79 protein-coding genes, 1 tRNA gene and 1 pseudogene are annotated in these 46282 nt (G+C 72.6%); 39 read left to right on the top strand and 42 right to left on the bottom strand.

What is annotated here, in order from left to right:
* Positions 1-60 precede the first annotated feature (60 nt).
* The 6 genes and pseudogenes from AB1460_RS20750 to AB1460_RS20725 form a co-directional block, all read left to right on the top strand.
* A pseudogene (locus AB1460_RS20750) lies at positions 61-312 on the top strand (hypothetical protein); the annotation flags it as partial.
* Between the two features lie 438 nt (positions 313-750).
* The gene (locus AB1460_RS20745; protein WP_368963418.1) at positions 751-3126 is read left to right on the top strand and encodes a hypothetical protein; all 2376 of its coding nucleotides are present in this window, start codon (positions 751-753) and stop codon (positions 3124-3126) included.
* 240 nt (positions 3127-3366) lie between these two features.
* Positions 3367-3795 (top strand): ATP-binding protein, encoded by a 429-nt coding sequence (locus AB1460_RS20740; protein WP_018639744.1) that lies wholly within the window; start codon positions 3367-3369, stop codon positions 3793-3795.
* Positions 3796-3985: 190 nt separating this feature from the next.
* Complete coding sequence (locus AB1460_RS20735) at positions 3986-5023, top strand: tellurite resistance TerB family protein (RefSeq protein ID WP_368963416.1); 1038 nt, start codon at positions 3986-3988, stop codon at positions 5021-5023.
* Complete coding sequence (locus AB1460_RS20730; RefSeq protein WP_368963415.1) at positions 5020-5520, top strand: NUDIX hydrolase; 501 nt, start codon at positions 5020-5022, stop codon at positions 5518-5520. The genes AB1460_RS20735 and AB1460_RS20730 overlap by 4 nt, the downstream gene beginning before the upstream one ends.
* Positions 5521-6155: 635 nt before the next feature.
* Positions 6156-7283, top strand: a complete 1128-nt coding sequence (locus AB1460_RS20725; RefSeq protein ID WP_368963414.1) for a lysylphosphatidylglycerol synthase transmembrane domain-containing protein — start codon at positions 6156-6158, stop codon at positions 7281-7283.
* A gap of 100 nt (positions 7284-7383) precedes the next feature.
* On the opposite strand, the gene AB1460_RS20720 is transcribed toward AB1460_RS20725, so the two are convergent.
* Both AB1460_RS20720 and AB1460_RS20715 read right to left on the bottom strand, forming a co-directional pair.
* A complete protein-coding gene (locus AB1460_RS20720) occupies positions 7384-8025 on the bottom strand; it encodes a histidine phosphatase family protein (protein ID WP_368963412.1) in 642 nt (213 codons plus the stop codon).
* On the bottom strand, positions 8022-8468 hold the full coding sequence (locus AB1460_RS20715; protein WP_368963411.1) for a DUF3618 domain-containing protein: 447 nt from the start codon (positions 8466-8468) through the stop codon (positions 8022-8024). The genes AB1460_RS20720 and AB1460_RS20715 overlap by 4 nt, the downstream gene beginning before the upstream one ends.
* 393 nt (positions 8469-8861) lie before the next feature.
* On the opposite strand from AB1460_RS20715, the gene AB1460_RS20710 reads away from it, so the two are divergent.
* From AB1460_RS20710 to bcp, 5 genes are all read left to right on the top strand, one after another.
* Positions 8862-9635 carry a hypothetical protein gene (locus tag AB1460_RS20710; protein ID WP_368963410.1) on the top strand — a complete coding sequence of 258 codons (774 nt, stop codon included), beginning with the start codon at positions 8862-8864 and terminating at the stop codon, positions 9633-9635.
* 282 nt (positions 9636-9917) lie between these two features.
* On the top strand, positions 9918-10904 hold the full coding sequence (locus AB1460_RS20705; protein ID WP_368963409.1) for an SCO family protein: 987 nt from the start codon (positions 9918-9920) through the stop codon (positions 10902-10904).
* Positions 10901-11581 carry a MauE/DoxX family redox-associated membrane protein gene (locus tag AB1460_RS20700; protein ID WP_368963408.1) on the top strand — a complete coding sequence of 227 codons (681 nt, stop codon included), beginning with the start codon at positions 10901-10903 and terminating at the stop codon, positions 11579-11581. Before AB1460_RS20705 ends, AB1460_RS20700 begins: the two co-directional genes overlap by 4 nt.
* 205 nt (positions 11582-11786) lie before the next feature.
* Positions 11787-12410 (top strand): DsbA family protein, encoded by a 624-nt coding sequence (locus AB1460_RS20695; RefSeq protein ID WP_368963407.1) that lies wholly within the window; start codon positions 11787-11789, stop codon positions 12408-12410.
* Positions 12411-12515: 105 nt separating this feature from the next.
* Entirely contained in the window at positions 12516-13004 is a 489-nt protein-coding gene (gene bcp, locus AB1460_RS20690; RefSeq protein WP_368963405.1) for a thioredoxin-dependent thiol peroxidase, read from the top strand.
* 53 nt (positions 13005-13057) lie between these two features.
* Here bcp and AB1460_RS20685 read toward each other — a convergent pair whose 3' ends face one another.
* The gene (locus AB1460_RS20685) at positions 13058-13492 is read right to left on the bottom strand and encodes a hypothetical protein (protein ID WP_368963403.1); all 435 of its coding nucleotides are present in this window, start codon (positions 13490-13492) and stop codon (positions 13058-13060) included.
* Positions 13493-13913: 421 nt separating this feature from the next.
* On the opposite strand from AB1460_RS20685, the gene AB1460_RS20680 reads away from it, so the two are divergent.
* Positions 13914-13997 (top strand) — tRNA-Leu (locus AB1460_RS20680).
* A gap of 37 nt (positions 13998-14034) precedes the next feature.
* Here AB1460_RS20680 and AB1460_RS20675 read toward each other — a convergent pair.
* The 17 genes from AB1460_RS20675 to AB1460_RS20595 all read right to left on the bottom strand — a co-directional run bounded on the left by AB1460_RS20675 (position 14035) and on the right by AB1460_RS20595 (position 22867).
* Positions 14035-15411 (bottom strand): site-specific integrase, encoded by a 1377-nt coding sequence (locus tag AB1460_RS20675; RefSeq protein ID WP_368963402.1) that lies wholly within the window; start codon positions 15409-15411, stop codon positions 14035-14037.
* A 1-nt stretch (position 15412) separates the two neighbouring features.
* Positions 15413-15820 carry a helix-turn-helix domain-containing protein gene (locus AB1460_RS20670; protein ID WP_368963400.1) on the bottom strand — a complete coding sequence of 136 codons (408 nt, stop codon included), beginning with the start codon at positions 15818-15820 and terminating at the stop codon, positions 15413-15415.
* Positions 15817-15978 (bottom strand): hypothetical protein, encoded by a 162-nt coding sequence (locus tag AB1460_RS20665; protein WP_368963398.1) that lies wholly within the window; start codon positions 15976-15978, stop codon positions 15817-15819. The genes AB1460_RS20670 and AB1460_RS20665 overlap by 4 nt, the downstream gene beginning before the upstream one ends.
* On the bottom strand, positions 15975-16499 hold the full coding sequence (locus AB1460_RS20660) for a WhiB family transcriptional regulator (RefSeq protein ID WP_368963397.1): 525 nt from the start codon (positions 16497-16499) through the stop codon (positions 15975-15977). The genes AB1460_RS20665 and AB1460_RS20660 overlap by 4 nt, the downstream gene beginning before the upstream one ends.
* Entirely contained in the window at positions 16496-17719 is a 1224-nt protein-coding gene (locus AB1460_RS20655; RefSeq protein ID WP_368963395.1) for a hypothetical protein, read from the bottom strand. Before AB1460_RS20655 ends, AB1460_RS20660 begins: the two co-directional genes overlap by 4 nt.
* Positions 17719-18765: a hypothetical protein gene (locus AB1460_RS20650; RefSeq protein ID WP_368963393.1), complete on the bottom strand. Its 1047-nt coding sequence runs from the start codon at positions 18763-18765 to the stop codon at positions 17719-17721. The genes AB1460_RS20655 and AB1460_RS20650 overlap by 1 nt, the downstream gene beginning before the upstream one ends.
* Positions 18765-19184 carry a hypothetical protein gene (locus AB1460_RS20645; RefSeq protein WP_368963391.1) on the bottom strand — a complete coding sequence of 140 codons (420 nt, stop codon included), beginning with the start codon at positions 19182-19184 and terminating at the stop codon, positions 18765-18767. Before AB1460_RS20645 ends, AB1460_RS20650 begins: the two co-directional genes overlap by 1 nt.
* Positions 19184-19615 carry a hypothetical protein gene (locus AB1460_RS20640; protein ID WP_368963390.1) on the bottom strand — a complete coding sequence of 144 codons (432 nt, stop codon included), beginning with the start codon at positions 19613-19615 and terminating at the stop codon, positions 19184-19186. The genes AB1460_RS20645 and AB1460_RS20640 overlap by 1 nt, the downstream gene beginning before the upstream one ends.
* Positions 19612-19875 (bottom strand): hypothetical protein, encoded by a 264-nt coding sequence (locus AB1460_RS20635; RefSeq protein WP_368963389.1) that lies wholly within the window; start codon positions 19873-19875, stop codon positions 19612-19614. Before AB1460_RS20635 ends, AB1460_RS20640 begins: the two co-directional genes overlap by 4 nt.
* Entirely contained in the window at positions 19875-20204 is a 330-nt protein-coding gene (locus tag AB1460_RS20630; protein WP_368963387.1) for a hypothetical protein, read from the bottom strand. The genes AB1460_RS20635 and AB1460_RS20630 overlap by 1 nt, the downstream gene beginning before the upstream one ends.
* Positions 20201-20626 carry a hypothetical protein gene (locus AB1460_RS20625; protein ID WP_368963386.1) on the bottom strand — a complete coding sequence of 142 codons (426 nt, stop codon included), beginning with the start codon at positions 20624-20626 and terminating at the stop codon, positions 20201-20203. Before AB1460_RS20625 ends, AB1460_RS20630 begins: the two co-directional genes overlap by 4 nt.
* A complete protein-coding gene (locus AB1460_RS20620; protein ID WP_368963385.1) occupies positions 20623-20847 on the bottom strand; it encodes a hypothetical protein in 225 nt (74 codons plus the stop codon). The genes AB1460_RS20625 and AB1460_RS20620 overlap by 4 nt, the downstream gene beginning before the upstream one ends.
* Positions 20844-21596, bottom strand: a complete 753-nt coding sequence (locus tag AB1460_RS20615) for an exonuclease domain-containing protein (RefSeq protein ID WP_368963383.1) — start codon at positions 21594-21596, stop codon at positions 20844-20846. The genes AB1460_RS20620 and AB1460_RS20615 overlap by 4 nt, the downstream gene beginning before the upstream one ends.
* Complete coding sequence (locus AB1460_RS20610) at positions 21593-22015, bottom strand: hypothetical protein (protein WP_368963381.1); 423 nt, start codon at positions 22013-22015, stop codon at positions 21593-21595. The genes AB1460_RS20615 and AB1460_RS20610 overlap by 4 nt, the downstream gene beginning before the upstream one ends.
* The gene (locus AB1460_RS20605) at positions 22012-22320 is read right to left on the bottom strand and encodes a hypothetical protein (RefSeq protein WP_368963380.1); all 309 of its coding nucleotides are present in this window, start codon (positions 22318-22320) and stop codon (positions 22012-22014) included. The genes AB1460_RS20610 and AB1460_RS20605 overlap by 4 nt, the downstream gene beginning before the upstream one ends.
* Complete coding sequence (locus tag AB1460_RS20600; RefSeq protein WP_368963379.1) at positions 22313-22522, bottom strand: hypothetical protein; 210 nt, start codon at positions 22520-22522, stop codon at positions 22313-22315. The genes AB1460_RS20605 and AB1460_RS20600 overlap by 8 nt, the downstream gene beginning before the upstream one ends.
* Before the next feature lie 75 nt (positions 22523-22597).
* Positions 22598-22867, bottom strand: coding sequence for a helix-turn-helix domain-containing protein (locus AB1460_RS20595; protein WP_368963378.1), 270 nt, complete (start codon positions 22865-22867; stop codon positions 22598-22600).
* 170 nt (positions 22868-23037) lie between these two features.
* Between AB1460_RS20595 and AB1460_RS20590 the strand changes: the two genes are divergently transcribed.
* From AB1460_RS20590 to AB1460_RS20480, 23 genes are all read left to right on the top strand, one after another.
* On the top strand, positions 23038-23811 hold the full coding sequence (locus AB1460_RS20590; protein WP_368963377.1) for a hypothetical protein: 774 nt from the start codon (positions 23038-23040) through the stop codon (positions 23809-23811).
* A gap of 376 nt (positions 23812-24187) precedes the next feature.
* Positions 24188-24478: a hypothetical protein gene (locus AB1460_RS20585; RefSeq protein ID WP_368963376.1), complete on the top strand. Its 291-nt coding sequence runs from the start codon at positions 24188-24190 to the stop codon at positions 24476-24478.
* 21 nt (positions 24479-24499) lie between these two features.
* Complete coding sequence (locus AB1460_RS20580; protein ID WP_368963375.1) at positions 24500-24694, top strand: hypothetical protein; 195 nt, start codon at positions 24500-24502, stop codon at positions 24692-24694.
* Between the two features lie 5 nt (positions 24695-24699).
* A complete protein-coding gene (locus AB1460_RS20575) occupies positions 24700-24918 on the top strand; it encodes a hypothetical protein (protein WP_368963374.1) in 219 nt (72 codons plus the stop codon).
* The gene (locus AB1460_RS20570; protein WP_368963373.1) at positions 24915-25133 is read left to right on the top strand and encodes a hypothetical protein; all 219 of its coding nucleotides are present in this window, start codon (positions 24915-24917) and stop codon (positions 25131-25133) included. The genes AB1460_RS20575 and AB1460_RS20570 overlap by 4 nt, the downstream gene beginning before the upstream one ends.
* Before the next feature lie 88 nt (positions 25134-25221).
* On the top strand, positions 25222-25668 hold the full coding sequence (locus AB1460_RS20565; protein WP_368963372.1) for a hypothetical protein: 447 nt from the start codon (positions 25222-25224) through the stop codon (positions 25666-25668).
* The gene (locus AB1460_RS20560) at positions 25665-26606 is read left to right on the top strand and encodes a DUF3560 domain-containing protein (protein WP_368963370.1); all 942 of its coding nucleotides are present in this window, start codon (positions 25665-25667) and stop codon (positions 26604-26606) included. Before AB1460_RS20565 ends, AB1460_RS20560 begins: the two co-directional genes overlap by 4 nt.
* Positions 26599-26982: a hypothetical protein gene (locus AB1460_RS20555; RefSeq protein ID WP_368963368.1), complete on the top strand. Its 384-nt coding sequence runs from the start codon at positions 26599-26601 to the stop codon at positions 26980-26982. The genes AB1460_RS20560 and AB1460_RS20555 overlap by 8 nt, the downstream gene beginning before the upstream one ends.
* A gap of 86 nt (positions 26983-27068) precedes the next feature.
* Positions 27069-27341 (top strand): hypothetical protein, encoded by a 273-nt coding sequence (locus tag AB1460_RS20550; RefSeq protein ID WP_368963366.1) that lies wholly within the window; start codon positions 27069-27071, stop codon positions 27339-27341.
* Positions 27342-27343: 2 nt separating this feature from the next.
* Positions 27344-27658, top strand: a complete 315-nt coding sequence (locus AB1460_RS20545; RefSeq protein WP_368963364.1) for a hypothetical protein — start codon at positions 27344-27346, stop codon at positions 27656-27658.
* Positions 27655-27879 (top strand): hypothetical protein, encoded by a 225-nt coding sequence (locus AB1460_RS20540; RefSeq protein WP_368963362.1) that lies wholly within the window; start codon positions 27655-27657, stop codon positions 27877-27879. Before AB1460_RS20545 ends, AB1460_RS20540 begins: the two co-directional genes overlap by 4 nt.
* Positions 27876-28478 (top strand): hypothetical protein, encoded by a 603-nt coding sequence (locus AB1460_RS20535; RefSeq protein WP_368963361.1) that lies wholly within the window; start codon positions 27876-27878, stop codon positions 28476-28478. Before AB1460_RS20540 ends, AB1460_RS20535 begins: the two co-directional genes overlap by 4 nt.
* Positions 28475-28747 carry a hypothetical protein gene (locus AB1460_RS20530; protein WP_368963359.1) on the top strand — a complete coding sequence of 91 codons (273 nt, stop codon included), beginning with the start codon at positions 28475-28477 and terminating at the stop codon, positions 28745-28747. The genes AB1460_RS20535 and AB1460_RS20530 overlap by 4 nt, the downstream gene beginning before the upstream one ends.
* Positions 28744-29076: a hypothetical protein gene (locus AB1460_RS20525; RefSeq protein WP_368963357.1), complete on the top strand. Its 333-nt coding sequence runs from the start codon at positions 28744-28746 to the stop codon at positions 29074-29076. Before AB1460_RS20530 ends, AB1460_RS20525 begins: the two co-directional genes overlap by 4 nt.
* Entirely contained in the window at positions 29069-29416 is a 348-nt protein-coding gene (locus AB1460_RS20520) for a hypothetical protein (protein WP_368963356.1), read from the top strand. Before AB1460_RS20525 ends, AB1460_RS20520 begins: the two co-directional genes overlap by 8 nt.
* A gap of 192 nt (positions 29417-29608) precedes the next feature.
* Positions 29609-29797 carry a hypothetical protein gene (locus tag AB1460_RS20515; RefSeq protein WP_368963354.1) on the top strand — a complete coding sequence of 63 codons (189 nt, stop codon included), beginning with the start codon at positions 29609-29611 and terminating at the stop codon, positions 29795-29797.
* The gene (locus AB1460_RS20510) at positions 29790-30296 is read left to right on the top strand and encodes a DUF3307 domain-containing protein (RefSeq protein ID WP_368963352.1); all 507 of its coding nucleotides are present in this window, start codon (positions 29790-29792) and stop codon (positions 30294-30296) included. The genes AB1460_RS20515 and AB1460_RS20510 overlap by 8 nt, the downstream gene beginning before the upstream one ends.
* Positions 30289-30879 (top strand): hypothetical protein, encoded by a 591-nt coding sequence (locus AB1460_RS20505; RefSeq protein WP_368963351.1) that lies wholly within the window; start codon positions 30289-30291, stop codon positions 30877-30879. The genes AB1460_RS20510 and AB1460_RS20505 overlap by 8 nt, the downstream gene beginning before the upstream one ends.
* 4 nt (positions 30880-30883) lie before the next feature.
* Positions 30884-31363, top strand: coding sequence for a hypothetical protein (locus AB1460_RS20500; protein WP_368963350.1), 480 nt, complete (start codon positions 30884-30886; stop codon positions 31361-31363).
* Complete coding sequence (locus AB1460_RS20495) at positions 31353-31718, top strand: HIT family protein (RefSeq protein ID WP_368963348.1); 366 nt, start codon at positions 31353-31355, stop codon at positions 31716-31718. Before AB1460_RS20500 ends, AB1460_RS20495 begins: the two co-directional genes overlap by 11 nt.
* A 156-nt stretch (positions 31719-31874) precedes the next feature.
* Positions 31875-32045, top strand: coding sequence for a helix-turn-helix domain-containing protein (locus AB1460_RS20490; protein ID WP_368963346.1), 171 nt, complete (start codon positions 31875-31877; stop codon positions 32043-32045).
* Between the two features lie 291 nt (positions 32046-32336).
* Positions 32337-33398, top strand: coding sequence for a glycosyl hydrolase (locus tag AB1460_RS20485; protein WP_368963345.1), 1062 nt, complete (start codon positions 32337-32339; stop codon positions 33396-33398).
* A gap of 98 nt (positions 33399-33496) precedes the next feature.
* Positions 33497-33901 carry a hypothetical protein gene (locus tag AB1460_RS20480; protein ID WP_368963343.1) on the top strand — a complete coding sequence of 135 codons (405 nt, stop codon included), beginning with the start codon at positions 33497-33499 and terminating at the stop codon, positions 33899-33901.
* Positions 33902-33914: 13 nt separating this feature from the next.
* Here AB1460_RS20480 and AB1460_RS20475 read toward each other — a convergent pair whose 3' ends face one another.
* On the bottom strand, positions 33915-34742 hold the full coding sequence (locus AB1460_RS20475) for a peptidoglycan-binding protein (RefSeq protein WP_368963341.1): 828 nt from the start codon (positions 34740-34742) through the stop codon (positions 33915-33917).
* On the opposite strand from AB1460_RS20475, the gene AB1460_RS20470 reads away from it, so the two are divergent.
* Positions 34732-34968, top strand: coding sequence for a gp53-like domain-containing protein (locus tag AB1460_RS20470; protein ID WP_368963339.1), 237 nt, complete (start codon positions 34732-34734; stop codon positions 34966-34968). The genes AB1460_RS20475 and AB1460_RS20470 overlap by 11 nt on opposite strands.
* 2 nt (positions 34969-34970) lie before the next feature.
* Here the strand turns inward: AB1460_RS20470 and AB1460_RS20465 are convergent, their stop codons facing one another.
* The 21 genes from AB1460_RS20465 to AB1460_RS20365 all read right to left on the bottom strand — a co-directional run bounded on the left by AB1460_RS20465 (position 34971) and on the right by AB1460_RS20365 (position 44439).
* A complete protein-coding gene (locus AB1460_RS20465; protein ID WP_368963338.1) occupies positions 34971-35183 on the bottom strand; it encodes a hypothetical protein in 213 nt (70 codons plus the stop codon).
* Positions 35184-35293: 110 nt separating this feature from the next.
* Positions 35294-35575 carry a hypothetical protein gene (locus AB1460_RS20460; protein ID WP_368963337.1) on the bottom strand — a complete coding sequence of 94 codons (282 nt, stop codon included), beginning with the start codon at positions 35573-35575 and terminating at the stop codon, positions 35294-35296.
* 319 nt (positions 35576-35894) lie between these two features.
* On the bottom strand, positions 35895-36257 hold the full coding sequence (locus tag AB1460_RS20455) for a hypothetical protein (protein WP_368963335.1): 363 nt from the start codon (positions 36255-36257) through the stop codon (positions 35895-35897).
* Positions 36258-36364: 107 nt separating this feature from the next.
* Positions 36365-36889, bottom strand: coding sequence for a hypothetical protein (locus AB1460_RS20450; protein ID WP_368963333.1), 525 nt, complete (start codon positions 36887-36889; stop codon positions 36365-36367).
* Entirely contained in the window at positions 36889-37212 is a 324-nt protein-coding gene (locus tag AB1460_RS20445) for a hypothetical protein (RefSeq protein ID WP_368963331.1), read from the bottom strand. The genes AB1460_RS20450 and AB1460_RS20445 overlap by 1 nt, the downstream gene beginning before the upstream one ends.
* On the bottom strand, positions 37209-37337 hold the full coding sequence (locus tag AB1460_RS20440) for a hypothetical protein (protein WP_368963329.1): 129 nt from the start codon (positions 37335-37337) through the stop codon (positions 37209-37211). The genes AB1460_RS20445 and AB1460_RS20440 overlap by 4 nt, the downstream gene beginning before the upstream one ends.
* Positions 37334-37723, bottom strand: coding sequence for a hypothetical protein (locus AB1460_RS20435; protein WP_368963327.1), 390 nt, complete (start codon positions 37721-37723; stop codon positions 37334-37336). Before AB1460_RS20435 ends, AB1460_RS20440 begins: the two co-directional genes overlap by 4 nt.
* Positions 37723-37998 carry a hypothetical protein gene (locus tag AB1460_RS20430; RefSeq protein ID WP_368963325.1) on the bottom strand — a complete coding sequence of 92 codons (276 nt, stop codon included), beginning with the start codon at positions 37996-37998 and terminating at the stop codon, positions 37723-37725. The genes AB1460_RS20435 and AB1460_RS20430 overlap by 1 nt, the downstream gene beginning before the upstream one ends.
* Before the next feature lie 34 nt (positions 37999-38032).
* Positions 38033-38365, bottom strand: a complete 333-nt coding sequence (locus tag AB1460_RS20425) for a hypothetical protein (protein WP_368963324.1) — start codon at positions 38363-38365, stop codon at positions 38033-38035.
* Between the two features lie 17 nt (positions 38366-38382).
* Entirely contained in the window at positions 38383-38781 is a 399-nt protein-coding gene (locus tag AB1460_RS20420; protein WP_368963323.1) for a hypothetical protein, read from the bottom strand.
* A 1-nt stretch (position 38782) separates the two neighbouring features.
* The gene (locus AB1460_RS20415; protein WP_368963321.1) at positions 38783-39202 is read right to left on the bottom strand and encodes a hypothetical protein; all 420 of its coding nucleotides are present in this window, start codon (positions 39200-39202) and stop codon (positions 38783-38785) included.
* 3 nt (positions 39203-39205) lie between these two features.
* A complete protein-coding gene (locus tag AB1460_RS20410) occupies positions 39206-39472 on the bottom strand; it encodes a hypothetical protein (RefSeq protein ID WP_368963320.1) in 267 nt (88 codons plus the stop codon).
* Positions 39469-39846, bottom strand: coding sequence for a hypothetical protein (locus AB1460_RS20405; protein ID WP_368963319.1), 378 nt, complete (start codon positions 39844-39846; stop codon positions 39469-39471). Before AB1460_RS20405 ends, AB1460_RS20410 begins: the two co-directional genes overlap by 4 nt.
* Positions 39843-40097, bottom strand: coding sequence for a hypothetical protein (locus AB1460_RS20400; protein ID WP_368963317.1), 255 nt, complete (start codon positions 40095-40097; stop codon positions 39843-39845). The genes AB1460_RS20405 and AB1460_RS20400 overlap by 4 nt, the downstream gene beginning before the upstream one ends.
* Positions 40094-40294 (bottom strand): hypothetical protein, encoded by a 201-nt coding sequence (locus AB1460_RS20395; RefSeq protein ID WP_368963316.1) that lies wholly within the window; start codon positions 40292-40294, stop codon positions 40094-40096. Before AB1460_RS20395 ends, AB1460_RS20400 begins: the two co-directional genes overlap by 4 nt.
* Positions 40295-40410: 116 nt before the next feature.
* Positions 40411-40707, bottom strand: a complete 297-nt coding sequence (locus AB1460_RS20390) for a hypothetical protein (protein ID WP_368963314.1) — start codon at positions 40705-40707, stop codon at positions 40411-40413.
* A 1-nt stretch (position 40708) separates the two neighbouring features.
* Positions 40709-40915: a hypothetical protein gene (locus AB1460_RS20385; protein WP_368963312.1), complete on the bottom strand. Its 207-nt coding sequence runs from the start codon at positions 40913-40915 to the stop codon at positions 40709-40711.
* A 1-nt stretch (position 40916) separates the two neighbouring features.
* Entirely contained in the window at positions 40917-41261 is a 345-nt protein-coding gene (locus tag AB1460_RS20380) for a hypothetical protein (protein ID WP_368963311.1), read from the bottom strand.
* A 40-nt stretch (positions 41262-41301) separates the two neighbouring features.
* Positions 41302-41844: a hypothetical protein gene (locus AB1460_RS20375; protein ID WP_368963309.1), complete on the bottom strand. Its 543-nt coding sequence runs from the start codon at positions 41842-41844 to the stop codon at positions 41302-41304.
* 21 nt (positions 41845-41865) lie between these two features.
* Positions 41866-42156, bottom strand: coding sequence for a YggT family protein (locus AB1460_RS20370; protein ID WP_368963308.1), 291 nt, complete (start codon positions 42154-42156; stop codon positions 41866-41868).
* Positions 42157-42159: 3 nt separating this feature from the next.
* Positions 42160-44439 (bottom strand): hypothetical protein, encoded by a 2280-nt coding sequence (locus tag AB1460_RS20365; protein ID WP_368963307.1) that lies wholly within the window; start codon positions 44437-44439, stop codon positions 42160-42162.
* A gap of 129 nt (positions 44440-44568) precedes the next feature.
* On the opposite strand from AB1460_RS20365, the gene AB1460_RS20360 reads away from it, so the two are divergent.
* From AB1460_RS20360 to AB1460_RS20350, 3 genes are read left to right on the top strand one after another with little or no spacing between them, the layout of a single operon-like run.
* Positions 44569-45672, top strand: coding sequence for a hypothetical protein (locus AB1460_RS20360; RefSeq protein ID WP_368963306.1), 1104 nt, complete (start codon positions 44569-44571; stop codon positions 45670-45672).
* Positions 45672-46034, top strand: a complete 363-nt coding sequence (locus AB1460_RS20355; protein ID WP_368963305.1) for a hypothetical protein — start codon at positions 45672-45674, stop codon at positions 46032-46034. Before AB1460_RS20360 ends, AB1460_RS20355 begins: the two co-directional genes overlap by 1 nt.
* Positions 46034-46159, top strand: coding sequence for a hypothetical protein (locus AB1460_RS20350; protein ID WP_368963304.1), 126 nt, complete (start codon positions 46034-46036; stop codon positions 46157-46159). The genes AB1460_RS20355 and AB1460_RS20350 overlap by 1 nt, the downstream gene beginning before the upstream one ends.
* Positions 46160-46282 lie beyond the last annotated feature (123 nt).

Here is a 46282-nt window from a genome sequence, read left to right as displayed (position 1 = left end):
ATTCAATACGTAATCCTCGGTCAGGCGCGGTAAGAGAGTGAGAGTGGTAAGAAACCGTCGACCTGCCCGCCGCCCCCGCCGGCCGGAGGCTCGCACTACCCGGCTTTCGACGCTCCGAACGAGCGACTGCCAGGTCAGGGCGGCGGTCAGTTCGCCGGCTTCGAGCCGGTCTTCGACCGCTCGCAGAACGGCAAGGAGGCCGGTGTCGCCGGCGGCGTCGAGAGCCCCTACATCGAGGAGTTCGCCCGCCTCCAGGAGGGCCTGATGCGCCAGGTCCGCCGGGACGGCGAAGTCCGCCCGGACCGCACCTGACCTGCCGGCGCCAGCCAACGCAGAGCGCCGGGGGGCAGCAGGCCCGGGCAGGGCACAGCACCTGCCATCGGCCGCCAGAACACCCGCACAGCCGGCACCTTCGGGCCATCGGCCGCCCATGCGCTTCCAGCATGAAGGCCCGCAACGGCCGCAGCGCCCCCAGATACAGCTCTGACCGGCCAGATTCGCTTCTTATGAGCGTCGCGACTGCCGGGTCCGCCACCCATACGGGCCACCTGCCAGCACTTTGAGTGAAGGCTCCCGGTGAGGAAACAGAACGCCGAGAACCCCGATATGAGCAGTGCGTGGCGATCGCCGCACACTGCACTGCCGACCGGCACCGCGTTTGTACGCAGATCGTGATGACCTTGTCACCTGTTACACGCTGTGGTGGTGCCGCCCGCACGTTTCCGCCCGCAATGGTGCATGCTGCCTTCGATGGAGGATCCGCGCGTAGTCGACGTCGAGCGGTACCACGGTCAGTTGCGCTCGGAACTCGAGATGATCGCGAACGGGCCGGTACTGGCCGGACCACGGATCGTCGAGCACATCAACTCGCTGGTCACTCTCATCGATCTCCACCAGCCCAACGAGTTTGATCTCTGCCTGAGTTGCGACCGACTCTGGCCCTGCGCCACCATCGTCGCCATCACCGGGGAGCTGGCCGCCACCGAGGACGCCGTCGCGCCCCGCGCCCTGCCGGATCCGACGGCCGCCCGCGTCACCGACACCCGGGAAACACCGGTGGAGGCCGTCCGCCGCGCGGTCGACCAGCACCGGGCGCCGGACCGCGTTCCCTCGCCGCAGGCGTCCGCTCCGTCTCCCCCGTTCGACACCGGGTCCTACCCGACGGTGTCGCACCCCGGCACCACGCAGTCGATGCCACACCAGCTGCCGCCGGGAGAGCACGCCCCGACCGGCCTGCCGGGCACTGCTCCCCCCGCCGCGGGGGTGAACGACGTCCCGCGTGCGGCCGGAACGACACGCGGCCCGGCCACCGGCCCGACGCGCCGGCCTGTCTTCGGCGACCCGCTGGCGGGCATCCGCCGCCCGGGCGCGGCAGCAGCACGAGGGGCGAACACGACCCCCGCCGCCCAGACGCCCGCCGCCGAGCAGCAGCCCGACCGGACCATGACCGGCGCCCAGCCGTTGGCAGGCCAGCAGTACCCGGCGACCCATCAGCCCCCGCCCGCACGACCGCAGCCGGCGCAGCCGGACCCAGGTCGTCGGCTCGCACCGCCCGGTCTGCACCCGCCCACCGCCAGTCCGTTCCTGGACGGGCCCCCCGGCCGCGGCCGGGCCATGCCAGGGCAGCACGGCGACCTGCCCCGGGACCCCCGCGAACAGCAGAATCCCCTGACCGGACCTGCGCCTGCGCCTGGCTTCTCACGGCCTGCCATGCCGCCGCCCGGCGTCCGACCCGCGGCCGGGCCCATGACGAGCCCGCCGCAGCAGCCACACCAGCCCGACTACCGGGACCGGCCGAGCCAGCCACCGCGCCACGGCGACTCACGGCAGCCCTCCCAGCCGAACCTTCCCTCCCAGCCGGCCCATCCCGGCGAGCCCGCCTACGCGGGTCCACCCGGGTCGTCCGGTCAGCCTGGCTGGGACGGGCAACAGCCCCCGCGCCTGCGCCCGCCCGGCGCGCCCCACGCGCAGTACCCGACGGGCCCCGTGCCCACCGGGCCGGTCCCGACCGGGCACATCCCGACCGGACCTGTGCCTGGCGGACAGTTCGCACCCCGGCAGCACACGACCGGCCCTGTCCCGACTGCGCAGGTCCCCAACGGGCACCTCCACGCCGGGCAGGCCCCGACCGGGCAGTACCAGACCGGGCAGGTCCCCACCGGACAGGTCCCGACCGGGCAGTACCAGACCGGACAGGTCCCGACCGGACAGGTCCCGACCGGGCAGGGCAGGGCCGGGCAGGGCAGGGCCGGGCAGATGCCCACCGGGCCAGTCACCACGGGGCAGTTCCCCACCGGATCCGGCGACCGGGGCCCGGTACACGGACAGCCTCCTGCTGCCGGGATGGCACAGATGGCACAGGACGCCGCGCCACGCGGGAGCCTCTTCGAGCCGCCCGCCGCTGCGTCCCGGCCGCCTGCCGACGTCGGGCGGGCAATCCCGGCCGCGGACGCGGAGCGGTTGTCGGTGCCGACATCCCGGCCGGCACCGTCGATCTCCGGCCCGGTCGAGCTGAGTCTCGCCGCCGCGCGGGCCGCGGAACTCGCCCGCGGGCAGGCTGCGGCCGCCGCCGGCCCGCCGCCCCCGCGCCACCCCGAGATCATCCGCGGCGCCGACCGGGGCAGCCGCCCGGCGGCGGGGCGACTCTCGGCCGACCAGAGCCGTCCACGCGGCCGGCACGCGGGGCCGGAGCAGCCCCGCCCGCAGGGCTCGCCGTGGGCCAGTCCGGCAGGCGAGCAACGCCGTCCCATCTCGGTCGACGACTCATGGGCCGGGACAGGGCGGGACCCGGCCAGCCGCGCGCGCCTCGGCGGGCCTGCCGGCCCCACAGGGCCTGGCCAGAACGGCCACGGCGGCCCCCACGGCCAGGCCGGCGCGAACGGGTACGGCGGCCAGAACGGGCACGGCGGCCAGAACGGCCAGAACGGCTATCGCGGAGCAGGCACGGACCCGGGCGGCGCTGACGTCGGCATCGGCGGGCCGCAGCAGCCAGGTCCGGAGGGCATGCCGCGAGGCCAGCACCCTGGCGCGGGATCGGACCAGCCGACGAGTGCCGAGGTCGAGGCGGTCGCCCGGGCCTGGCTCGCACGCAAGGACTCGGTGCTCGACGGCATCGACGTGATCTGAGGAGGGTCATGACCGACCTGGACGGAGCCCGGCCCTGACGGCGTCGATACCCCGAGCCGGCCACGGCGAGTCCTGTTTCACGCCTGGCTGCGCAGGGGTCAGGCTGTCGCTCGTGCGCGTGATGTGGCCGGACCACGTCAGGCAGGTTTGAGGCCACTCCCGAGGTGGGAGGAACGCGACGCCGGCTCTACCGTGGCGTCGCTGGCAGGCCAGGATGGACGACCGCCCGGAAGGTGATGTGTGGCCGAAGCGCTGACCGCAGGCTTCGACCTGCCCGCTGACCCACGGGCGGCCGGGCGGGCCCGTGCGCTGGTTGCCGACCTGCTCGTGGCGTGGGGCTGCGGCAACGCCGCTGAGGTCGCGAAACTGCTGGTCAGCGAGGTCGTCACGAACGCGGTCCGGTTCGTCGGTGCGCGTGAGGTGCTGCGGCTCACCGTCGAGTGCGGGTCCGATCTGATCCGCGTCTCCGTGAGTGACGGCAGCCCGCTGCGGCCTGTGCTCCGGGCCGCGCAGGACGACGACGAGTCCGGCCGGGGCATGCAGCTCGTCAGTGCCCTCGCGACGAGCTGGGGTGTGGTGGACGACCCGCCCTCCGCCGGCGTGGGCAAACAGGTCTGGTTCGAGCTGCCATCCGCAGAGTCGACAGCCGTCGGGTGCCGGGCCTACTGAGAACGTTCACGTGATCGGCCGTCCGTGCCCGGAACAACGATCACACCACTCAGCCCGACGCTGCGCCACCAGGCAGCCAGAATGCGGTGAAATTATCGCCGGGCAGTAGATGATGTCGACATACCAGCATCCAGGTGACCGCAGGGCGTCACATTCGGGGGACGGTATGCCGGCACAGACGCAGTTTCTGATGGACGTCGCACTGCTCGTCGAGCTCGACGGGGGCTTCCTGGTCCACTCCACGGGCGACGGCGCGCTCCGTTTCCCGGGGGGTCCCCCACGCCCGGGCGAGTCCTCCCTGGCCGCCGCGGGGCGCCTGCTGCGGGCCACGCTGCCCCGCGGTGTCGTGTCAGCACCCGGTTCCCCCCGCCAGGGCACCGCACGGTCAGCACGCCCGCAGGAAGCCGGTCGGGGCTTCGCCTTTGCGGGGTGTGTCGAGCACAGTCACTCCGGCTCCGGCGGTGGATCGGCCCCGCCCGGCGGCCCGGCACACGACCGGCATGTGCTGACCGTGCTCTACGCCGTCGCCCTCGACCCGGCGCGCCATCGCACGGGCACGGCTCTTCCGCCGGGGCTGCGCCTTCTCCGGCCCTACGAGGGGACGTCGGGCACCACGCTGGCGGACGTCCGGCCGGTCGAGGTTGGCCGGGCCGCCACGGCCTGGTGGTCCGAGCGTTGGCCGTCCTGGAACGGGCTGGCCGTCACGGACGCGGAACCGTGGTGGACGGCGCTGCGCCAGTCGGTCCGGACCCTGCGCGCCCAGCTGACCGCGCGTCGCGACGACCTGCGCGGCGAAGCGTTCCGCGACGCCGCGGTGGCTGTCTGCGCCCTGGTCGCGGTGGCGGACGGGCGCGTCGACCCCGAGGAGCGGGATGCGATGGTCGCGTCGATCCACGGCGAGGCGGTGCTGGCGGACTACCCGCGCGCCGATCTGGAACGCCTGTTCGACCAGCATGTCACCCGCCTGCGCGCGGACCTCGTGGCCGGCCGGCGAGCCGCCATGCGCGAGATCGGCAAGGTGCGCGGGGACGCCGTGCGATCCTGGGCGGTGCTGCGCTTCGGCGCTGTCGTCGGGCGGGCCGACGGGTACTTCGATCCGGACGAGCGCCGGGTCGTCCAGGACGCCGCCGAGGTCCTCGGGCTGAGCGCCAACGCCCTCGCCGTCCAGGCCGTGGACGAGGGCACCGGTGGCGGGCACGGCGGGGACCCCGACGGGAGCCTCCGGTGAGCGCGACCGTCAGCGACCCGGCCGCGGCCGGTCGGGGACCGTCCACCGCTCCGGTGCTGTACGCCCGGGTACTTCTCACCATCGGCGACCGGATCGTCGTCGCCAACCACCGCGGGCAGCCGTGGTTCTTCCTGCTCGGCGAACGGGTGGCCGCCGGCGAGGGCGTCGAGCAGGTTCTGCAACGGCTGCTGCGCCGTGCCGCCGGGTTCGAGGTGCGCTCGCTCGACTTCGTCGGCGGGATGGAACGCCCCGGTACCGACCCCGGAGCCCGGCCTGAGGTCGACCTGCTCTTCGCGGGCGCAGTGCCCCGGTACGCCGAGTTCGGCAGCCGTCTCGACGACCTCGACCTCGTCACCCTCCGGACGTCCGACCTCGGTGCCGTCGCTTTCCGCCCCGCAGGGGCCGGCGACATGATCAGGACATGGCTGGCCGACCGCGAACCGCGGTGGCACACCGACAGGGGGTCCGGGCACCCCACGAGTGTGGCGCCCAGCTGAGCGAACCGCGCGCCGAGCCGCTCCGGGACGGGTCAGTACCGGACGCCCGGGTGCTCTGCCACGGCCACCCAACCGTCATCTCCCGGGTACTTCCCTCCAAGCAGACCGGCACGTCACAGTGAGTTTGAGACGCCCGGTCGCGGCGCAGAACTGCCTTCAGCGGGACGGAGCCGCCGACCGCAGGGGGCGTCCAGCGTCGTCGTCCGTGACTTTCGCCGGGCAGTCCCGGCACGAACGACATTCAGCCGTCGTTCAGGCACGCGTCATAGCGTGAGTGGCGAGGCTTCCGGACAATGGGGGTAGACATCGAGATCCCGGTTGTGTTGAACGCCGACAGCGCCGCGACGGCTCCACGGGTCACCGGTCCCGCGCTGCCCCGTCACAGGCGCGTCGGCGAGCGCGGGCATACCGCGCCAGGGGATCGTCAGGCGTCTGGTCGCGGCGGTCAGCGTACCGGCCGTACCGGGCCGGGAGCAGCCTTCCACGCGTCCGCCCAGGTCAACAGCCCGAGCGGCGCCGAGCCGGTTGCGGCCGTCCCGGTTCGCCCGGGCGCGCAGGCGGCCCTGGCCGCTCCCGCAGTCCTTGCTCCCTCCGCTCCTTCCACTCTCTCCGCTCCCTCCGTGCTCTCGCCGGCAATGCTGGATGTTCCGGCGGTTCTGGGCGCTCCCTGCAGCCCGGGCCTGCCGGGCAAGCCAGGAGAAGCCGGCGCCCTGGGCGCGCCCGGGGCCATCCGGGCGGTGTTCGGGGGGGTCGACGCGACCGGAGCGGCGGCCATTGCCGTCGATCTCGGCGACCCGAAGCTGTTCCGGCTGCGGCGCACGCGGCTGCGGATCCTCGTCGCCGCGGGGGTTCTCGCGGTGGTCGCCGGGCTCATGGCCACCCGCTTCCGCGAGGACGTCGTCGGCTCGCTGTCGGCGGTGCCGGCCCCGCGCTGGCCCTGGCTCGTGGTCTGCGTTGTTGCCTCCGGCACCTTCTACGTGGCGCACGGGGTGAGCGTGCGCGCGGCCAGCGGGCTGCGGATGGGCCTGGGCCTCGCCACCGCCTCCCAGCTCGCCGCGGCCGCGGCGAACCGTGTCGTACCCGCCGGCCTCGGGGCCATCGCCGTCCATCTGCGCTTCCTGGAGCGGCGCGGGATGACCCGGCCCGCCGCCCTGGCTGCGGTCGCGTCCATCAAGGGCGCGGCGTTCCTCGTCCACCTGGCCGGAATCGCCCTCGTCGCCGGGACCCTGCGCGGGTCGGGCATCGGCGAGGCCGTCACCCGGCCGGTGCGGATGACCGTGAACGGCCTCGGCACCGGCCCGGTCATCGCCGGGCTCGCCGTGGTCGGGGTGGGGGTCGGCTCCGCGGTGGCGCATCCACGCATCCGCGCCCGGGCCAGGCCGGCGCTGCGGGTCTTCCGTCAGCATCTCGGCGTGCTGGCCCGCTCGCCGGGGCGCGCGATCGTGCTCGTGAGCAGCACCGCCGCCACGAAGATCTGTCAGGTCACCGCACTCGCCGGAGCTGTCTGGGCGTTCGAGGGCGGGCTCAGCATCGCGTCGGTCACCGCTGTCTACCTGGTCGGATCCGCCGTGGCCGGCGCCGCGCCCACCGCGGGCAACGTCGGTGCCCTCGAGCCGGCGCTGGTCATCGGCCTGACCGCGTCCGGCGCGACCGGCGCGGCGATGGTCGCGGCCGTGCTGGTCTTCCGTCTGATCAGCTACTGGCTGCCGATCATCCCCGGCGTCACCGCGCTGGCCATGATGCGCCGTCGCGGCGACCTCTGACGGGGACGTACCGGGTCACTGGGCCGTAGCGGGTCACGCGGAGACCTCTGATCACGCACCGGGTCGCCGCGCGGGGAAGCGGCGGCCCGGCGGGCAACGGTCAGATCGGGCCGGTGTTGAGCCGGTGCAGGACCGGGGTCTCCCGCTCGTACCCGAGTTCGGAGACCGCGGACGGCAGCACCACGAAGCCAGCACCGGCAGTCGGCGGCAGCCCCAGCCACCGCGCGATGAGCACCCGGAACATGTGGCTGTGCCCGACCAGCACGACATCGCCCTGTTCCAGCCGCGGCCGGACACGACCGAGCACGAGATCCGCGCGACGTCCGATCTGCTCGGCGCTCTCCCCACCCGGCACGTCGCCGGTGAAGACCGTCCAGCCGGGACGCTGCCGGCGGATGTCCGGGGTGGTCTCGCCTTCGAGGTCGCCGTAGTCCCATTCGGCGAGATCCGGCCACACCTCTCGTTCGAGGACCGCCGGCTGCGCCGCGCCCGGAGCGGAGCCGGCGTCCGCCGGGGCCAGGCCGGCCAGGTCGGCGGTGCGGGCCGCCCGCAGGCGCGGGCTCGTTGCCACCAGCACGAACCGCCGGTTCGCCAGCACCGCCCGCAGCTGCGCTGCCTGGCGCTCCCCGTCGGCTGTCAGCGGGATGTCCGTCCGCCCGGTGTGCCGGCCCGAGCGGCTCCACGCGGTCTCGCCGTGCCGGATCAGGGTGAGGACGCCCAGCGGCGCCGCACCACCGCTCACCGCCGCCGACGCCGCCGGCGCCGCGCCCCCATCACCAGCACGAGCGCTCCGGCCACCAGCGCGACGCGCTCCCACCGGACTGTGCGCACGATCTCGGTCGCGCCGTCGCCGTACTCCACCGGCCCAAGCGGGGGACGTCCGTCCGCCGCCACGGGGATGCCGGCGCCGTCACCGGCGCTCCCCCGGTGGGCACCCGACGGCACCGCGGCGATCGCGTGCCGGATGGCGCTGCCGGCGCCGAGGACACCACCCGCGGCCCCGTCGGCGGACCCGCCGGGGACGAACCGCGCACGGAGCTCGGCGACCTTCGACCGGAGCTGCTCGCCTGCGCGCTCCGCCACCCGCTTCGGGCTGACGATCTCAGTGATCGCGTCGATGGTTTCGGCCAGCTCGGCGCGGGTCTGTTCGATCTGACGCTGGATGACGGCCGGATCCTGCGGCACCGATGTCGCCCTCTCGGTTCTCGTGCGGGGTAGACGGGGCCGGGCTGACGACCCGTCTCGATCGTGCCAGAACAGCCCCGCCCCGGCGCAGCCATCAGGCACGCCGCACCGACCGGACCCATGCGCCCGACCCGCCCGCGCTGGCTTCCGCCACCGCTGCTGCCCTGGTCACGGTGGCGCCCGGGGCACCGAACCGATCGGGTGTGAGGTGCGGCGGCCCGCCCCGATCGGACTCCCCCGCACCGGTGCCGCCGGTCTCCCGCCCACCGGCGCTGATCAGAGGCCGCGGATGCGGCATACGCTGGTCAGGTGCGGGTCTGCCATCGTGGGGCGAGGGTTCTCCGCTCCGCGCGCGGCCCCTGGCAGATGCTCCCCGCCGCCGCGGGATCGGCGGTGCCTGCCGTCGCGCTCGCGCTGCTGGCTCACCTGCCGACGGCCAGGGCCGGCACGCCGGCCCCCGGCCGGGTCCTCCTTGTCACCTGGGTGGTCACCTGTGCGCTGACAGCGGCAGGCATCGCCTGGCGGGTCCTCCGCGCCCGACTCGAACCGTTCGCCTGGCACGACTCGTTCGACCGGCACGATCCGATCGGTCGCCTACGGGGGGCGAGGCGATCTGGGCGCGGGCTCTGCTCGTTCGGCGGCACGCTCGCCGTCCAGGCCTCGTTGCACGGCGCCTTCCTGACGGGGGCGGGCCCGACATCGGGGACCAGTAGTCCCCCCGTCGACGGACTGCTGTGCGCCGCCAGCGGAGCAGGGAGTCCCGACACAGCCGGGTACTCCTCGTCCGGCCTGCTCGCGGCGGCCCTCGCCGGGCGTACGCCCAGCTCCGGCACGGGTGCCGACGGGCCGGCCCAGGCCGCCGCCGCCCTCGCCTCGGCCGGTCACCACACCGGGGTCGGACCCGGGCATACCCCGGCTGTACTGCTGGCGCACACCGTCGCCGCCGCTCTCGTCGTGTGGTGGACCAGGCACGGTGTCACGGTCCTGATCGCGACCTGCCGGGCGATCGGATCGCGCCTTCCCACCCTGCGCGTCGCCCTCGCGCCGGTCCGCGTGATCAGGCCGACCGTACGCGCCACGCGATCGGTCGGCCCACGGGTCCTCGACCGGCCGTGGGCTGCCATCGCGGCCCGCGGCCCGCCGGCCTGGTCCCCGGTCCCGGCGTAACAGCGCCGCGGCGGCCGCGCTGACGCGCGTGCCGCCGCCCGTCCAGGCGCGTCGTGATCGGCGTCCCCGGACCGCCCGAGCGGGCAGTCCGTGCCACCCGGCCCGATTCCGGCCGCGGCCCCGGCCATGCCGGCGGCCCCAGCCCCCGGTGCCGGCTCCTTCCGCTGTTCGCGGTTCGCCTGTCGCCCGGCGCAGCTCGCCGTTCCATGCTGCGCGCGTTCGACGCGACCGGCCCACGCGCGGGGAAGGTGCCGGGCACCACCCTTCATTCCTAGGAGCCCCGTGCCCAGGCACAGCCAGACGGCCACGCACCACCACCACCACACGACCGGACGCTCCCGTCCCGCCACCACTCCGCCCGAGGGGAGCGCGCTCGGCCAGGCCGGTCAGACCGGCCAGACCGGCAGCTCAGGCCACGTCAGCGGAGCCGGCGGACCCGGCCGAGCCGGGCGGGTCCGCAGGGTCGGCCTCTCTCGACGGCGCGGCGCGGGGCTGGCGTTCGCCGCCGTTCTCGCCCTCGGCGCGACACTCGGAGCCTGCTCCAGCGGCGGCGGCGGGGCCGGGGTGACGATCGTCGACGCGGGCGACGGAACCAACGATGGACTACACGGCGTTATCCCTACCGAACGCTTCGCGAAGCCCGCGCTCGGCCTGACCGACACCGAGGACCGCCCGTTCGACCTTCGCACCCGAACGCAAGGGAAGATCACTCTGCTTTTCTTCGGCTACACGATGTGTCCGGACGTGTGCCCGACGACCATGGCGGACGTCGCGGCCGCCCTGGACGAAGTCGACCAGTCCGTGCGGGACCAGGTCTCGGTGGTGTTCGTCAGCACCGACCCGGAGCGGGACACCGCACCCGTGCTCGACCGCTGGCTCAACCAGTTCGACGAGAGCTTCATCGGCGTCCGCGGGCCGTTCGAGAAGGTGAAGGCCCAGGCGGAGGCGATCGGCGTGGCGCTGGAGGAGCCCAGGGTGCAGGCCGACGGGTCCGTTCTGGTCGCCCATGGCAGCCAGGTCATCGCCTTCGGTCGCGACGCCCGTGCCCGGGTGCTCTACCTCGCCGGCACGCAGGTCGCCGACTACGTGGCGGATCTCCCCGTCCTGACCGCCGAGCGGCTCGGGCCCGACGAGTCAGCCACCGTCAGCCCGAGCCGCACATCCGACCGTGACGCCACCCCGAGCCCGGGCCCGACAGCCACCCCGGGCACCGCGGGTGCCGCGGGTTCTGCAGGCACGGCCGCAGCGACCCGGGAGGTAACTGGATGATCTCTGAGACAGCTTCCGTGCGGGGATGGACGGCGCGGGTCCTGCCCCGGCTGACGTCCACCGTGCTGCGGGTGGGCCTCGGCCTGGTCTGGCTCGTCGCCGGAGCGCTGAAGATCGACGATCCGGACGGCATGGTGCGCTCGGTGCGCGCGTTCCGGATCCTGCCGGAGTCGCTGGTGGACCCGGTCGCCTATGCCGTGCCGTTCATCGAGATCGCCCTCGGCGTCCTGCTCATCGTCGGACTCGCCGTCCGGCTGGGCGCCATCGTGTCCGGCCTGCTGTTCGCGGTCTACACCGCCGCGATCATCTCGGCGGCCGCTCGCGGGCTGCGCATCGACTGCGGCTGCTTCTCCACCGGCGGCGATCTGACGGCCGAGGCACCGACCCACTACACCCAGGAGATCGTGCGGGACAGCGCGCTGCTGATCGCGAGCGCGCTACTGGCGCGGTGGCCGACCGGCTTCCTCGCCGTCGACCAGCTCCTCACCAGGCCAACGCATCCGTCCCTCGACGACGACGAGGACGACTATCTCGGGAGCACCGATGGCACCACAGTCGAAGAAGACGACGCAGCCGCAGGCACCGCGCAGACCGGCCTCGCGGCGGCGGCCGGCGCGGACCCGGACAGGGCAGGATCAGGCACCACACGGGCAGGCACCGTCAGCAAGCGGCGGTAGCCGCCCACCGGGTGACCGTCCGGGCGATCGCCCCACCGGCGGAGGCGGCTCGGAAGGCGGCGGCTCGGCAGGCGGCGGGAACCCCACGGGTGGACGCGGCTCGGCGGGTGTCAGTGCCGCGGCCCGCCGCGAGCGGGCCGCGGCCGCACGCGCCGCCGAGGCAGCCCGGGAGCGATGCCGCCGTCAGATCGTCATCGGGTCGATCGTGGCCGCCGTCCTCGCCCTCGTCGGCGTGATCGGCTTCGCGGTGCAGAACTCCCGGGAGGAGTCGAAGCCGGTGGTGCTGCCGGCGTCTGCGACCGGCCTGGACAACGCCATCGTCGTCGGGCAGCCGACCGCACCGGTCACCGTCGACCTGTACGAGGACTTCCAGTGCCCGGCCTGCGGATCGCTGGAGAAGACGACCGGCTCGACCATCGACGACCTTGTCGACTCCGGTGACATCAAGGTCAACTACCACATGATGTCCTTCCTCGGACCCGAGTCGGAGCGGGCCGCGAACGCCGCCGCGGCAGCGGCCAACGAGGGCAGGTTCCGGCAGTTCCACGCCGCTCTGTTCGCCGACCAGCCGGCCGAGCACACCGGGGGCTACGAGACCGACACCCTGATCGAGAAGGGTGCCTCCGTCGGCCTGACCTCACCCGCCTTCGTCAACGCGGTGCGCGACGGGACGTACGACGGCTACGTCGCCAAGGTCGACGAGGACGCCTCTCGACGCGGTGTGACGTCGACCCCGAGCGTCTTCGTCAACGCGCAGCAGATCGCACCGGACCAGCTCACCCCGGACGGTTTCCGGGCCGCCGTCGCCGCGGCGAAGAGCAAGGGCTGATCGGACCGATCCCCGTAGACGTCCATGACTGCTGCGAACGGGGTCACCGGGGGATCACGGCGGGGCGTTTGCCGCCCCGCACGGGCCGCGACTAGCTTCTCGGTCATGACCGAGACCGCCAGCGCCGCCCGGCTCTCCCCCGGTGACCCCGCGCCCGACTTCACCCTGCCCGACGCCGACGGCAAGGACGTCGCCCTCTCGTCCTTCCGGGGCCGCAAGGTCGTCGTGTACTTCTACCCGGCGGCGTCCACCCCCGGCTGCACGAAGCAGGCCTGCGACTTCCGGGACAACCTCGCCCTGCTCAACGACGCCGGCATCGACGTCCTCGGGGTCTCGCCGGACAAGCCGGCCAAGCTGGTGAAGTTCCGCGAGGCCGAGGGCCTCACCTTCCCACTGCTCTCCGACCCTGACCGGGCCGTGCTGTCCGCGTACGGAGCGTTCGGCGAGAAGACCATGTACGGCAAGAAGACCGTGGGCGTCATCCGTTCGACGTTCGTCATCGACGAGAACGGCAGCATCGAGAAGGCGCAGTACAACGTGCGCGCCACCGGCCACGTCGCCAAACTGCTGAAGGACATCGGCCTCGCGAGCTGAACCGGCTTCGGGAGCCGCGGCGGCTGTCAGCGCGCGACGCGCGCAGGCGGCTGTCAGCTCGCGACGCGCAGGTCCCACATCAGCAGCACGTTGTCGGGCTGCGCGGGATCCACGAGGACCGGGACCCGGCGGCGGAGCTGACGCGGCACGCCGCCGCGGACCGAGCCCGCCCGCCCGGCGCGCCGCTCGTTCTCGGGAACCACCGTCTCGGGAACCACCGCGCGGCGGGTCACCGGATAGGGCTCCGCACCGGGACAGTCCACGAGCAGGTGCACCTCCGCGACGGTCCCCCCGTCGACCCGAAGGCCGGTGTCACTCACCGCACTGATCACGGCCATCGTCGCGCGCCCGTTGTCGATCAGCCGGCGGGCCCGGTCACGCTCTCCCTCGCCCACCGCTGTCGCTGAGCCGCCCAAGCGGCCCTCGATGGCGGGCGCACCAGCCAACGGCTCGGTCTCGTTCGGTGTGGCATCTGCAGCGGTGGTCATTACGATCTTTCCCCCAGAGGCATCCAGGCGCCCACCGGCGCAGGTACACCCTGCACCCGAACGGGGTTGCCTGACGGTCGCGTCGACGACACTCACGCACTCCGGCCGTGTTGGGTCGGCGACACCTGGTCGGTTCATGATCGAGTTAAGGATCATGCTTTCCCCGAGCGGAGCCGCCCCACCCGAACGACGTAGCACCAAGGGCTTAACCAGGTCTTTTCCACCAATCGCCGCCCGAAACGTCCGCCCGGCGGCCTATCGCCCGACACCCGGCCCGGCAGCACCCGTGCACCCGCCATCGACACCACAGCTCCTGCTCGGCCCACACCGCACCACCGCCCCCCGGAGATCGCCACGAGACCACCGGAACCGCACGCCCCACGTCCCGCGTCGCGACCCCGGATCGCTAACCTGGACCGAGGCGGGAGTGGCGGAATGGCAGACGCAGCAGACTTAGGATCTGCCGCCCTAGGGCGTGGGGGTTCAAGTCCCCCCTCCCGCACCAAGGCAAGAAACCCTTGCGTAGCAGGGGAAACACCGTCTCACTTGATCGCGGAGACGGTCCCGCCGTCGTCACCCGCCGTGTGGTGTGGGGGGTGGTGTGGGGGGGCGTGCCGTGGAATTGCCGCGGAGCGCGCCTCCGACTGCGCCGCGGCGCGGCCCGGCGTGTGCCCCACGTAGAACATGCGGGTGATGGTGGTGGAGGAGTGCCCGAGTCGCCGCGAGACGTCCTCCATGTCCTCCACGCCCGCGTCCAGCCCGATCGTGGCGCTGGAGTGCCGCAGGTTCTTCAGCGGGATGTAGGGCAGCTTCGCCCGGCGCACCAGCGTCCGGTAGCGGCGCGAGACCGCCTCCGGGTGCCAGGGCGAGCCGTCCGCGCGGGTGAAGACGTAGCCCTCCGGGTTGGACCACACCTCGCCCGCGGTGAGCTGCTGCGCGACCTGGACGCGGCGGTGGCGTTTCAGTGCCTCGCGGGTGGCCTCGCTCACCACCCCGGCACGCGCCGAGCCCTCGGTCTTGGGGCGGCTCGGCTCGGGTTTGCTTTTCACCACCACCAGCGTGGCACCGGGCTCCTGTGGGATCTCGAAATGGCCGGTCTCCAGGTCGATGTAGGACCAGCGGAACCCGCAGTACTCACACCGGCGTGAACCCGCGTCCAGTGCCAGGTACCACAGCGCCCGCAGCTCGTCGTCGCACTGGTCGACGTAGTCCAGGAATGCCCCGGCGGTTTTCGCGTCCCACGTCTTGGGCCGTTTGCGGCGAGGTGTTTCCACGCCCAGGCCTTTCCCCGGGTTGTACGGAATCACCCCGTCGCGCACCAGCTCGGACAGCAGCGCGCGTACGGTGCGGTGAACCGCGTGCACCGTGGTGGTGCTCACGGTCTGTTTCTTCGCCGCGCGCCTGATCTCGTTCTTGCTGGGAATTGCCGCGTAACAGGCCCGCAGCGTCGGCGCGTCCAGCGCGGTAATGGGCAGGTCGCCCAGGTCGGGCAGGATGTGGCTGTCGAGGTGCCCCTGGTACAGCACCAGGGTGCCGTGCGCCTTTCCCTGGACTTTCTTGGCCTGCATCGCGTGGGCGAGCGCCTCGCGCACGGTCAGTACCTCGGGGTCGGGGCCGCGGGCGACCTTCTCCGCGTGCGCGACGTCGGCCTCCCGGCACTCCTCGATCGCCTTCTGGCGGTCGTCGCGTGCCTTCGTGGCGGTCTCGGCGGTCCCGGAGGGCCGGCGCCGCTCCTTCCACTCTCCCGTCTGCGGGTCGATGCCCGCCCCCAGCTCGGCACGCCAGTGCCAGGTGCCGTGCCGGGGGTTGGCGGCGAGCTTGGGACAGGCGGGTCCGTACTTCTTCCTGGTGTCGGGGTCGGCGCACCCGCAGCGTCTCGTGACGCCGGGGAACCGCCCCTTCTTGGGTGGGCTGGTCACCTCAAGCAGTGTTGCGCAAGATCACCGGCCCGGGGGCTGGACCACTTTCCTCCTCCTGGGTCGGGCCGGTCTCCTCCTGCTGCCCCAAGCCGAGCGCCCGGCGCAGCGCGGACATCGGCAGGATCACCATCGCCTCGCCCAGCACGGCGTCGAGCACGGCGACGTCCAGTGCCGGCCGCTCCGCCTGTGGCGGGGGGGTCAGGCCCAGCAGCTCGCGCAGCCGCGCCGTGGGCACCATCCAGCGATTGCCGATCTTCCAGGCCGGGACGGGCAAGGTGCCGTCCTTGGCTCGCCGGTACGCCTCGTTCTCCCCCACGCCGAGGATGCCCGCGACGTTCGGCACCAGGGGAAGGGTCAGCGGGGTGTCCGGGCCGGTCAGGTCGGCCTCGGTGTAGCGCTGCCCGGTCACGCGGCATCCCCTCTCGTCATCTCCAGGTGGTCACACAGCTCGCCCAGCGCCTCGTCGAGGGGCACGGGCTCGGGGGCGTCCGGCGGGGCCGGGACGGGCTGCGCGAGCACGGTCCCGTCCGCGGCCCATCCCAGCGCCCAGCACGCAGGCTCGGTCACGGCACCGGCGCCCGCTCGTCCGTGATGCGCCGAGTGCCCACTCCGGCGCGTCGCGCGGCCAGCCACACCCGCTCGGGCACGCCCCGGTGTCGGCGGGCGATGCTGTGCGGGCTGACGGTCGGGCGGTACTGGTCCAGCAGGTAGGCCGGTCGCTGCGCGTCGGCCTCCAGCTCCTCGTTCAGTCGCTCCAGCGCGGCGATACGCACCTCGGGCTTGCGGGACAGCTCGTGGGAGGTCAGCACCTCCACCAGGTCTCCGATCTCCAGCCCGGGGCGCAGGCCGAGGCGCTGGTCCAGCGTGGGCTCGACGGGCGGGGACATCAGCACCCCGCCCCACATCCCCCACTGCTCCCCGCGGTCCACCGCACCGGCGTGGCAGTCCGCCGTCCGCGAGCACCCGTCGCACAGGTGCCGCGCCCGGGTCAGCGCCACCTCCGGCGCCTGGTCGCCGAGGTCTGTGATCAGGTCGTACAGCTCGGCGTGGTCCGCGCACGCCGGGCCGGACGTGTTGTCGCCGGTCATGACGGCGCACCCTGTGCCTGCGCGGTGAGCCGCTCGATGTCCTCCGGCGACAGCCCGACGTCCACCGGGACGGGCATGCCCAGCTCCTCGTCCCAGCCCTCCGGTCGCTCCTTCACGCCCACGCTCAGCTCGTCGAGGCAGTCGCCCAGGAAGTCCCGCAGGGTGCTGGCGGCCTCGTCGCCCTCGGGCGGCAGGAACTCGTCCATCGCCGCGTCGGTCCTGTTCTTCTCCAGGAAGTCCAGGATCTGCTGGCGGGTGCGCTTCTCGTTCCTGGCCCACTCCGCGGCCTGCTGGGCGCGCTCGGCGGGGTCCTCCGGAGGCTTCGGCGCCTGCCGCGCCTGCTGCGCGGGGCGGGTGACTTGCCGTGGCGGGAGCGGGGCGTCCTGCTGCTCGGGCGAGGCTTCGGAGGCACCCGCGGGCAACGCGGCCGGCGCGGCGCCGCTGCCGGCGGTGAGAGCGAGCCGCTCCTGCTGGCGCGCGGCGGCGAGCTGCTGGAGGGTGCCGCCGCCCTCCCCGCCCATGATCTGGAGCACCGACACGTCCATGTCGATGTCCACCACCGGGAACCGTCGGCCCGGTCCGCCCGGGGTCTTGGGCGGCAGCTTCATCTCCCGGATCACCAGCCGCGCGGGCACGAACCAGTCCCCGCCCTGCCCCTCCTGCTCGGCGCGCTTGCGCAGCTCGGCCGCCGCGTTGCGCAGGAAGGCGGCCTTGACCGGGAAGTCCGCGGCCACGAACTTGCCGCGCGAGGTGAACCGCCACCATCCGATCCCCCGCATGTCCAGGAATCGGACCAGCAACTGCGTCTCGGGCTTGCACAGCTTGCGGTCACTGGCCTGGCACTCGCACGGGCGGCCGGAGACCTCGTTGACCGCGTCGGGGCCGCCGGTGCAGCGGCGCATCAGAATGCCCTGCTCGAAGTGGGTCATCCACTGGTCGACCGCGCCACTGACGCCCCCGAAGTCCACGGACAGCTCCTCCCGGGGAGTAATCACCTCCCACTGGAGACCCTGGTCGGAATCCCACCGGACCACCTCGCCGCCGAACTTCTCCGCGGCGGCCTCGACCGCCCGCTTGGACGGGGAGGTAATGCGCCAGGTCTTGAGCTTGACCGGCTGCTTGCCGCCGTTCTTTCCGGGCTTGGACGTGCCAATGCGCAGTTGACCGTCGAGCACGCCCCGCTGCTGCATACGCAGAATTTTCTGATCCAGGATCGCCATTACGCAGCCCCCCTCTCTGCTTCCTTCTCCGTGATCTCTTCTGGCCATTCCCGGCCCTCGATGGCCAGGATTTCCCGCGCGATCCTCACCGCGGCGGGTCCGGCGTGCTTGATGCCCAGAAGCTTCTCCGGGCCAAATGCCTCCAGCTCGGCGAGCGTGGACACCCCACGCAGGGCCAGCGCGTTACGCACCCGCATGTCGATGGAGGTGAAGTCGTCCACGCGGAACCCACCCGCGCGCACCCCCATGCCGATGGACGCTGGCACCAGGTGCCGCTGCGCCTCGAACCAGTGCCGCGCGTAGCCCCACGCGGCACGCATCGCCGGGGTGATCAGTACCCCGTGCACGCGGTAGCCGTCCGGGCGGATGTGGATGACGGCCCCTCCGGCCACCGGGGGCATCTCGACGATGGTGTTGGTGGCGTCACGCAGGCCCATGTGCGTGCAGGAGCCGTAGGCCGTCACCTGCACCCCGGCCTCGTCGCGGACGGTGTTGCCGCTCTTGTAGTCCCCGATCAGCAGGGCGCCGGGCGGGAAGGTGCCCGCCAGCCTGCGGCGCACCACCACTGGCAGGGGCACCCCGAACTCCAGGCAGCAGTCCCCTGTGCCGGCGTAGAGCAGCCGGCGGTTGTACAGGGTGGTCTCCGTCCAGCGGTAGGTCGGCTGCATCTCGTCGATGAAGCGGTCCATCGTCGCCTCGAACGGGGCGACGGCCTCTTCCTCCTCCTCGGTGAGGGGAAGGTCCCGGTTGCGGATCTTCGCGTCGGCCACCCGGTGGAACAACTTGCCCAGGTTGGCGGACTCGTTCTTGATGCGCTCCGCCGCCCCGGCAATCAGCGCGATGGCTCGGGCCTCGTCCCCGCGGGCGATCAGCTCGGCGATCTCGTCGTGCCGGGCGACCGCGTACCGCCCGGCCTCCAGGCCGTACCAGTACGGCAGGCCGCCGCTGCCGTAGACGTTGCCGATGATCGTGGTGGCCGAGGGCAGCAGCAGCTCTGGCTCCCAGAACGCCCGGTAGTAGCGATCCTCGTTACGTCGGCCGCCCATCAGGCCACCTCGTCCTTCGCGTTCGCGGTGACCAGGTCGGGCCAGCGCCGCTCCAGCTCGGCCCAGATCAGCTCGTCGTCGCGGCCACCGGCGATCCAGCGGCCGAGAAGCTCCCGCCCGTCGCTGGACCAGGTGTTCCTGATGCAGCACGGCACGCCGTCGAGGAGGCCGCAGCCGCCGTCCATGTCGCCGTGGGAGTGGCCGGGGCGGACGTCGGCGCAGCGGTTGGCTGGGATGTGCGCGTCGATGCCCCAGCTCATCCAGGGGGTGCCGTCGACGATGGCGTGGGCGAGCGTCGGGTCCGTGCACTCGATGACGCAGAAGGTGAGGACACCGCTGGAGCCGGCGAGCATCCAGTGGTGCTCGGGACCGCCGCCGTTCCGGGGATAGGTGCGCTTCGCGCGGGTTGGCGTGGCCATCAGAACGGGGGCTCGTCTGTGTAGGTGGCCCGGAAGGCACTGCTGCACGCCGCGCAGCACCGGACCTTCGGCTCGTCGATGTCGTCCGGCGTCGGGGTGATGACCTGGCCGCAGGTGTCGCAGAACACCCGAGCCCACCCAACAGGCCGCTGGTCGGCGGGCAGGGCGTCCGTGGCGTCGACAAGCTGGCGGGCGGCGAGCGCGAGTAGCTCGTCGGCGTACTGCTGTTCGGCGTCGAAGTGCGGATCGGTCTCGTCACCCCACTTCGCCGCAAGGACTCGCAGCGCCGCGCGGATGACCTCGTTGCGGGCGGTGCGGGTGGCGCGGCGCGGGTCCAGGGCGTCCTTCGGGACGTCGTAGCCGGTGGCGCCGGCCTGCGGGGTGCCCGGCGCCAACCGGACGGCGGCGACGGCGAGATCGCTACTGGTCATGGCGTTTCTCCGCTCGAAGCGTTCGCGTACTGCGCCGCCGCGTCGGCAGCGCACGTGTCCAGGAAGTCCGGGTCGCGCCCGAAGCAGCCCCCGTCGCCGAGGCGGGTGCACAGGTCCAGCACGCCCGGCGGGCTGGCCTCCGAGGCGCGCTCGGCGGCGGCCTCAGCCACGGCGTCCGCCAGCGCCGCGGCCCGCGTCGCGTGCCGGCCGGGCCGGGAGTCCCGGTAGGACACGCGGTCGTAGCGGCCTCCGGGGCGCATCAGGCCGACCCCCCGCCGAGGTGGGACCACCCGGTGACCATCTGGACGGATAGCCGGCAGGGGCAGGCGTCTTCACCCGGGCAGCGGGTGCAGGTCCAGATGCCGTCCTTCAGTTCGACCACCCCGGACTCCGATACGCCGGGGGCGTTCGGGGCTGCGGAGATCCGGGCGCGGACCACGGCGGGGCGCGCGGTGTCCTCGCCCCACTGGATCTTGCCCATGAGGATGCGGATGTCCCGGTAGTAGCCGAGCGCCTTCGGGCGCAGCGGATTGCTGGTGTCAGCGCCCGCGCGGGAGCGGCCGGGCCGGGGACGGGTGGCGGTGGTCATGCGGACCGCCGTCCCAGGTACGCGGCGTCCAGCAGGCGCGCAGCCTCGGTCTCGATGTCCAGCCGGGCGCCGTGCACCAGCTCGGCCGCGGTGGACCGCGCGCTGGCGAGCGGGACGATCCGGTAGCCCAGTGCCCGCCGGGCCTGACGGAGGTCGTAGCTGGAGCCGCCGGCATCGACGCCGGTCAGTGCCACCTCGGCCTCCCTGCCGGCCAGCAGCACCACGGCCTCGTCGAACGGGGAGGTGACCGTGAACGAGAAGCCACCCCGGGCCCGGTCCACGGAGGCGGTGACGTCGGTGGCGCCGAGCATCCGCGCGGCCACCACGTGCCCGGCTTCGTGCAGGGCGATGGTCTCCAGCCGCCTGGCGCTGCGCTCGGCGAGCCGGGCGCGGACCCCCCGGCCGAACCGCGCGGCGTTCACTGCGGCCACCCTTCGGGCTTGAGTCGCTCGGGCGCCTGGTCGGTCAGGTCCACCAGGCGCCGGGCGGCGGTAGCCAGCCTGTCGGCGGCGTCGTTGATCGGGGCGGGGTCCTCCGGGCGCAGCGCCCGGGTGTAGGCGTCGGCCGCGGTGACGAGGTCGTGGCGGGCGTTGACCAGCCTGATGTGCTCGACGGGCGAGATGCTGGCGGCGGGGGCGGTCATGCTGCGTCCTTCGGTGGTGGGAAGTAGGGCCACGAGCCGTCCACCACGGCGTCGGGTCGGTCCCCGCGCCGCAGGTACTGCTCCGTGTTGATCGCCCAGGCGATAGCGGCCTGCGTCTGGAAGGCCACGAGCTGGTCCAGGGTCATCTCGCGCAGGTGCCGGTAGCGCTGGAGGATGCGCCACAGCACCCGGGCGGTGGTCATGCAGTCCGCGAGGGCGTCATGCGCCCCGTCCTGCTTCGCGTCGTAGTGCCGGGCCAACTCGCCCAGGCGCCGCTTGCCGCCCTTGACGTGGTTGCGGTGGATGTCGCAGGCCCGGTCCAGCACCATCGGGTCGACCACCCGGACGCCAGTGAGTTCCAGCCCACGGCCGTGGTGGCGGCGCAACTCCCGGTCGATCAGCGGCAGGTCGAAGACGGCGTTGAACGCCACGATCGCCCCGCCCTGGTCCCGGAAGCCCTCGATGTTCTCGGCGAGCTGGAGCACGGCGCCGGCCGGCGCCACACCCTCGGCGCGGGCGCGCTCGTTGGTGATCCCGTGGACGTCGATCGCGCCCTGCGGGATCTCGACGCCGGGGTTGATCAGGCAGGTGTAGGTGTTGACCGGGCCCTTCGGTCCCAGCTCCACCCACGCGCCCTGCACGATCCGGTCGTTCTCCACGTCCGTGCCGGTGGTCTCGGTGTCGACCACGGCGATCCGGGACAGCCAGGCCGGCATGTCCTCGGCCGTCACGGGGCGGGGCGCGGTCATCGCCCGACCGCCCGCCGGGGCCAGCACCGGCGTCGGGACGTCGCCGTCCCGCGCCCGGCCCGCGCCAGGGTCAGCGCGGCCTCGGCATGCGCGGCGAAGGTCCCCGCCTCGGCGCGGTCTCGCGCGACCGTCCCCTCGACCGCGGCGAGGGTGGCCGCGGCCTGGCGCAGCTCGCGCAGCCGGCCGCGCAGGTGCGGGTTGTACCTCTCCAGCAGGTCCAGCGGCGAGGTGGTGGACCCCTGGTAGGTGACCACGGAGTCGAACAGCATCCCGGCCACCAGGTCCTCGACGCCGCGCAGCCGCCGTACCTCGGCGATCAGGTCGATGACGTCGTCGACAGTGGCGGCCCCGGCCACCAGCCGGCGCTCGATGTCGGACAGGCGCAGGCGGGGGCGCTCCCCACCGACCAGTTCGGTCACAGGTCCTCCAGGTAGTCCCGGGCCAGGTAGTCCGCCACGGCGCCGGCGAGGGCGTCATCGAGGGCGTCCGGACTGTCGGTGGGGTAGCGGGCCGCCAGCCCGTAGACGCCCGGGTCCGCGTGGATGCCCAGGTCGCGCAGCGCGCAGCGGTAGTCGTCCTCGTCGGCAGCGCCGTAGACCTGCCCCACCGGGTCGGTGGGGGTGCCGGCGCGGATACCCCGCGGGTCCAGGTCGGCGGCCCGGTCCGGGTGGCGCTGCCCCAGCAGCCCGACGAGGCGGCCGGCGCGGACCGAGGAGTCAGCCACGGCTGCCACCCCCGCGATGCAGCGGGATGATGTCGGCCGGCACCTCGTGGACCTCGCGGCCACCCGGCGCCCAGGCGAGGGTGGCATGCCCGGCCAGTTCCTGCGCGTGCTCGGGGCTGTCGGCCCGGCCCGCCCAGGCGGCGTACTCGGTCTCGCGGACGACGCGCTCGCGACCGAGCGCGACCGTGTAATGCTGCGTCAAGGTCTTTCCTCTCGGTGAGACGTCTCGGCCGGGTTGCGGGGTTATGGGTTGGTCACCTCCCGCGCCCGGCCGCTGTCATGCGGGGACGGGCTGCGCCGCGGTGTACTTGCGCCGAGCGAAAGCCTTCAGGTCCGCCGGGCTGAACCGCCAGCCGCCGGAGCGGCTGATCATCACGCCGGCCAGGCGGCCGGTGCGCGCCCAGGTGCCGACGGTGCGCTCCTTCACCCGGAACAGTTCGGCCACCTCGGGCGTGGTCAGGAACTCGTCCTTCGGTAGCGCGTCGAGCCGGGCGAACAGGGCCTCCAGCCCCGGCGGCACCCCTGACTCGACCTCGGCCGTGGACATCGAATCGATCACTACATCTCCCCTCCTACCCCTCCGAGACGGCACTCAACGGCATCTTATGTCAGTGTGACAAGAGGAGTCGAGAGAAAGTGGGCCCGGCTTCTCGACTCCTCGCTTTACACCCGAGGCTGGCACCGTCTCCGCCTGGACTCAGATGGGATGATGTGTATATGGCGATGGGACAGGACGGGCCGGACGGCGTGGCACCGGTGGACGGGCGCGGGCGTGCGGTCACGACCCCGGACCAGTCGCGGGCGCTGTACGACGCGGTGGAGCGGCGGCGCCTGGAGCGTGGCTGGCTCGCGGGAGCCAAGGGCACCAGTTCGACCCGGTACGACCTGCGCGACGGCCGCCCCGCACTGGTGTCCCGGCTCAAGAAATGGGCCGAGCGCATGGAGTGGACGCCGGACTCCGCGCGCAGGGTGGCACTCGAGGGTCAGGCCCCGACGCCGCTGGAGGAACTGCCGGCCCGGCTGCGCCGCGCGATCGAGACCCGGTGCGCAGACCGGGGCAAGGACCCCGCGGCCGAGGTCCCCTCGGGCATGTGGGCGACGCTGGCCGAGGGTGTGCTGCCCGGACTACCCAGCCCCGCAGACCTGTTCGCTGCACTGGACCGGGGCTCGCTGCCTCCGGCCACCGTGCAGGCCCTGCTGGACGTGGACGCGGCGATGGACTGGCTGCCGCACTCCGCGGAGCGGGTGGCACTGGAGGGCGAGCCCCCGGTGCCGGTGGAGCATGGCAGGCGCGTGGTGATCGAGTTCGAACGCACCCCGCCACCGATGACCGTGGAGGAGTGGTTCCTGGTCTCGGGCCGGGCGCAGGCTAGCGCGCCACGGATGACGGATGAGCAGCGCGGCCAGCTGGCTGCCGTGTTGCAGCGAATGCTGGACGACTGGGAGCGCCAGCAGGGGGACTGGCCCCCTCCCCCTACCTCGCACCCCTGACCCTCGGCCCGGCTGGCAGCGTGCTCGTCCGCCATGCCGAGTACCCAGATGAGAGCCTCGGCCCGCCGCACCGCGGTGCGGCGCGAACTGCTGGCCGAGGCACTGTCCTGGGTGAACCCGGACGCCCGACCCCCGTGCGTGACTGACTAAGCGCCCCTGCGCGCGTCGCCGAGATAGTGGGCGGGGGCGGATCGCACCCACACGTCAGTGACAGTGCTGTCACATCGAACCCGCCAGGAGGGCGGGGCCCGACATCGGGCTCCGCCCTCCTTTGCGTTCCCGCCCTGCTGTCTCTCGACTTCTCGCGTTACACTGACATACAGTGCGGTAGCACTCCGGTACAGCGGTGTGTAACGAGAGAAACGGGGAGGGTGCGATGCCCTGCGATCACTGGGACGAGCGGTACGAGCCAACCGGGTGGGGGCCCGAGACCGACGGCCGCCTCCTCGACGACGTCCTCGACGGCCTCGACGCGCTGCGCGGCTACGCCCGCGACGTCGACGGGATCCGCTGGCCCGCCGCCACCGACCTGATCGAGCTGCTCGACGCCGCCCGCGGCGAGACCGACCGGGTGCCCTCCGAGGACCGCCGCGCCGAGGCGCTCGACGCCATCGACGCACTGCACGCCCAGCTCACCGCCCCGTTCGCCGCCCCCGCCGCCGCCTGAGACCGGAGAGGACCCACCGCCATGTTCACCGAGGACTCCCCCGCACAGGAGCCGATGCGCCCGCGCCGCCGGGCCCGGCGGATGCGCCGGCTCAGCCCGGCCGCCCGCCCGCGCACCGTCACCTACCGCGCTCCGGTCGTGCTGTCCACCGCCGACGCCGAGTGGGTGCTGGCCCTCACCGCCGCCGGGGCCACCCGGCTTCCCCTGGAGGCCTGACCGCCGTGCCTGACCGCCTCGCCCTCCACCGCGACGCAGTGGACCGCATCCCCTACGCCGAGCTGCGGGACCGGCTCGCCCGGCTCGCCGCCGCCAGCCACGACCTGTCCGAGGGCCGCAACGGCTTCGGCACCCCCGGCCGTGACTGCTCCGACTACTGCCCCGCCTGCCGCGCCGTGGGTGGGCGCGAGGCCATCGAGCCCGTCGAGGTGGTGTTCGCGTGAACCGCCTCACCCGCGACGACCTGCCGACCCTGACCGCCGGACAGGAACTCCTCCTCGACTGCGGCGCCGACAGCGAGCCCGCAACCGTCCGCGTTGTGGGCGTGGACGGTTGGAGCGTCGAGGTCACCTCCGACGTGTTCCTCGCCGCCGTGCCGTGTGGCAGTACCCGGCACACCCTCTGCGAGCTGTTCCGCCCGGCGGGTGGTGCCGCATGAGGCACACCGTTCCTGTCCTCGACGACCTGGCCGACACCGGACTGCTGTGCTCCGAGGTCACGCTGCGCGTGCTCGACGGGAGCGCCCTGTGAGGGCGCGGCCGCGGCAGCAGGAACCCACCCTGCCCTCCACTGACGCCCGGATGGAGCGCCGGTTCGCCACCGGGCACCTGGGCCGCGTCCAGCGGCTGGAGAAGCTGCGCACCGAACTGACGGCCGACCTCGACCGCTACTCCGAGGGACACCCGATGCGCGAGCACGTGACCATGCGGCTCACGCGGGTCCAGACACAGCTCACCCAGGCCCGCGAGCAGGTAGACGAGGACACCGCCGCCGGGGTGCGGGTCTGGGGCCCGGACGACATCGCCCGCGACGACCACGTGCAGACCGGCGGCTCCCGCTGGCACCGCGTGGTCCGGGCGGACGCCCGCACCTTCAGCATCCAGCACCCCGCCGACCCGGAGCGGGCCCCACTGACCTTGCTCTACGAGCGCATCACCGACCACCGTCCGGCGGCGCGGAGGGCCACCGCATGATCGAGATCTCGCACAGTCATGCCGAGGGCACCGTCGCCGAGGGCACCAGCAAGGGCGACGGCGCCGGGGACATTCTCAAGGCCAACGGCTTCACGTACCGGTATGGCGCCTGGCGCGTCCAGGGATCGCGGGACCGGATGTCCTCATGGAAGATCCAGGCCGCCGCCGAGGCGCTGCGCGCCGCCGACTTCAAGGTCGCCGTCGAGGTGGACGACACCCCGCGCTCCACCGCCGTGGTGGAGGCCGAGCGCGCCGGCCGTGCCGCCGCCCGCGCGGAGCGGTTCACCGGGTACTCGGAGAACGCCGCCGGCCGGTCCGAGGCCGCCGAGGCTGGCGCCCGCGAGATCCAGCGGCACATCCCGTTCGGCCAGCCCGTGCTCTACGGCCACCACTCCCAGAAGAAGCACGAGAAGGCCCTTGAGCGCATCGACAGCGGTCTGAGGAAGTCCTTCGCGGAGGGCCGCAAGGCCACCCACTGGGCCGGGCGGGCCGAGTCCGCCGAGAACGCCCAGCGCTACCGGGAGAACGTCTACGTCACGCTGCGCCGCATCGACCGGATGGAGGCCGAGCTTCGGGCCGACCGGCGTATCGCGGACCGACGGGCAGCGAACGGTGTCACCTCCGCCGAGCCCACCAGGCTGGACCTCAGAATCTCCCACCTGGAGCAGCGGATCGCCTACTGGCGGGCTCAGGTCGCCGCCGCCGAGGCTGCCGGCGCGAAGGTCTGGCGCCCCGCGGACTTCGCCAAGGGGGACGTCCTCCAGTGCGGTGGCTCCCGCTGGCTGCGGGTGGTGCGGGTCAACAAGAAGTCCGTGAGCGTCGAGCACCCCACCAACCCGACGGCCCCGCCGGTACCCCTGCCCTACGACGGAGTCACCGGCCACCGCACCGCGGCGGAGCACGCCGCCGCGACCAACCCGGAGGGAAGCCGTGACTGACCTCGACCGCACCCTGCCGAGCGCCCCGGTACTGCACGGGCGGTTCGGCGAGTCCACGTGGACCCTCACCGCCGACGCGGCGGGAGTCCTGTCCCACCACGACCAGATGGAGCTACTGGCCCTGGAGGAGCGCGCCGACCAGGTTGGCCTGCCCGATGCCCTGGAGGTCGACCGGCCGCGGTTCCGCGACGCCGCCCTAGCCGGGCTCGACGCTGCCGGGCTGGATCACCTGCTCGGCCAGCATGCGGGCATGTTCGCCGCGTGGTGGGAGACGCACCCGGACGGCAGCGAGCTGCTGGATGAACATCTCCGGCAGACCGAGGTGGACGCCGAGGTGACGGAGTACCGCGCCACGGGCTGGCCCGCCGGGGGCTGAGGTACCCCCGGGCTTTCGCATGCCCGAGGGCCTCTCGCCCCCTCTCGCTACACCCCCGCCAATCACCCGCCACCGAGAGGTACCGCATGAACCAGACCGCACCGACCGACCCGGCGGAACCGCTCGCCGCAACCGACACCGCCACCCGCGTCCACCTGCTCGCCGTGCCGCGCCACGTGACCCTGCGCGCCGAGCGCCAGCCGGACGCCTACGGCTCCGGGCACCAATACGAGATCACCGGCCACTACGCGCAGGGCGAGCCAGCTTTCCGGCCGCAGGTGGTCTCCGACTCCGCGGCCGACAACGCCGAGCAGGCGCTGCGTGTCCAGCTCCTTCGCTTCCGCGAGCGGGGGTGGTGAGGGTGGCCTTCTTCGGCGTAAAGGGAAACCCGATCAGCGACGCGACGGGCGAGGCCCTCATGGCCGACTCCGACGCGCGCCGGTTCGCCCACGACACGGTCACCACCGACGCCGGCCCCGTCAAGGTCTCCACGATGTTCATCCCCGACGACATGCGCTCGGCGCAGGACGTCGAGGACGGCCTGCCGCCGCTGATCTTCGAGACCGCGGCCCTGCTCGGCTCGGACGAGGTGGCCATCGAGCGGCGCTCCACCGGCGACGAGGCCATACGGGCGCACCTGGACGTCCTGGGGCGGATTCAGGGCGGGCGGCCGTGAGCGCCGATGACGACCGCGAGGCGCTGATCAAGCACCTAGCCAGCGCCCACCCGAACCTGCTGACCGGCTCCGGCGTGCCCCTGCCGGACAGCGAGGCGCTGGACGCGGTGCCCATCGCGACGCTGCTGGCCGTCCATGAGGCCAACCACACCCCGCTCTACCGCCGACACAACGGCGACGACTGGCTGACCCGCGACCACGCTGAGAGGACACGCCGATGACCGAACCGATGACCTTCACGCTGGACCGGGGCCGCACGCTGCTGCTGACGCCGGCCCCCGTGACCCCGGTCAAGAAGCTGACCGGCACCACCCGCGAGGTGCTGGCCACCGTGACCGACGAGAGCGGGAACCGCGCGGGTCTCGTGTCACGTGACCACGTGGGCGCGCTGTGCCTGACCTGGCCCAACCGCCTCGACGCTCACCTGACCAAGGGCGAGCGGGAGCGCCTCAACGCCCTGTTCGCCCCGCGGCGGGTGAGCGACCTGCCCTCGTGGGACGAGCTGTCCGACCTGGACAAGGGTGCCGCCCTGCTGCACGTCTGGAAGCGGCGCTGGGAGGGCACCGGCTACGCCCGGGAGAACTACCCGGCTCGCTACCTGGAGCACCCGCGCTTGGTAGGGCTGGCGCCGGAGCTGGCCTGCCGGCACGCGGCCACCGTGGCCCGGTACTGGGACTTCGCGGTGGACCTGCTCGGCATGGACGAGGTGGAGCGGCTGTACTTCGGCGCGCTGGTCGAGGAAGACCGGCGCCGTGGGGTCGTGCGCCAGACCTCGCCCGCCTACCGCGCCGCACTGGTGGCCGCTGGAGGCACGCGATGACCGGGAAGTTCCCGGGGCGGCAGGTCTTCCCGCTCTGCGGCGCCGTCGAGATCCACACCCACGAGGACGCCATCTCCATCCAGGCCGGCGGCGAGCCGACGCTGTCGATCTCTCCGTCGAGGGTGACCGTCAGGCCCTCGACGGAGCCGGCCATCCTCGACGCCACCAACTGGCCCCGCTTCCGCCGCGAGTTGATCGGCGCCCTCGACGAGGCTGCGGCCTCGCTCGGCTGGACCACCACGCACGACGGCACCGAGGAGATCTCATGACCCAGATCAGCGACCCGAGCGCGCCCGGCTTCTCGCCGATGGGCTGGCTGGGCGACCTCGCGGCGGAGAGCGACTACCGGCGCGCACTGGACGAGTTCAACGAGAACCAGATCAGCCCCGGCGGCATGACCGACTTCGAGGAGGACCTCGCCTGGGCGGCCCTTCAGGCCACGCCGCTGGGTGCGGACCCGGCGCCGATGCTGGACCGCCTTCTCGCCGAGCCGGACGTAATGATCGCCCGGAGCCGCTCGGAGTCGGTGCAGGCCACCCAGGACTTCGTCGACGCGCAGATCGACGCGCTGCTCGCCGAGGGGTCCGACGGTGACTGACCACCCGTTGCCGCCCGGCTCCCGCGTCTACCACTGGCGGGCCCAGCAGTATCCCGAGGCCATGCGCGGCACGGCCACCCTGCTCGGGGCCGAGCGGCGCGGCGGCTCCTGGGAATACGAGATCCAGCGCGACCGACCCCTGTTCGAGGGCGGCTCGACCGACCCCACCTGGTGGGCGAGCTACCACACCGCGCGCGCCGTCCGGGACTTCCCCGTCTCTCCGGAGGACCAGGCCGCGGACCAGCACGCCGCGGACTTCGCCGCCGCGGTGCGTGAGGGCGGGCTGACCTACCCGGAGGCGGTCGCCCGCTTCTACCCCGAGACCACCACGCAGGGCTGACCTGACCGCTACCGCTACCGCGAGCACGTGAACGACGTCGCGCGGTCCATCGCCTTCGCCATCGACGGCCCGCCGAGATGGCCCGCCGCCTGATCCCGTGGTCCCCGGCGGCCACCTGACCAAGAGGCGAGGTGGCAACTCACCCGCCGATCAGCAGCCAGCTTTCGCAGTCACCCATCGAAAGGAACGACCATGACCGACTCCTCGCCCTTCGACATCACCTCCGACAACACCGTCTCCGGCTACGGGCGCTCCCGTGGCCGCCTCGACAGGGTGGGCGGCGACCTGTTCTCGGCCCTCGACCGGGCCTTCGGATCCCTACTCGGCGGCGACGACGACACCGACGGGGACCAGCCCGCGGGAGGTGGGAGTGGTGCCTGACCGCACGTCCGCCTTCGCACCCCTGTTCGTTGCCGCCTACATCGGCCACCAGTTCGGCGACCATGTCATCCAGACCGACGATCAGGCCGGCGGCAAGCAGAAGCCGGGCAGCTCGGGGTGGGCGGCGAACCTCCGGCACGTGGCGAGCTACCACGCTGCCGTGGCGGTCACCGTCGCGACCACGGTCCGGGTCACCCGGGCTCCGGTCTCGGGCCGTGGGCTGCTGGCCGGGCTCGCCCTGTCCGCGGGCAGCCACGCGCTGATCGACCGGGGCTGGCTGCCGGAGCGGATCATGGCGGCGACCGGAAGCCCCGGCTGGGCGGCAATGACGATCAAGACCGACCCGGACGGAGCACCGTGGCGGCCGGGCGTGAACCGGGCCGACCAGGCGCTGCACGTTGGGTGCCTGTGGGCCGGCGCGCTGCTGGCCACCTGGCTTTCCGAGAAGTCCACCCGCGGCGCCGCCGGTTCTCCGGCGAGGGAGGCCGGTCGTGTCTGATCTGGTCGGCCAGCTCCTGGGTCTGGACGAGGCCGCGTTCTACGACCTCGTCCAGGCGGACCGCCGCGGTCGCGGGGCGGGCGCTGCGCCTCATCCGCTCCACGACGGCCTGCGCGACGACGACGTCCTGGATCGCTGGCTCGACACGATTGGCCGGATGTACGCCGACATCGAGCTGACGATCATCCAGACGAAAGAGAGGATCGGAGTCGCCAGGCTGGCACAGAATCACACGGAGATGTACCGCCTGAAGGGCATTCGCGCCACCTCGTTACGAGCACTGGAGGGCACCAAGGCACTGCGACGCGAGGCCAGGGCGCTCGTCGCCGATCGCAACCGGCGGCAGGGTGAGGAGGCCCACTGCCGCCGGCAGGAGCGTCATCGCCGTCACCGCGAGAGCATCCCCGAGCAGGCATACGCCATCGCGCTGCGCAGGCTGCGGGACGCGCACCCGGAGGAGTTCGAGGTGCTGCGGTGTGAGGCGGAGTCTGCACTGGTGGAGGTGGAGCCCGGCAGATCACTGGCGCGTCCGGTCAAGCGTTGCCAGGGGTTCGTCTCGGCGATGCCTCCACCGGGAGCGTAACGCGGTGACCGGTTCGGAGATGTGGGAGGGCGTCGTCCAGGAAGTTGGCTCCGAGGCATTCACCGCCGAGGTGGTCAAGGGCGACGGAGACCGCGCCACCGTCGAGCTGTGGCTGACGGACATCAAGCCCGAGGACCGGCCGCTGTGCCGTCCTGGCGCGTTGTTCTGGTGGGAAGTCGACGACGGCATGGCAGGGCTTCGGTTCCGCCGCAGGCCCGTCCCGACCCTCGCCGCCGACGAAGTCATGGCCCGCTGGCGGCCTGGCAGCCACAACCCGCCGCGGACCTGGGTCAACGAGATCGTCGATCTCGCTCTGCGCGACCGCGAGCGGCTCAACTGGGTCTCCGAGGACTATATGCAGGTCCCGATCCTGGTCGGTTCCGATGGGCGAGTCTGGGACGGTCATCACCGGATCGTCGTAGCCGCCCGGACCGGGCAGAGGCTCCGCGTTCATCTCGCCGAAGAGGAGCATCGTGACATCTGACCCCTGCGCGTTCTGCCAGATTGGCGCCGGTCGCACGCGGGCCACGAATCTGACCCGCTACCCGGGCGCCGTGGCTTTCGCTCCGTTGAGTCCCGCGACTCGGGGTCACACCCTGGTGGTTCCCCTCAGGCATGTCGAGACCATCTGGGATGTCGACCGGTCGATCTGGCAGGGGCTGATGGTGGTCACCCACATTGTCGCTGGTCGTCTACGCCAAGAGCTGCGACCGGATGGCATCAACATCATTCAGTCCACTGGCGAAGCCGCCACGCAGACTGTCGCCCACCTACACATCCACGTGGTTCCGCGCTACCGGGGGGACGCGATGGGTCCGATCTGGCCACCTTCCACCTGACCCATACGGACCATTCCGGAAGGCCTGCCCGAGTCACTGTCACTTGACGGGCGGCAACGTTCGGACAACAACCAGCATCTACCCCTCGACGGGGTCCCGACCTGCGCGGATGCTCCGTTACCACGCAGAGATACACATCGATTCCGGGGGGTTGAGATGGAGGATGAGCTGCGGCTTTATGCGGCGGCCAAGCGAGCGGGCGTCACACCGCGCACCGTTCTCGACTGGATCGCCGACGAGGAGCTGAGGGCGATCTGGTGCTACGGGACCGGATGGCACATCGCCAAGCGCGAACTCGACAGAGTCGCGAGAGCCCACCGCTCGTAGCTGCCGACGACGAGACCCCCGGCCGCCGTGGCTCGGGGGTCTCGTCGTCGGTCGGCTCGTGCTGCCAGTCGGGAGGGCGACCGCAAGCATCCCGCCAACGTCCCACCTGGCACCGACAGAACCAGCCGTCAGACCCACGGGCCCCGGCGCAGCGGCCGGAGGGCGAGCCACCTACCCGCCCTCCGGCCGCCGACCCCCAGCACCACCACCCCGAACACTACAGAACGTGCACGTGAGATTCCGGAGAGGTATGGGTGGTGGGTAGGGAGCACCTGTGGCGACGGGAGCGACATGACCGGCGTGAACGTACCGACGCTGACGGACCACCAGGCCCTGACGGACCGCGTGGCCGACGTCGAGAAGCGGCTGGCCGCGGTGGAGGGCGGGCCCTCGGTCCCGTCCGAGCCCGCCGGGACGTGGCTGTCCGGCGCCTACCTGGGCGGCAACAACTACACCCAGGCCGGGCCGGACGAGTGGGCGCGGCGCTTCGGGTTCCGGCCGGGGCTGTGGCTGGTCTACTCCGAGCGCAAGAAGGACGCCGCCACAATGTGGCGCTCGGGACACCTGATCAACACCACCACATTCACGGACAGGCAGCTCGTCCTCGTCCTGGCGCAGGCATTCGGCCCCGAACGGCAGAACGTCACCTCCGCGAAGAACGCGGTGACCGCCGACGAGGTCCTCTCCGGCCGTTACGACACCGACATCAAGGCGATGGGTGCGGCGATGGTGGCGCGGGAGGCTGCCGGCTTTGCGCCGATGATCGTGCCGCTGGCCTGGGAGTACAACGGGGACTGGTTCCACCACTCCGCGGCCGACGCGCGGAAGTTCCGGGAGGCCTGGCGGCGGGTGCGCATCCTCGTCCGCGAGACCGGCAGCCGGGCGCGCTTCGCCCTGATCGCGAACAAGGGGTACAGCCAGAACCCACCGAGTCACAACCCGCTGGATGCCTACCCGGGCGACGACGTGGTGGACATCATCGGCGTGGACGCCTATGACCACTACGCGGTCGCCCGGACCGACGCCGAGCTCCAGCGCGAGCTGGACAAGGCCGGCGGCGCGCGCTGGTGGGCGAACGTGGCAGCCGAGCACCGCAAGGGGTTCATGCTCCAGGAGTGGGGCGTCAAGAACGCCCCGAGCGCGGCCGGCGACAAGGGCGGCGGCGACAGCGCGTTCTTCATCCGGGGCATGCGCACCTTCTTCGAGCAGTGCGCCGTCCGGCCGGACCTGGAGTTCGTCGGCGAGATGTGCTTCAGCGAGGACGACCCGGCCAACGTGGGATCGTCGCTGACCTCGAAGCGCAACCCGGCCGCCTCGGCGGAGTACGCGCGGCTATGGGCAAGTGTCGCGTAGCCCGGCGCGGCCACTTGTTGCCACAGTCCATCAGCATTTGGCAGACCTGGCTAGGGTCGCAGGCGCCCCCTGGTCCGAATGTCCGCGAGGTGCGCCGCATGGTGTCGTATCCGCAGTACAACCTTGAGCTGGTCGGTTGGGATCATCAGAGCGTCTGGGGCTGGGATCCAGCCTCGGATTCCTTCTACGCCCAGCTCACCAGAAATGGGTCCGGGCGGGACGCCGAGGCGCAGGGTCCGGAAATCTGGCTCAGCCCACCATGGTTCACCGTCATGTCGACCCCCGACGCGCTCGCTGCGGCTATCGGCGAAGCGACCGAGTGCGGCCTGGACGTTACGCGGCAGGCGATGAACACATCACTGCCGGGCAGCGACCACTCGCTCTATCAGCATCCGCTACACCGCAGGCCGGCTGAGCACGCGCCCGATCCCAGCCCGCGAATATCAGCGCGTAACCGGCGCCGCGAGGACGTGTGGTCGCGCATACGGAGAGCCTTGTTCTAGGGCGAGCGACCGCCTACCGCCCCTGAAGGTCCGCCACCACGTCGAGCTGGGACCAGGTCGCCGGGCCGCAGATGCCATCCACCCCGAGGTCCAGCCCGTTGCTGCGCCACCAGGACTGGAACTGGCGCACCGCAGCCTCGGTGAAGTCCCCGTACACCCCGTCACCGCCCAGCTTGGCGTCCATGGACCGGTTGAGGGCCACCTGGAGGGTGAGCACGGGCACCGCCGGGTCCAGCACGGTGGCCGTGCCCGCTCGCGCGGCAGCCACCCGGGCGGCGTCGTCCCGGGCGCCGGGGCGCAGCAGCGGGAAGCCGCGGAATCTGTTGTCCGCACGGTTCGGGTCGGGCAGCGGGGTGCGCGGAGCGCGGCCGAGGATCGCGTTCACCCGGGCCAGCAGCTCGCCGGCCGGGTAGTTGAGCCCGGGGTCGGTGTGGCCGCCGGGCACCTTGAACGCGCGGGCGATCTGCGCGTGGTGCGCGAACCCTGGGGTGAACGCGGCCACCTCGCGGTCGGACAGCATCCGCACCGGGATGCCGTAGCGGCGGACCGCGTACGCGGCGGCCTCGGCGGCCTCGGCGGCGTGCTCGATCATCGCCAACCCCTCCGGGCTGCTCCACTCCGCGGCGAACCGCGCGTAGCCCGCGTGCTCGATGTGCCAGCCGCGCCGGTTGGAGTTGCGCTCCGCGCCGTAACAGCCGCGCTCGTCCGGGGCGTACCGCACGACCCCGCCCGGATCGACGCCGACGTGCGACGAGGCGTAGGTCGGCACGCCCGCGAAGTACCGGCCGCTCGACCCGGCAGTGCCGGCACTGAGCGGGCAGCGGGACAGCGTGACGGGCACGTTCTCGGGCAGCGTCGCCGACCTGGCGGTCTCGGTGACGTTCCCGTCCGCGTTCCCCACGGCGCCGGCCGCGGTGTTCGTGTCCGGGCCGCTGCTGGACCTGGTCGCCCCGACGTTCGCGGTCGAGGCGCCTACGGGGACGGGGTTCGACTTCGTGGTGCAGCGCCGGGACGGGGCGATCGTGACCGCCGGGGTCCGGACGTTCTACTGGCTGGCGGTGGCGTAGGGCTACGGGCGGCGCAGGGCATACGCGCCCAGGCCGAGCGCGACGAGGACGAGGCCCAGGCACGCCTGGACGAACGCGGTCGAGCTGATCTCTATCACGCCGAAGACGGCCAGCGTGGCCGCGAGCAGGCAACCCAGCCCGACGAGCACGGCCACTGAGAGCAGCAGCACCCGCCCAACGCCGGAGCCGACGCTGGACGAGGGCGCGGCGGTCACCTGCCACTCGGGCACACGGGGAAGGCCCGGATGGCACTCGGGGCACCGGTGGTGCCGACCCAGGACGCCCGGGGCGGTCTCGCAGTGCGGGCCGCAGTCGGGCCGGAGGCTCACGGGGAGGGGGCTGCCTGGGCACCCGTGCGTGCGTCGCTGGCCTCGGCCTTCGCCAGCTGCCCCAGCATCACGGACACGTTCTGCGCGCTCATACCGAGGTGGCGGCCGACGCGGGACTGCGCGCCGTGCTTGCCGTGAGCCTGCTCCTCGTAGCGGACAAGGGCCCGGATCGCGCGGCAGTAGTCCAGGTGCGCGGCGTCGCGCACCTGCTTCTCGCGCTCGCGCGCGGCGTCGACCGCCGCCACCAGCGTGGCCAACTCGTTCCCGTCCCCTGCCATGACCTGATCTTAACATACTGACGTGATAAATTTTCACATCATAATTTGACTTAACTTCACATATTCATTTACATTTAGGGGTCGGCGCAGCTCGCAGGGGGTGGAGACCGCGCGATCACCCAGGAGATCATCCACTGCAAGGGGTGCAGCCGTCCGCTCCGCGCCGAGACCTCCCGCGTCGCCGGCTACGGCCGCACCCGCGCCCGCCGTGCCGCCCTGGTGGTCTCCGGCTACAGCGCCAGCCGGGTGGCAGGGCCAGCGAGGTTAACGACCTATCTCGCCACACTCCGTCAGGCGCACCCAATGGGCGTGTGTGGCGCTACTCCTCAGGATCTCCTGGTGCGGTCGGGCCCCAGTAGAACCACTCCTGACCCTCGGCCATCACGGTCATCGAGACGAACCTGCCGGCGATCTGCCCGGCGTCGCGACGGCGCTCGACCTCGCGCATCCAGGCATTGCGGATACGGGTGAGGGCCTTCTTCCGCTCCGGGTCATTCCTTGTCCCGGAGGGGGCCGGCGGTGGCACATCCACCAACGGGATGCGCCACCACTGGTCGGCGCCCTCCCGGATCCAGGCGTCCACGGGCTCGACGAACTGCCCACGATGCACGCGGGCCGTGGGCGTGACACCGGGCCGCTCGGCGGGCTCCCCGGGGCCCGAGGCGATCGAGCCGGGTGTCATCGCCTCGCTCCCCTTGCGGCTGTAGTCAGTCTGTAGGTCACATCTCGACGCTATCGGTGCCGCACCCCCGGTCGGGCGCAGGGCTCGTGGGCCGATCGAGTCCGGTGTCATCGCCGCCCGCCCGCCGGCTCGGCCGCGTTCGTCCCGCGGCGCACCAGGCGCACCGGCAGCCACAGGCCGATCGCCACCCAGGTGGTCAGCCGCAGCGAGAAGCCCAGCCGGCGCTGCGGACCACGCTTGTGGTCGAGGCTGTGGATGAAGTCGTGGCAGCGCTCGCACACCGGGATCAGATCGCGGTCCAGCTCCTTGCCGCCGCCGGCCCGGAAGTAGTCCTTGTGGTGCAGGGGCCACTGCGGCTCCCAGGCCCGCGCGCACAGCCGGCATCCGGACGGCGGATGCTCACGCAGGTAGCGCCGCCGCCGGTCCCGCCACTGCGGGCCGGACACGTACTGGGCGTACTTGGTGTAGCCGTTGCTCCGCATCGTCACCGCGCGCCGTGCGCGCTCCACCCGGCGGTCCAGGTGTCCGGCGGGCACCGCGATGAGCGCGGCGGCCAGCAGGACCGAACCCACCGTCAGGTCCAGGCGCACCAGGTCCCCAGCGGCACCCAGGATGGCGGCGACAGCGTCCATCAGGCCCAGCCCAGCTCGGAGTCCACGTCCGGCGTCCAGCCTTCGCCGCCCCCAAGCTCCAGCGGACTGGGGCCGGCTTCCAGCGCCAGGCGCTCGGGTCCTGCCTCCAGGGCGAGCTGCTCGCGCCGGGACCGCAGCGCGCCCAGCCCGGCGGAAGCGGCCACCACCGGCAGCAGGCGGCCATCGCCGTCACGGGCGATGGCGCTGACGGCCTCACGCAGGTCCGCGTCCTCCTCGGTGCCATCGGCGAGCACCGGGGGCACGAACGGGGCCAGCGCGCCCGTCGTCACGCGGGCGACGGTGGTGCGCCAGTCGGGGGTCACCAGGGCCTCCAGCGGCGCAGGGCCGGGGAGGCCAGCAGGCCCACCCCGGCGAGAATCAGCGCGGCGGACACGGACAGGTCGGTCGCCACCGTGAAGGCAGCGGCGGCCAGGGCGGCGTAGATCATGATGTGTCTCCAAGAAGGTCCTGGGCGGCGCGGGAGATCTCGTCCGCGTGCCGGCGGACCATCCGCGCGGCCTCCCGCTCGGCGTCGCGCATGGTCATGTCGGAGTCGGCGAGCAGGCGGCGCGCCTGCGTCAGGTCGGAGTCGCCGCCGTGGGGCAGGGTGTCGGCGTGCGCGCGGTTGCTCGTCGTGCCGCCGCCGGCCAGCAGAATGACGGCTTCCTGCTCACGACTGCCGTCGAAGTCGCCGGTGAAGTAGCCACTGGCACCGTCCGGGGACACGTGGCCCTCCAGGTCGGTCGCGCCGAGGTGGCGGGCCACGACGATGTGCCGGGCCTCGTGGTGGGCGGTCCGGCGGCGCCGGGCGGCGGTCGAGTCGAACAGGCCCATCAGTGATCACCCGATACCCAGGGCCTGGTCAGGGCTATGGCCGCCCCGAGGACGTTGAACGCCACGACGCCGAGCGCCATGGCCACCGCCGGGGCGCGCGAGGCGGGGAACTGGAGCGCGACATGCCCGACAACGATCAGCCCGACCTCGACAACGACCAGCCAGGTAATCGCCGTGGCGTAGGACCGCAAGGCCTTCCACCCCTTCTCGTCGGCCTCGACCTCGAAGGCGACGAACGGGGGCAGCAGCCAGATCGTGCGGCGCGTGCTGGGCATCAGTGCACCACCTGAGCGGTCTCGCGCTGGCCGCTCATGGCCGACGCCCCTGCTGCACCGGAAGGTCGGCGAACAGGCGGTCGAGCGCGAACACCCGCTCGCGGGACGCCTCGTCGGCCGCCGTGACGGTGTTCTCGTCCAGTCCGGCGCACGCGGCGCACACGTACGGCCCGCCGCCGGGCGCCGGGTACAGGTGCGCGGTGCAGACATACCGGTCGCAGGACCGCTCATCCGCGCCGTGCATGTCGCCGCAGGCGTACGCCAGGCCGCGGTCGATGGTCGCGGTGCAGCCGTGCGGGTGCTCGCAGGTCGCGGCGACGTTGTAGCCGGCCGGCTTGCCGTCGAGGTCGAAGCTTCCGTATCCCATGACGTGCTCCTTTCGGGTCAGTGGTGCCGGGCGGGGATGCCGAGCGTGTAGAAGTGGCTGGCCGGGGCGAGGTCGTCCTCCTCGCTGTCCGGCTCGAACGGGCCGCCCTCGTCCGCGCGCAGGTAGGGTGCGCGGGTCTCCAGGCCCCGGAAGGTCGGCAGCGCGGGCAGCCGCGGGTCCGGGCCGGCGGTGGCGACCACGAACACGTCCTCGCCGTCCGGGCCGGGGTGCAGCGACTCATTGACGACGTTCGCGGGGATGACGTCGCCGAGCACGGCGTCCTGCCAGCCCCAGTAGTCGACCGACTCCACGCCGCAGCGCCCACAGCGCGTGGACTGCTGGGCCGAGCCGTCGTTGTCGAGGTGAGCGGCGCCGTAGGACTCGAAGGTCCCGCCGCACGGGCACAGATGGGCCATGTCAGACCTTCGTCGCGTAGATGCCGACCGCCGGCAGGTCGCCGCCAGGCTGGAGCGCGTCCGCGTCCGCGATGAACGTGTCCGAGAGGATCACCCGCAGTACCGCGGCGGCCCGGATGCGTTCGGCCACCTCCGGGTCGACCGGGCCGTCGAGCGTGGCGACGAGCTGCGTGAGATTGGTCGAGGCCCAGTGCGCGCCGGAGCGCTGGGCCAAGTCGCAGGTCAACCGGGCACACTGCTCGTCGAGTTCGACCGCGCGCACCAGACGGCGGTCGGTCTCGCGCAGCTCCCGTCCGGTCGCCCAGACACGCTGGGACGCACGGAGGTGATCGAGGTTGGCCGCCCAGTACCGCTCGGCCATCGTCGTGCTGGCGAGAGGTCGGGTACGGGACTTGGCGCGGGCGGTGGACTGGGCGGCCACGGGTCAGCCCTCCTCGGACGGGTCGAGCGGGCTGATCACGTTCAGGCCCTCGGATGTGGCCGGGGTCTGCGCCCACACCTCGGCGTGCGGGGCGCACAGCCCCAGTTCGTCCCCGCCCGAGATCTGCACTCGGGAGGTGACGTCGGTCGACTCGCAGCGGGTGCTGCGCCAGCGGCCGGACTCCTCGAACGCGCAGGAGTCCTTGGCGTCGAGGCGCAGTCCGGGGCCCTCGCCGGGCGAGAACAGGCCGGAGATCGGGCGGAAGGTCATCGCCCCCACTGCCCGAGCAGCGGCTCGATCTCGGGCAGCTCGACGCCGGGCTGGAGGGACTCGGAATCCGCCAGGTGGGCGTCGGACTCCAGGACGCGCAGGGCGGCGGCGGCCGTCGCGGCGCCGTCGGTCTCGGGCCGGTCGGCCAGGTGCTCCAGCGGAACGTCCGCCAGATGGCCAGCCCGCCGACGCAGGCCGTCGTGCAGCTGTCCCAGCCGGCGGTCGGAGTTCGCCGCCTGCCACCCCGACCGCGTCAGCGCGGGCGGAAGGCCCGACGCCCATGACGCCTCGTTGGCAGTCTGGTTCTCCAGGTCGGTGGCCCAGAAGTCTGCGGCCAGGTCACCCGAGCTGCGGAAGCGGTCGCGCAGCCTCATCGCAGGCTCCCCTCGGCGCGCAGCATTTCCTCCGCGCCGGGCAGAATCCGCCACCGGTGGCGCCGCGGAACCCGCTGCTCCGCGGCATGGTCGGCGTCGTTCAGGTCCAGGTAGGTGTCCGTCTCGTGGTCGATGCCGGCCTCCTCCTCCTCGATCGAGTTGCGCCACAGGGCGGCGGTTGCCTCCCGGGCGCCGGTCAGCTCCGGTGACGGCGGGCTCAGGCGGTCGATCGCGCGCAACAGCCGGCTCATCGCCGCCAGCTCCATTCCTGGGTCAGCGCCGCCGTCGGCGACACGTCCGTCGACAGGTCGTCGGCGTCAACCCGGTCCAGGCCCGAGTCCACGCGGAACTGCGCCGCGTCCCGACCCGAACCGGTCGCCTCGATGCGGGCCAGCGTGGCCCGCGACTCGGCGATGTCCTCGGCTGTCCGGCCGTTCCAGTTCGACATGTGCTCTCCCGTTCTCGTCGCCCACGGCCCAGCGCCGCAGGCAGGTCGATCAGTTGACGGCGTCCGGCGTCAGGCCGACGCCGATCGCACGGGCCGCCAGACGGCCGCCCGTCGAATCAGCGGCGGCCGTGCCGCCGGTCGATCAGCTCGAAGTACTCAGGGGTGCCGAACTCGGGGCACGCGCACGGCGCCGACGTGCACAGCGCACAGCGCACCTGAGAGGCACCGAGGCGACCCTCGGCGTAGGCGTCGAAGTCCGGCGACCACACCGCGCCGAGCGCGTTGACGGCCTCCACCGGGTCGAACCCCTGGTCGTTGGTGTGCGTGCTTCCGCTCCCGCCGGGGAAGTCGGACTCCGGGGCCGGCCCCCGGGGCGTCGCCGTCAGGTCCGGGCCGATGTCCCAGATGCCCACGTCAGTCCTCCACCCGCTCGACGGTCACGCGGAAGCGGCCGAGGACCTGCCGCGGGTGGACGTCGGGAACAACGGCGTGGATCAGGTCGTCCTTGAAGCTCATTTCGAGGATCGCCAGCGTCTCGACACCCGCCGGGTCCGTCAGCTCGTCGCCGTTGAGGCCGCCGGTCAGGTGGTTGTAGATGTCCTCGGTGGCGATCTCGCGCATGTCAGTCCTCCGTCTCGTCGGGGGGCGCGGTGGTCTCGCGGGCCGCGCCCAGCGCCATGTCGGACGGCAGGTGCGTCACGGTCCGGAACACCACCCGCGGCGCGGGCGTGCCGGTCGGACGGGGCGTGGCCACGGGGACGGGCAGGTCGCTGAACGGGTTCAGAGAGTCGGTCACATCGGCCTCCAGGGGGTCGTGGGTGGCGTCGTACAGGGTCAGGAGCCCTCCCCCGTCGCGCAGCCGGTGCGCGGCGAGGGAGAGGCGAAGGAGCGCGTAGCCCAGCAGGTCACGCTGACCGCGGGCGGCGGCGCCGCCATTGGCCAGCGCGACCGCGAGGCTGTCGAACATCGCTACTGCCTCCTTTCGTGGGGCGTGGCTTGCGGTGGCGTCAGAGGTAGGAGGTGTTGAGGACCTCGCCGTCGAGGACCTCGCCGGTGAAGCCGTCGATGTCGTCGAGCGGCTCGGTGTCGTAGAGGGACGGAGCCGCATCGAGACCGCGAGCGGCGGCGAAGCCCGCTCGGGCGGTCCGGCCCCGGTGGGTGTCCAGGAAGCCGAAGTCCGGGCCGAACCTGACCTCGGCGGTGCCGGAGGCCTGGTCGACACTGACGGTCATGTCTGGCTGGTCGAAGTCGTCCTGGCGGAGCAGGAAGTTGGGGTTGTTGGCCAGCCCGTGCATCACGGCGGCGCGCTTGCGCTCGGCGGCGCTCTGCGGGCGGTTGCCGAGCATGGTGTTGGTGGTGTGGCGGCGGTCCGGCTTCTGCCAGGGCGCGAACCGCACCTCGCCGATGCCGCCCTTGACGCGGACGCCCGGGTCCACCAAGCCGACACGGCAGGTCTTGCACAGCTCTCGGTGGCCGACGACGCTGCCGAAGAAGCCGACCTTCCACTCCCGGCCGCAGCCCTTGCGGGTGCACTTCACGGTCTTCGCCATGGCGGTTCCTCCCTGCCGGCCTCAGCCGGCGATCGTGGTGATGAAGGCGTTGATCATCGGAAGGACGACCAGCAGCAGCGGGAACGAGAGGTCGAAAGCGACCGACCCGAACCGCAGCGGCGGGACGGCCTTGCCAACCGGGCGCAGCAGCGGGTCGGTGAGCGTCCGCAGGAACTCCAGCGCGAGCGCGGCGGGCCGGCTCGGCTCACGCAGCAGGCCCACCCGGGTAAGCAGGTCCACGCCCCAGCGGATGACGATCAGGCCGGTGTAGGTGGTCAGGATCAGTCCGGCGACGGTGGCGACGATGCCCATGGGTCAGCCCTCCTTCGAGGTCGAGGCGGCGTGCTCGCGCTGGGCGTGCAGGCGGGCGCGGGTCCGCTTGTCGGGGCGGTGCTTGCGCTGGGCGTAGCCGGCGCGGGCGGTGTCGGCCGGGGCCGGGGTCGTCTCGGGCTCGACATCCGGGACGTCCTCGTCGGCGAGCAGCCGGTCGAGGTTGTCCGCGGTGGCCAGCACCGTGCGGGTGGGCGCGTTGCCCTCGGCGGGGGCGATCACCTTGCGCTCCTCCAGCTCACCCAGCACCCACGCGGCGGCGTCGAAGTCCAGGCCGAGCGGGCCCTGGAGCATCCGGGGCGACAGCTGCCCCGCCTCGACCGCGATCCGCGCGGCCTCGCGCAGGACCTCGGCGAGGCTGTCGATCTCTTCGGTCTCCGCGACCTTGACGACCTCAAGCGGCGCGGGAGAAGGAGCCGGGGTGGGGTCCGCCGGGGTGGCCGCCGTCGGAGTGTGGGCGGGGCTGACGACCTTCCCGGACGACGGGGGCGGAGTCAGGGTGACCGACTCGCGCTGGGCGGGAACCCGCGGAGGGCGGGACGGGTCGAGCAGCGCGGCGCGCGCCGGGTCGACGTTCTTCACCAGCGGCGGCACCTCGGGCAGCCCGCGCAGCCGCAGGGCCGCGTTGAGAACCTCGTGGCGCTCGCTGATGATCTGGCCAGGCTGGACGTCCGGGTCCACGAACGCGCAGCGCAGTCGGACCGGGTAGCCCTCGGCGCCCAGCAGGTAGGAGATGCCCTTCGGTGACTTCATCTCGATCTTGTGGCCGCCGTAGCCGAGCGCAGCCCAGATCTTGTCCCCGAGTACGGAGGTCGAGCCGTCCGCGGTGGTGCAGCGGAACACCTGCTTGATCGTGATCAGGTCGCGGACGAACGTCGGGATCACGTCGCCGGTCGGCTTCAGTGTCGAGCAGACGATGTGGTAGCCGACCTTGCGCAGTCTGCCGATGATGTCGAACAGCAGGAAGGCGACCTCCCCCCGGATGTCCTTGTCCGGGTGCTTGGTCAGCGACAGCAGCTCGTCAATCCAGATCCAGGTAGTGATCTCGCCGGGGGCCACGTTGGTGCGCGGCAGGCCGGCAGCCTCCCGCTCGTCGGCGGTGTCGGCCATCCGCTGGAGCGCGGCCACGCCCTCGGCGTGCAGCTCCCGGAGGAGGCGCACCGCGTCGTCCACGGTGTAGGCGAAGCCTTTGCCGCCCCGGGCGGTCTTCGCCGCCAGCGGCTCCCAGAAGCCGAGTTCGGCACCGCCGGACGGGTCGATGAAAAAGTTCCGGGAGTTTGCGTCCTGGCTCACGGCGCAGATGTCGACGTGCGTGCCGGTGCTCTTACCCGAGCCGGCCTCGCCGCCGGAGAGCTTGTTGCGAGCGAAGATCGTGTCGTAGACCGGGTTGCCGTCCTCGTCCTGGCCGACGTGCCAGGCGGTCTGGACCGGGCGGCCCTTGTAGTCCTTCCCGGCGCGACGGATCTCGGCCAGGCCCTCCCACGGCACGTTCTTGTTGAGCGTCTCACGGCGGCGGATGTTGACCTCGATGTGCGAACACGTCAGCAGCTCCTCCAGTGGGGAGCGCTTGGCCTTCTCCGTCGGCGCGGCGTCCGTCCGGCTCTTGCGGGCCACCGTGACGGTCTTGGCGGCGGCGCCGCTGGCCAGGGCCGCGATGGCCTTGCGACCCGTCGCCGGGGCGACGGTCGGGCGCATGGAGACGCGGCCCTTGAGCATCGGACTCAGGCGCTGCGCCGCCGAGAGCATCTCGACCTCGGTCACGCCGTCCGGGATCTTCATCACGAACCGCGCGCCGGCCTTGGTCGGCTCGGGCAGCTTCACCTGCACCGGACGGCCGGACGGGTGCAGCAGCGTCGGGCCCTCGCCCGCGCCCAGCTCGGCGAAGGCGTTCAGCACCGCGCGGCGCTCGCGGTGGCCGCGGGCAGCGTCGGAACGCTGGTGCAGCAGGGCCGCGGTGCCGCCGAGAGCGGCGGCGGTCAGGCGGTAGGGGTCGGTGACGTCCAGGAGCCCCGACTCGAAGATGGTCGGCCCCAGCGGGCCGAGCGGGTCAGCGCCCAGCGTGGACAGCAGGTAGAGGGAGCCGGCACCGGCCCCGGGTGTTGCGATGTCGCCCCAGGTCCGCCAGCGGTCGCGTCCAGCGACGCTTACGCGAACTGACCCGAGGCCAAGACGCCAGCCCCCAACGATCCAGTAGCGCGGGTCGTTGAGGTCCCACGTCGAGAGGGGCTTGCGCTTCCTGGACGGAGCCCTCTTAACCGATGCCATGAGCGCACCCCTCCTCGTGGCCGGTGCCGGATTCGTGCATGACTACAGACTACACATCGACTACACGACATGTAAAATGAAGATGTGAAAGTCGTGGTCACAGATCCGAGCATCCCCAGGGAGAGCACCATGAACAGCGCCAACGGGGTGCCCGTGCCCCCCGCCCATCTCACCGTCGAGGCGGACGCCCCACAGGGCGCCGTCGACTACGAATCAGCTACAGACGTGCCGCGGCCCCGACGGGCACGCAAGGCCGCACCGCAGGCGGCTGCGGCCCCGGAGGCTCCGAAGGGCAAGAACAACAAGGGGCTGAGCACCACCGAGAAGCTGTGGCGGGTCGCGGCCATCGCGCTGGCCGCGGTGATCGTGGCGCCGACCGCACTGTCCGGCGCACACCTGATCAAGTGGGCCGGCGAGCCGATCGACGGGCTGAACCTGCCCGTGTGGCTGGTCTGGCTGCCCCTGCTCGCGCTCGACGGCACCGCCGTGGTCGGGATCGCCATGGTCACCATCGCCGCACTGCGCGGCGAGCACGGTGGCGCGTTCCATTTCGTCTCGTGGTCCATCGCGCTGATCAGCGCGGGCATCAACTACGGCTACGGCACCAGCACCGCCGCGACGTGGGACGAGTACTTCTTCCCGGTCATGAGCCTGACGGGGCCCACCCTGCTGGAGATCACGCTGGCGTTCGCGCGCCGGTGGAAGCGCATCGACGCCGGGCTGATCTTCGAGGGCGTCAAGCTCAAGGACCTCGGCAAGCGCGTGCGGCCGGGCGTGGCCATGCGGGAGACCCTGGGCGCCTGGCGCGTCTCCCAGCGCGAGGGCATCACCGATCCGCGCGAGGCCATCACTGCCTACCGCGAGGTCACCCTGCTGCGCACCATGAGCGGCGTCGAGGCGCTGCGGCTGGCGTTCGCGCGGACCGACAGCCGGGACGTGTTCGCCGCCCGGCTGTGGCTGCTCGGGCGCGGCATCAAGGTCACCGGCGAGGACGTCAAGCTCGCCCTGGCGCCCCGGGATGTGCTGGACGTGGTGGCCGGGGCCGAGGCGGCCGAGGGCATCACCGCCCCCGAGGTCGCCGCCGCGTGGATCGGCAAGGACGCGGGGCCCGCCGACATCGAGCGCGTGCGGCGCGAGCTGGACGGCCTCGCCGCCGAGGGCCGGATCGTCGCCGAAGGCAAGGGCGCCCGCGGCAAGGCCGTGCGGTACCGGATCGCCGGGGCGGGTGCGTGATGACGTTCGAGGACTTCGTCCGCGAGAACACGATCACCGACAAGGGTCTCCGTCCGCCGTGGGCCGGCAACGTGATCACTGCCCTGCGTCACGCCATCGCTCACGGCTCGGGCGCCGACCGCCTCACCGCGGCCGAGCGGGCGACCCTGGAGTGCCTGCGGCTGCGGGTCGAGGGGCGCATCGGGGAGTCGTCCGAGGACTTCGATCGCCACTACGTCGGCACGCACGGGCTGATCGGCAACACCCTCGCGATGACGCGGGACGAGCCCCTCCTTGCCGATCTGGGTAACCGCCTGGGCCAGACCCTCCGCGAGTACCGCGCCGAGCAGGACCAGGACGCCAACGACGGGGCGGGTGCGTGATGGCCGACGTCTTCCACGCCCTTACCGCCCTCGCCGCCGGCGGTGGCCTGACCTTCGCCCTTCATCTGCTGCGCGATGACGTGCGCCGGGCGCGCCAGGTCGCGCGGCGGCGGGCACGGCGGTAGGGCTCGTGCTCACCCGCCTCCGCACACACGACAGCCCCCGCGCTCCGCAGAGGAGCCGGGGGCTGTCGTGCTGCGGGCAGTCAGGCCTCGTCGGCCTCGTCGCCCGGGGGCGTCTTGCGGGGG

Origin of the sequence: Parafrankia sp. FMc2 (genome assembly GCF_041008525.1) — a bacterium.
Lineage (GTDB): Bacteria > Actinomycetota > Actinomycetes > Frankiales > Frankiaceae > Parafrankia.
This window is presented reverse-complemented; position numbering and strand designations above follow the sequence as displayed.

Coding starts and splice junctions, on each gene's coding strand:
- AB1460_RS20745 (WP_368963418.1), top strand. CDS start 751: ATGGAGGATCCGCGCGTAGTCGACGTCGAGCGGTACCACGGTCAGTTG.
- AB1460_RS20735 (WP_368963416.1), top strand. CDS start 3,986: ATGGACGTCGCACTGCTCGTCGAGCTCGACGGGGGCTTCCTGGTCCAC.
- AB1460_RS20725 (WP_368963414.1), top strand. CDS start 6,156: ATGCTGGATGTTCCGGCGGTTCTGGGCGCTCCCTGCAGCCCGGGCCTG.
- AB1460_RS20700 (WP_368963408.1), top strand. CDS start 10,901: ATGATCTCTGAGACAGCTTCCGTGCGGGGATGGACGGCGCGGGTCCTG.
- bcp (WP_368963405.1), top strand. CDS start 12,516: ATGACCGAGACCGCCAGCGCCGCCCGGCTCTCCCCCGGTGACCCCGCG.
- AB1460_RS20685 (WP_368963403.1), bottom strand. CDS start 13,492: ATGACCACCGCTGCAGATGCCACACCGAACGAGACCGAGCCGTTGGCT.
- AB1460_RS20660 (WP_368963397.1), bottom strand. CDS start 16,499: ATGACCGGCGACAACACGTCCGGCCCGGCGTGCGCGGACCACGCCGAG.
- AB1460_RS20655 (WP_368963395.1), bottom strand. CDS start 17,719: ATGGCGATCCTGGATCAGAAAATTCTGCGTATGCAGCAGCGGGGCGTG.
- AB1460_RS20650 (WP_368963393.1), bottom strand. CDS start 18,765: ATGGGCGGCCGACGTAACGAGGATCGCTACTACCGGGCGTTCTGGGAG.
- AB1460_RS20645 (WP_368963391.1), bottom strand. CDS start 19,184: ATGGCCACGCCAACCCGCGCGAAGCGCACCTATCCCCGGAACGGCGGC.
- AB1460_RS20640 (WP_368963390.1), bottom strand. CDS start 19,615: ATGACCAGTAGCGATCTCGCCGTCGCCGCCGTCCGGTTGGCGCCGGGC.
- AB1460_RS20635 (WP_368963389.1), bottom strand. CDS start 19,875: ATGCGCCCCGGAGGCCGCTACGACCGCGTGTCCTACCGGGACTCCCGG.
- AB1460_RS20630 (WP_368963387.1), bottom strand. CDS start 20,204: ATGACCACCGCCACCCGTCCCCGGCCCGGCCGCTCCCGCGCGGGCGCT.
- AB1460_RS20620 (WP_368963385.1), bottom strand. CDS start 20,847: ATGACCGCCCCCGCCGCCAGCATCTCGCCCGTCGAGCACATCAGGCTG.
- AB1460_RS20615 (WP_368963383.1), bottom strand. CDS start 21,596: ATGACCGCGCCCCGCCCCGTGACGGCCGAGGACATGCCGGCCTGGCTG.
- AB1460_RS20595 (WP_368963378.1), bottom strand. CDS start 22,867: ATGTCCACGGCCGAGGTCGAGTCAGGGGTGCCGCCGGGGCTGGAGGCC.
- AB1460_RS20590 (WP_368963377.1), top strand. CDS start 23,038: ATGGCGATGGGACAGGACGGGCCGGACGGCGTGGCACCGGTGGACGGG.
- AB1460_RS20585 (WP_368963376.1), top strand. CDS start 24,188: ATGCCCTGCGATCACTGGGACGAGCGGTACGAGCCAACCGGGTGGGGG.
- AB1460_RS20580 (WP_368963375.1), top strand. CDS start 24,500: ATGTTCACCGAGGACTCCCCCGCACAGGAGCCGATGCGCCCGCGCCGC.
- AB1460_RS20560 (WP_368963370.1), top strand. CDS start 25,665: ATGATCGAGATCTCGCACAGTCATGCCGAGGGCACCGTCGCCGAGGGC.
- AB1460_RS20550 (WP_368963366.1), top strand. CDS start 27,069: ATGAACCAGACCGCACCGACCGACCCGGCGGAACCGCTCGCCGCAACC.
- AB1460_RS20535 (WP_368963361.1), top strand. CDS start 27,876: ATGACCGAACCGATGACCTTCACGCTGGACCGGGGCCGCACGCTGCTG.
- AB1460_RS20530 (WP_368963359.1), top strand. CDS start 28,475: ATGACCGGGAAGTTCCCGGGGCGGCAGGTCTTCCCGCTCTGCGGCGCC.
- AB1460_RS20525 (WP_368963357.1), top strand. CDS start 28,744: ATGACCCAGATCAGCGACCCGAGCGCGCCCGGCTTCTCGCCGATGGGC.
- AB1460_RS20515 (WP_368963354.1), top strand. CDS start 29,609: ATGACCGACTCCTCGCCCTTCGACATCACCTCCGACAACACCGTCTCC.
- AB1460_RS20490 (WP_368963346.1), top strand. CDS start 31,875: ATGGAGGATGAGCTGCGGCTTTATGCGGCGGCCAAGCGAGCGGGCGTC.
- AB1460_RS20485 (WP_368963345.1), top strand. CDS start 32,337: ATGACCGGCGTGAACGTACCGACGCTGACGGACCACCAGGCCCTGACG.
- AB1460_RS20480 (WP_368963343.1), top strand. CDS start 33,497: ATGGTGTCGTATCCGCAGTACAACCTTGAGCTGGTCGGTTGGGATCAT.
- AB1460_RS20460 (WP_368963337.1), bottom strand. CDS start 35,575: ATGGCAGGGGACGGGAACGAGTTGGCCACGCTGGTGGCGGCGGTCGAC.
- AB1460_RS20455 (WP_368963335.1), bottom strand. CDS start 36,257: ATGACACCCGGCTCGATCGCCTCGGGCCCCGGGGAGCCCGCCGAGCGG.
- AB1460_RS20450 (WP_368963333.1), bottom strand. CDS start 36,889: ATGGACGCTGTCGCCGCCATCCTGGGTGCCGCTGGGGACCTGGTGCGC.
- AB1460_RS20440 (WP_368963329.1), bottom strand. CDS start 37,337: ATGATCTACGCCGCCCTGGCCGCCGCTGCCTTCACGGTGGCGACCGAC.
- AB1460_RS20435 (WP_368963327.1), bottom strand. CDS start 37,723: ATGGGCCTGTTCGACTCGACCGCCGCCCGGCGCCGCCGGACCGCCCAC.
- AB1460_RS20430 (WP_368963325.1), bottom strand. CDS start 37,998: ATGCCCAGCACGCGCCGCACGATCTGGCTGCTGCCCCCGTTCGTCGCC.
- AB1460_RS20425 (WP_368963324.1), bottom strand. CDS start 38,365: ATGGGATACGGAAGCTTCGACCTCGACGGCAAGCCGGCCGGCTACAAC.
- AB1460_RS20420 (WP_368963323.1), bottom strand. CDS start 38,781: ATGGCCCATCTGTGCCCGTGCGGCGGGACCTTCGAGTCCTACGGCGCC.
- AB1460_RS20410 (WP_368963320.1), bottom strand. CDS start 39,472: ATGACCTTCCGCCCGATCTCCGGCCTGTTCTCGCCCGGCGAGGGCCCC.
- AB1460_RS20405 (WP_368963319.1), bottom strand. CDS start 39,846: ATGAGGCTGCGCGACCGCTTCCGCAGCTCGGGTGACCTGGCCGCAGAC.
- AB1460_RS20400 (WP_368963317.1), bottom strand. CDS start 40,097: ATGAGCCGGCTGTTGCGCGCGATCGACCGCCTGAGCCCGCCGTCACCG.
- AB1460_RS20395 (WP_368963316.1), bottom strand. CDS start 40,294: ATGTCGAACTGGAACGGCCGGACAGCCGAGGACATCGCCGAGTCGCGG.
- AB1460_RS20385 (WP_368963312.1), bottom strand. CDS start 40,915: ATGCGCGAGATCGCCACCGAGGACATCTACAACCACCTGACCGGCGGC.
- AB1460_RS20380 (WP_368963311.1), bottom strand. CDS start 41,261: ATGTTCGACAGCCTCGCGGTCGCGCTGGCCAATGGCGGCGCCGCCGCC.
- AB1460_RS20375 (WP_368963309.1), bottom strand. CDS start 41,844: ATGGCGAAGACCGTGAAGTGCACCCGCAAGGGCTGCGGCCGGGAGTGG.
- AB1460_RS20370 (WP_368963308.1), bottom strand. CDS start 42,156: ATGGGCATCGTCGCCACCGTCGCCGGACTGATCCTGACCACCTACACC.
- AB1460_RS20365 (WP_368963307.1), bottom strand. CDS start 44,439: ATGGCATCGGTTAAGAGGGCTCCGTCCAGGAAGCGCAAGCCCCTCTCG.
- AB1460_RS20360 (WP_368963306.1), top strand. CDS start 44,569: ATGAACAGCGCCAACGGGGTGCCCGTGCCCCCCGCCCATCTCACCGTC.
- AB1460_RS20355 (WP_368963305.1), top strand. CDS start 45,672: ATGACGTTCGAGGACTTCGTCCGCGAGAACACGATCACCGACAAGGGT.
- AB1460_RS20350 (WP_368963304.1), top strand. CDS start 46,034: ATGGCCGACGTCTTCCACGCCCTTACCGCCCTCGCCGCCGGCGGTGGC.